Origin of the sequence: Streptomyces sp. NPDC047971, from assembly GCF_040653355.1 — a bacterium.
Taxonomy (GTDB): domain Bacteria; phylum Actinomycetota; class Actinomycetes; order Streptomycetales; family Streptomycetaceae; genus Streptomyces.
Window position 1 is genome coordinate 1 of sequence record NZ_JBEZNW010000052.1, and the last position, 41,070, is coordinate 41,070.

The window sequence follows — 41,070 nt, forward strand, 5'->3', positions numbered from 1 at the left end:
ACGAAGTTTTGTTTTTTTGTTTTTGTTGTTCAGTGGTGTTCTATTCCTAACAACCCGGCGACGCGGTTTTGTTGCCGTCCCTGCCCGCGGGAGCGCTGGCGTGACGCTGCGCGTCACGCTTCAACCCGACCGCTGCGCGGTCGGGTTGAAGCTCCGTTCGCTTCGCTTCCGGAGCTGCAGGCCCCTCGCTTCGCTCCGGGCCTGTTGGGTGGTGGGTTCGCTGCGCTCCCTCACCACGGGGACTTCCGGCTTCGCCTCCAGTCCTCTGGCCCGCTGGCGCGGGCCAGGCTGGCGAGGAGGGATGGTGACGGGGCATCACCCGGCACAGGGAGTCAACGGCGTCTCGAGACCCGGCCGGCCCCGATACCCGCCACATGCAACGCCAAGGCCATCAGGCCGAGCAGCATCACGTTGGTGGAGGAGAACACTTCGTTGGTGGCGATGTCCGCCGCGTTGATCAGAAAAGCAATGAAAAACAGCACCGCCGCCGCTATGCCAAGCATGAACAAGCTCCTCTCTAAGGGGTGCTGCCCGTATGCCCCCAGCTCGCCATCACAAGCCCGGCAAGGCGCTGCTAGTCCCGGCCTGATCGAACGGCCGGCGTCGAGGGTCGCGGGCCATGGGTGCCGTCATGTCGATGCCGAAAGCACGGGTCTCGGCCGGGCGCAGGGGTGACACGGGGATCCGTACGGTCACGGCCGGGAGTAGGGGGCGGGGGTGGAGGTTCCAGCGGCGCGTCCCTGGCTCGGTGCGCATCCCGACGACACGGGGCGTTGCCCGGGACGTGTCGTGGTGTCTGGGGGCTTCTGGCTTGAGGCTTGGCGCATATCTGGACGGTTTGCGCCTCGAGCGTCGACGCGGGGTGGTTGAGTTCAAGATGATGCAGCATGTAGAGATGGTGGAAAGGGGTGGCATGCGGAGGGGATCTGGAGCGGGTTTCGGAACCTCCCGCCGGTCCACCACGCCCGCCACAGCAGCCCTGCGGGTAAGAGCCGCCAAACGTCTGCAGCCTCATCCACCCCAGGGTCCGGCCAACCTTACGCATCGCCGAGCGAATCAGAGCAACCCCGCCCAGCTCCTCGGCCTCATCAACACCGAGCCGGAGCTCGTACACCCCTCCGAACCCGCCACCCCCCGGCGGACACGACCGACGCAACAACGGCACCAGGACAGCAACAAGACGCTCATGACGCGGATCACCCGCAAACGACGGCATCCACCGAGGCTAGCCAGACACGACACCGTCCCGCGCAGCGTTTCGTCATACCCCGCCTACAGGGGCGACATACAGCCCACCCGCCAAACGACACCAACCTTCACCAGCAAAACGACACACAGAAACCACGACAGCCCAGGCCAACACCAGTGAAAACCAATGACGCGTACCTATGAACAACACACGACGCCCATCAACCGGGAATGTGGGGTTCCCGGCCGGGGTCGGGCCCCACACTCTCCGAGTTGTGCATCTGAGGAGTCAGACGCTGCTCCGGCCAGGCAGCTGGGTTGGGTCCTGCCCTTCATCATCGTCTAGGGAGCTGATGCCCGGTGCCCGCACCTGCCGGGTCATGCGCGTTCTTGTGGCTCCTCCTGATGGGCCAGCCGGTGCTCTCGGTCATCGGACGATCGCGGTTCCGCCTGGCGGTCCTCCAGTTCCCGCTGCCTGGCCGCCAGGGCCCTTGCCAGCGTCTTTGCCCGGTAAGGGTTCGACGCGTCGAGGGCCTTCGCTACCTTCACGGCCTCGTCCAGCAGGGCCAATCGTCGCTCGGGCAACTCCCGCACCAGCGGCGACGTGCTCTCCTCCACCAGGACGTACGCCAGCTTCGACCCGTAGGCCTTCGGCTCGGCCTGTGCCAGAACGCGGTAGATCCACAGCCCCTCGGTACCGCGCACCACTCGCCGGTTGGCACTGAGCAGCTTGACCCTGGCGAGCACAATCATGTCCTGATCCATCGGTCCCCCTTCGTCCTCCACCCCCTGGCCGGTGCTCGTCCCACGGCGAGACGGCACAGCGAAACGCGCCGACAACCGAGAAGGGTTGCCGGCAGGTTGGCCGGAGGTGGATGACGATGAGTCTGGCTCGCGGTGCCCGCTGCCACAAGGTCGAACGGGCGTGCCGTAGGTCCTACCGAAACCTGCTCTGAACAGGCATGATGGACCTGACACTCACACGAAGCCCGTCTGCCGCATCCTGTGCAGAGTGCGGCGGCTCGGAGACGGGGTCGAGGTCGGTGCCCCGGCGGTCCTCTTGGCGGTCGCTGCTTCGCCTCCCAGGTTCTGTGTGGGTTACCGCGACGGCCGGCTGAAGAACGTGACCGGGCGCTCCCGTCGTATTCCGTCCACGACGACGTCGACGGACTCGTCGTAGAAGGCCACCCTGTCCTTGATGATCCCTACGGAGGGCAGGGGGTCGGGGTAGCTCCAGGCGATGTCGGGCCGTACGTCGGCGTCGCCGGCCCAGGACCAGTATTCGCTCGCCACGCCTTTGTAGGGGCAGCGGGTTCGGCCGTCGGTGCGGGTGAAGAGGTCCAGGCGGACGTCCTCTCGTGGGAGGTAGAAGCGCACTGGTAGACCTGTCTCGAACAGCAGAACCGGCGTATGTGTGTCCGCGACGATCGTGCCTTCGATCTCGATCTGGACATGCCGGCTGCTGGGCAGGGCGTCCACTCGCTTGTGCGGGTCGCGAGGGTGCACGAAGATCTCTTCGTCCTCCTCGTACCAGTGGTCGAGGACCTCGCGCCCGAACCATTCGAAGCTGATGTGGTCGGCGAGGTCCTCTCCGGGGTAGGTCCAGGCCGCTGCTCCGACGGTCCGGTCGGGGAGTACAAGGTCGTAGAAGACCGTCGCTCCTGCGTGGCGCCGCCGGCTGGCGGGCCGCTCCGTTCGCCGCAGCAGGTCTGTCCGGACGTCCTCGGTCGGGAAGGCGTAGAGGGGGACGGGGCGGCCGGGCTCCCACACGAGTACCGGCCTGCGGCTGTCCACGACCGTGATGTCCCCCGCCGTCGCACGCACCCGGCGTTCGCTCGGCTCCCAGAACACGGTGTCGGGCTCGGCCTGGCGGCGTACGACGGGTACGGCTTGCGGGCCGGATTCCGGTGCGGTCATCGCTCTCTCCTCCTCGCTCCGTCTCCGGCTGCCCGGACCGGGTGTCGTGGTACCGGCCACAGCCGTTTTCCACCCTGCTCCCGATCCCGGCCGGTGGCAAACGACCCGCCGTCGCCCCTGCCGTCCCGCCGTCGGCGCTGTCGGCGCTGGGCGGCCGGTCCCCGGGCTACCTGCGGCGACGTCCGGCGGGGGGCATACCAGGGCGGGGGTGCCCCGCACCCCGGTCGCCCGGGGTGCGGGGGCGGCTCAGACGAGGCTCGTCAGAAGCTCCGCGAAGGCTTTCGGCCGGCTGAAGTAGCCGACGTGCGAGGCTGCGAGGGTGTGCACGTCGAAGGGGTGGTGCGGGGTCAGCGTGTCCGCCCGGTGGATCATGTGGTCCTGGACCGCCAGGGGAAGGCTTCGGTCGGCGGTGAGGCGGACGTAGGTGTGTGGTACCCGTCCCCACGCGTCGGCCCGGACCACCGCACCCGGCTCCATGGCCGAGTAGGTCTCGTCCGGGTCGAGGGAGTCGAGCAGCATCCGGAACTGGTGGTCCGTCGAGTCGGCCATGACGGCGGCCTTCAGCGCGGCGAACACGTCCGGATCGGCGTGGGCGGCCCGCCAGTTCAGCCGGACCACGCCCGGATCGGGTACGCCCGGCACGGCGATCCGGGCGACTGCCGCTTCCAGCAGGTTGTCGTCGACCACCTCCCACGCCTCGGTGAGCATGGCCGGATCGCTGAGGCAGAGCGCGGAGAGGTAGACCACCCGGTGGAGCAGTTGCGGTGCGGCGTTGGCGACGGCGCTGATCGTCAGACCGCCGAGGCTGTTGCCGACCAGGACGATCGGGCCCGACGCGGTGAGCCGTCGCAGGGTGTCCAGCACGTGGCGCACGTTGTCGTTCAACGTGATGCCGCGGAGCGCGGAGGGTGCGGAGGCGAGTGCGGTGGCGTCTTGAGGTTGCCGGTAGTAGGCCGCTGGGGTGTCGGCGAGGTCGCCGTGACCGGGCAGGTCGACGGCGTGCGAACGGTGTCCGAGCAGGGTCAGTTCGTTCTGCAGGGGGCCCCAGGCCCGGGCGTTGCTGGAGCCGCCGTGAACGAGTACGAATGTGGGGCGCGAGTCTGCGCGCATGGTGAGGATCCTCGTCATCCTGAGGTGAGCGGTGGACGTGGGACCCGGTGTCGGCGACGGCCGGCACCGCGGTCAGTGCGTCGACCGGGTGCGCAGGGCCTGCCAGTTGTGGATGACGGAACACATGCGGACGACCGTAGCAGTCGTCTTCGTCCCCGCGCGCGGTCCTTTCGGCTCTCGTCGGCGCCTGGTTCTGTCGTTCTTCGGGAGGCCGAAGGGAGCGGGGGTCGCGCCGGGCGTGGGGTGGGGTGCCTGTGGTCATTCCACGGTCAGGAGGAAGATCACTGAGCCCAGGCCGAGGAGGACGCTGCCCGCGAGGGCCGTGAGGAAGAGGGTGAGGGCGATGCGGGTGCTCAGCACGCCCCAGAACTCCGCGCGCCGCCCGTCGGGGGTGTCGGTGCGCCAGTCCGACGGGATGTCGATGCTTCCTTCGGCGATGGCCGGCGCGGCCCTGCGTACGTCTTCGGGGTGGAAGTGGTGGGTCGTGGGATCCGCCCCCCATGTGCCTCGGCTTGCCCCGCCGAAGCTGCGGAGGCGGACGTCGGCACGACGGGCGACACTCGGCAGCCAGTGCTTGCGCACCGGCCACAGTTTCGCCACCTCGTCGCTGTTGAGCCAGCGCTCGTCGTCCTGCGCCGGCTGTGGTGTTTCCGGGTCCGGGGTGTGCGGCATGTCTCCCCCTCGCTGCAGCAGGTTTCCAGTACACCTCCGCTGCCCGCCTGCCGGTAGAGCGCCGCATGGAGGGTGGTGGCAGCGTCATCTTGTGTGCGCTTGCTGGGGTGGGGCTCGGCTCGTGCGGTCCAGCCTGGCTGTTTCGGTTGGCGGGGTCTTTCCGTGGTCGGCCGGTGTGCGTGGTCTCGTAGCGAGTACGGGGCGACATCCGTTGGTTCGATCGAGGAAGGGCCGATGTGTGTGGGCGGCTGTGCGGCGTTCGATGATTTCTTCCGTGCCGAGTACGTGCCTCTGGTGCGGTTGTTGATGCAGCTGGGGGCGCGCTGCAGCGAAGCGGAGGACGCGGCGGCGGAGGCCATGTCCGTGGTCTACGAGAAGTGGGAGACGATCACGGCGCACCGGGCGTACGCCCGTACCACCGCGATTCGTCTCGTCCGTCGCAGGCCTCGCGAACTGGCGGCGGCTGCTGGCCATGGCCGTGCACGGGATGGACGACCAGGACGGACAGCGCCATCCGGCTCCGTGGCGGTCTCGAATCAGATCATGGAGTTCTACTGGGCGCATCTCGCCCGGGGCGCCGACCCGGTCGGTGCGCTGCGCGCGGCACGCCTCCAGTGGCTCGACGGTGATCCGAACCGACGTTCGTCCCCGCGCCTGTGGGCCGGGCTGACGGCGTTGGGCGGCGCCCACTGCTGAGGCACGGCCGAGGGGTTGCGGACGTCGGGTGCGGGACTCGGGGGATGGACTTTCGGCCGTGAGATCTGTCGTGCGGGCGCGGTGGCTGACAACGCCTGTCAGCTGTGGGGTACGACGGCCACGGGGCAGGAGGCGTGGTGGATGAGGGCGTGGGTGACCGGGCCGATGTGGGAGCCCTTGGCCGCCCTGCGCCGGCCGACCACGGCGAGAGCCGCGTCGTGGGCGGCTTCGACGAGGTGCTCGGCGGGCCGGCCGGGAGTGGAGGTCTCGGTTACGTCCACCGTCGGGAACGTGTCGCGGAAGGGGCGTACCGCCTGTGAGAGCGCTGTTGCCATGTCGGCGTTCTTGGTGGCTTTGTGGCGTTGGGTGAAGGGGGCGTGCCAGGTGTGCACGATGTTCAGGGGGGCGTTTCGGCGTGCGGCGAAGTCGAAGGCGAATTGCAGGATGTCGTCGTTCGCTTCGGTCACGTCGAGGCCGAGGACGACTTTCCTGCGGTCGCTCGGGGTGGTTGGGGGTGCGTTCTCGCCTGTTCCGGGGCGTACGAGGACGACTGGGCGCTTGGCGTCGGCGACGACTTCCTGGCCCACGGAGCCCACGATGAATCCGCGCATGGTGCCGAGTCCGTGGGAGCCCACGACGAGGAGTTCCGCTTCTGCCGCGGCCCCGAGCAGTACGTTGCTGGGGGCGTCCTCGATCTCGTCGGCGGTCATCGCGAGGTCCGGGCGGCGGTCCCGGACGCGCTGCTCGGTCGCGGCGAGTACGCCCTCGGCCTCGCCGGCACGGTCCTCGTGGGACACCTTCATGGACGCCGGCTGGTGTTGTGCCCAGAGGGTGGCGTAGACGAGGCGCAGGTTCGTGCCGCGCAGCGCGGCCTCGTCGGCGGCCCAGTCCAGTGCGGCCAGGCTTCCCTCGGAGCCGTCCACTCCCACGGTGACAGGTCGTGACATGCCGCTCTCCTCGTCTCGGGGCTGTCGTCAACGTTCCATCCGGGCAGCCCCCGAGCACCCGTGCCCTGGACACCCGGCACGAAGCTACCGAGTGATCTGAAGGGTGTGACGCATCGTGTTCGGTGGCGTTGCCGAAGTGCCCCATCTGGCCGACGGCGCCGGGGCGGCGCGCTCGCATGCCGCGCGCCGTGGCCGGCTGGTGGGTGGGGGGTGGCTGGTGGGTGGGGGGTGGCGGGCTGCTTCGTCGATGTTCGTACGTGCCTGGCGGGGTGGTCATGTGGTGATGGGGATGATGCCGAGGGGTTCGGTGGTGGGCTGGGTGGAGCCGCCCGCGGGTTCGATGGTGATGCCGACGGCGACCGCGTTGCCCAGGGGGCCGTCGAGGACGCGGGTCGCCCGGTCGCCGGCGCTGTCCAGGAGGCCTGCCGGGCGCAGGTCGCCCGCTTCGGCGGCGTACCAGAGTTCGTACACCTTGTCGCTGGGCAGGGTTGTAAGGCCGCGGGCGGTGAAGGCGGCCTGTGCCTGGGTGCGGGAGACGACGATGGCGGCGTCGGCTCCGTCGGTCAGCTGTGCGGTGTGCACGGTGGCGTCGGGGGCGGTGAGGATGTCCGCGAAGGCGCTGTTCGCCGTGCGGGCCTGCTCCTGTGCCTGGGCTGCGCGGGCGCGGGCGTCCTCGGCTTCCGAGCGCTGCCACAGGGCGACTCCTGCGAGCGCGACCGCCAGGGCGACGCTCGCGGCGAGCGCGAGGCGGATCGTGCGGCGGGCGTGCGGTGCCGTGTTGCGGTGTCGGGAGTCCTGGCGGGTCTCCTGTCGGGTCTCCTGTCGGGTGGCGGAGATCTGTTCCATGACGCGTGCCCGGAGCTCCTGCGGTACCGGCGCGGTCTCGGCGGAGGCGAGGCGGGCGGCGGTCTTCTCGAAGTCGGCGACGTCCCGGCGGCAGGTCTCGCAGCCGGCGAGATGGTTCTCGAAGGCGGCTTCCTCCGCGGGCGGGAGAGCGTGCAGGACGTACGCCGCGGCGTCGAGATGCGGATCGTGCGGATCGTGTGGTTCCTCCGGTGAGGTCATGAGCCGGCCTCCAGGCAGGCGCGCAGCTGCTTGAGACCGTTGCGCATACGGGATTTGACCGTGCCTTCGGGGGTGGACAGGGAACGTGCCACTTCCAGGTAGGTCATGCCCTGGAAGTAGGCGAGTACCAGGGGTACCCGTTGAAGGCGTGCCAGGGTGTCCAGGCAGCGCTGGACGCGTCGCCGCTCGTCATGGATCTCGACGGTCTCGGCGACCTGGTCGTAGTCCCGGTCCGGCGACAGCATCCCGGCCCTTTTCTCCCGGTCGGTGCCGGCCTGGACGCTGCGTACCCGGTCCACGGCGCGCCGGTGGGCGAGGGTGAGCACCCATGCCTTGGCCGTTCCGCGGTCGGGGCGGAACCGCTCCGCTGTGCGCCACACCTCGATCATGACGTCCTGGGTCACTTCTTCGGCCTGTGCCGGGTCCCGCAGGATCCTGCAGGCCAGCCCCATCACCGGGGTGGCCAGCGCGTCGTACACGCCGGCGAACGCGTCACGGTCGCCGGCGGCCGCTTTGAGCAGGAGGGTGTCGACGTCGGTGTCCGGTCGGGATGCGTGCGGCAAGGGTGGCTCCCCGTCGTGCCTCGTGCGGTCGATCGCCCAGTCGCAGCGTCCGGGCCGCTCGGCCCGTGGCGGCCCACCGTGGTCGAGTCTGCCGCCGGTGGTGGCCTCGCGCCGTGTGGCGGCGTCGACCGGGTGAGTCCCGTGTGGTCCGGTGGGGGGTGTCACGGTGGTCCCCGTCGCTCGTGTTCCGGGGCGTGCGGGCGCAGGGCGGCGTGGACGGTCTTGCCGCCGAGGCGGGGAACGACCGTGATCGCGGCTCCCAGTCGGCGCACGATCTCCAGGCCGAGGCCGCCTTGCCGGGCGCCGCGCCCGCCGCCCGCGCCGGCGGCGACGCCGCCGGGGGTGCGGCGGAGGTCAGGGAGTGCGGAGAGGTCGGGGAGATCAGGGAGGTCGGGGAGGTCCTCGCTGTGGTCGGTGACGGCGATGTCCACGGTGCCGTGGTGCGCTGTCAGGGTCAGTTCGCAGGGGCCGTCGGTGTGGCGGACGGCGTTGGTGACGAGTTCGGACACGATCAGGACCGCGTCGGCCGTACGGGCGTAGTCGGCCGCCTCCAGCCATCGGGCGGTGACGCGGCGGGCGACAGCCGGGCTGTGCGGGCTGCAGGGCAGGGCCACGACCTGGCGGGGCACGGTGGGCGCTGGGGGTGGTGCGGTGGTGGTCATGACCGCTCCCTGGGACGAAGGATCCTGTGTGAGGGATTCGTAGTGGTGGGCCGTGCGGATGAGGCGGGTGAGGGGTCCGGTACAGGTCTGGGGGTGGGTGAGAGGTCTGGGGCGGATGCCGCGGGGCGGACTGCCTCGGGGGGTGGCTTGTCGCTTCCTGCCCGGGGGCGGTGAGGTGTGTGCTCGCCGGTGTTCCGTGGCTCGCTGTACGGCGTGGGGCGCGGCCCGCGGGGACGCCGCTCCGCTCCCCCGCGACCGCTCCGGGAGTTCTCCTGCCTGAGGGTTCATCCGGCGGCATCGCAGCTCCGAATCCCTGATGACCGCGCACGGCGAGCAGGCCGTGGCCCCCTCCAAGCCGACCGGCTTCCGGTCGTCCGGGCCTGCCTCACGACACCGCTCGACGTGTTCACCGATGTCGATCAATCGAGGGAGGTGCGTCCGATGACCGCGTCCATGCGCGCCCGTCGTCTGCTGGCAAGTACCGCGGCGGCGGGACTGCTGGCCGGCGGAGCCGCGTTCGGCATGTCCGGCACGGCCACCGCGGCACCCGCGCCCGCATCCGTCTCGACCGTCGTGGCGGGTGACCATCACGACCGTCACGACCGGTGCGAGTGGAAGAAGGGGCACTGGGAGAAGAAGTGGGTGAAGGGTCACTGGGAGAAGAAGGTGATCTACCACAAGACGTGGCACAAGGGCCATCACGACAAGCACGGTGACTGGCACAAGGGCTACTGGAGCCACGACCGGCACCACAAGTGGGTGTACGTCCCGGCCCACTGGGATCACTACTGGGTGAAGGGCCACTGGGACTGCCATCACCGGTGACCGGCTGACCCCCTGAACCCTCTTGCGGCCGAGGGCCGGGCCCCGGGGCCCGGTCCTCGGCTCCCGCCCGCGCGGACGCGGACCGGGGGTCCTGGTGTGTCCGTCAGGTGGGCAGGGTCATCAGGAGCAGGGGTGGTGTCGTGGGTTGGGGTGAGCCTGAGGAGGGTTCGAGGGTGAGACCGAGCGCGGTGGCGTCGGCGGTGTCGCCGTCGATGAGGACGGTGCCGTCCTGATGGATGAACCCGGCCGGGAGCATGGTGCCCTGATGCTCCAGCCACAGCTGGTAGGTCTTCCCGGCGGCCGGTGCGGGCAGTCCGGCGGCGGTGAAGACCGCCTTGTTCTGCCGGTCGGACGCCACGACGGTGGTGAGCGCGCCGTTGCCTGTCCGGCCGTGGACCGTGCGGGCGTCGGGCGCCGCGAGCACGCCGCTGACGTCGTCCAGGCGCTGCTCGGCCCGGCGGGCCCGCTCGTTCAGTTCCTCGCGCTCCTGGTGCCCCCACGCGGCCAGGCCGGCGAACACGGCGGCTGCCGCCAGGCAGGCGGCCAGCGCCAGCGGCATGGCCCTGCGGCGCGGCGCCGCCCCGGGGGCGGGGGCCGGGGCCGTCGCGGGGATCCGCGGGGGCAGCTGGCGTACGCCGTCGATCGCGGACAGAGTCCGCTGCCTCATCGCCGCCGGCGGCGCCTGGGCCGTCGCCGCCGCCAGCCGGGCGGCGGTGGCCGCGAACTCGGCCGTCTCCTGACGGCATCCCTCGCACCGCGGGAGGTGGGCGGCGAACATCGCTCCCTCTTCGGGGTCCAGAGCGCTCAGGGCGTAGGCGGCGGCGAGGCCGTGGACGTCTTCGCAGTGATGCTTCACGTGGTCACCCCCATGCAGTCGCGGAGCCGGATGAGCCCGTCGCGCATGCGTGTCTTGATCGTGGGAAGCGGTGTGCGCAGGGCCTCGGCGACCTCACGGTAGGTCAGGCCCCGGTAGTAGGCCAGGGTCACCGCCTGGCGCTGGAGTTCGGTGAGGCCGCGCATGCAGCGGCGGACCTGTTCGCTCTCCAGCCGGGTCTCGACCTGCTCGGCGACCTCGTCGAAAGCGGTGTGGTGCTCGCGGGCGACCTGGGCCTGTTCCCGGTCGGCGGCGGCCTGGGCGGAGCGGACCCGGTCGACGGCGCGCCGGTGGGCGATCGTCGCCACCCAGGTCGTAACGCTGCCGGCCTCGGGCCGGTAGCGGGCGGCCTGCCGCCACAGGTCGATCATCACTTCCTGGGCGACCTCCTCCGACTGGGCCCGGTCACGCACGACTTTGACCACGATCCCGAACACCGTGGAGGCGAGCGCGTCGTACAGGACGGAAAAGGCCTGTTTGTCGCCGTGGGCGACCTTCTGCATCACGTCGGCCAGGTCGCTGCCGCCGGCACTGCCGGTGCTGCCGGTGCCGCTGGTGGTTGTGAACGGAAGCGGTCGGTTCACCGGGCGGCCTCCGGTTGTGGAGACCGGGCGACGCGGCAGCCTGGGGAGGCCGAACGGGGGCGGGGTGTCCCTCGCATAGGGGTCCTTGTCCTCGGGCGGTGCGGACCGCCCGCCTCCCAGGCGGTCCGGTCACGGGGTCGTGGGGTGTGTCTGAAGGTTCTTCGTAGCGGATGCGTGTGCGGATGGGTGGACGTTCGTATCGATCACGACCCCGCCCCTCGCCCCAGCCGAACTGTCGAACTGTCGAACTGCTCGTCCTGTCGGTCTGCTCGCACCCCCGTCGCACCCGCCGCCGCCGGCGCTGCGCGGAAGGCGGTTGCCGGCGGCGGGAGTTGAGCCGGTCTCAGCGGGGTGTGTCACTCGTTCGGGTGTGGCACCCATCCGGACGGGGTCCGCCGCCGAATCAGGGGTGTGACTCGCTCCCGCAACAGCATCCTCAGGGCCGCACCAGGCGCGCTCGCCGGTCTCCTCGCCGCGTACGCGGCGCTGGCCGTGGCCGAGCTGGTCGCCGGTGCGGTGCGGCCGGCGGCCGGCCCGGTCACGGTCGTCGGCGGCGTGGTCATCGACCGGACCCCGGCCTCGGTGAAGGACTTCGCGATCCGTACGTTCGGGGAGAACGACAAGGCCGTCCTGCAGTTCGGCATCTACGTGCTCCTGGCGCTGTCCGCGGTGGCCCTGGGCGCCCTGGCCGTGAGCGGCCGCCGGCGTGCGGGGGCGGCAGGCGTGGTGTCGTTCGGCATCGTGGGCGCGGCCGCTGCCTTGAGCCGGCCCGATTCCACGGGCTGGGGCGACGCGCTGCCCTCGCTGGCGGGCGCGGTGGCCGGTGCCGGCGTGCTGTACGTCCTGGTGGGCCGTGTCATCGCCGCGGAGGCGCCGGCGGCCGGCTCGGCGGCCGTGGAGCCACCTGCGGCCGGCTCGGCGGCGGACTCGCCTGCGGCCGGCTCGGCGGCATCAGAGGTGTCAGTGGGGGCGGAGGGCTCCGGGGGCGGCTGGAACCGGCGAGGGTTCCTCGGGGTGGCCGCTGTGACCGCCGCTGCCGCCACCGGGGCGGGCACGCTGGGACGTTTCCTGGCCGGGCGGCGCGGCCGGTCGGCCGTGGCATCCCGTGACGCCCTCGCGCTGCCCGCCCCGGCATCGCCCGCTCCCGCGGTTCCGTCCGCAAGCCGGCTCCCGGTGGCGGGGATCAGCGCCTTCACCACGCCCAACCACGACTTCTACCGCGTCGACACCGCCCTCGTCGTGCCCCGGGTGGACGCCGCCGCCTGGGCGCTGCGCATCCACGGCAGGGGCGTTTCCCGCCCCCGTACGTACACCCTCGACCAGCTCCTCGCCCGCCCGCTCGTCGAACGCGACATCACCCTGGCCTGCGTCTCCAACGAGGTCGGCGGACCCTACGTCGGCAACGCCCGCTGGCTGGGGGTCCCGCTCGCCGGCCTGCTCGCCGAATGCGGTGTGCGGCCTCCCTCGCGGGGCGGTACGGCCGATCAGCTGGTGTCCCGTTCCGTCGACGGCATGACGCTCGGCACACCGGTCGAGGACGTGATGGACGGCCGCGACGCGATGCTCGCCGTCGGGATGAACGGCGAGCCGCTCCCCTTCGAGCACGGCTTCCCCGTCCGCATGCTGGTCCCCGGCCTCTACGGGTACGTCTCGGCCTGCAAGTGGATCGAGGACATCGAACTCACCACGTTCGACGCCTACGACCCCTACTGGGTCAAGCGCGACTGGGCGCGCCGGGCACCGGTCAAGACGCAGTCGCGGATCGACACTCCCCGGCCCTTCGCACGGCCGGCCGCCGGAACGGTCATGGTCGCCGGGGTCGCCTGGGCGCAGCACCGCGGCATAGAGCGGGTCGAGGTCCGCATCGACGACGGTCCCTGGCAGGCCGCCGACCTCGCCGCACAGAACACCGTCGACACCTGGCGCCAGTGGTCCTTCCCCTGGAGAGCCGCTCCCGGCGGACACACCGTCACCGTCCGCGCCACCGACGGCACAGGAGCCGTCCAGACCGAGCGGCGGACCCGGACCGCACCGGACGGGGCGAGCGGCCGGCACAGCGTCTTCGTCACCGTCCTCTAGACCCGCCCCTGCCTTTTTTGTGACCACCGCACCGCCCCTGAGAGGGGCACGGGTGCGGAGCAACTGCCCACCCACCACAACCTCTCGGACCCGACAGGCAACCCCGCCTTTTCTTCCAAGGAGAAACCCGATCATGAACACCCTGCGTATCCGCCGTACCGCCATCGCCCTGGCCGCGGCCGCGGTGCTGCCCTTCTCGCTCGCCGCCTGCTCCGGCTCGGGCAGCGACACCCCGGCCGCGGGCGAGGCCGCGGGCGGGGCGGGCAAGTCCAGTGCGACGCCGACCACGGACGCGACGGCGGACGGGCCTTTCGGTCCGGCGTGTGCCGGTGTCCCTCAGGAAGGCGCGGGCTCCTTCGACGGCATGGCCAAGGACCCCGTCGCCACGGCCGCGTCGAACAACCCGGCCCTGTCCACGCTGGTCTCCGCGGTCAAGCAGGCAGGCCTCGTCGACACCCTGAACAACGCCGAGAACATCACCGTGTTCGCCCCGACCAACGACGCCTTCGCGAAGATCCCGAAGGCCGATCTCGACAAGGTCCTCGCCGACAAGGCCATGCTCACCGACATCCTCACCTACCACGTCGTCGGCCAGAAGCTGGCACCCGGACAGCTTCACAAGGGGTCCTTCGAGACGCTGCAGAAGGGCATGGTCACGACCAGCGGCTCCGGTGAGTCCTACAAGGTCAACGACAGCGCGTCGGTCGTCTGCGGCAACGTCAGGACCGCGAACGCTACCGTGTACATCGTCGACACGGTCCTGATGCCGAAGTAGCGGGCGCGGCGGTCCCCCTCGCGGGGGGTCTGCGGTCCGGGCGGTCCCGCGCGAGGGGTCCGCCCGGGCCGCAGGCCGGGGTGCTGGGCGCGGCGGACCCGGTGTGGTCAGCCGACTCGGGCGGCGAGGGCCCGCAGCAGCCGGACGTAGGGGGACCAGGCGGCCCGCCGGGCGGGGCGTTCGGCGAGGTCCAGGCTGTCCTCCACCAGGGCGTCGTGCATCCAGCGGTAGGCCAGCGGCCAGGTCAGCCGGGCCGGGCCGCGGACCCGCATCGACAGGGTGTGGCGCAGTACGGTCCTTGCCTCGTCGACGGGCAGGACGGCGTACTCGTGGAAGCCGTGGAAGCCGCGCGGGCCGGTGAAGGTGAAGCGGATCCAGGTCCCCGGGACGTAGGCGGCGACGGTGTAGCGGACCGGTCCGTGGCCGCCCTTCGCGCCTGGCGACAGCGGGCGGTCGAAGGCCATGGGGGGCCAGGTGCCGTGTGGCCAGAGCCGGTCGGCCGTTGGGCTGGACAGGGAGTCGAGGAGGGCGCCGGCCTGTTCCGGTCCCATCGGCAGCAGGCGCTCGTGCACGTTGTGGACGGGCATGGAGACCCTCCTTCAATTGGAGATGAATCTCTAATTGATATGGAGAGTACTCTCTGATTCATGCCGAGACCACCCCGCTTCGACACCGGTGAACTCCTCGACGCCGCCGTCCTGCTCGCCGCCGGCGGCGGGCCGGCGGCCGTCACCATGTCCGCCGTCGCTCAGACGGTCGCAGCGCCCAGCGGATCGGTGTACCACCGCTTCACCGGACGCCCCGCGCTCCTCGCCGAGGTGTGGCTGCGCACCGTCGAGGGCTTCCAGGAGGGGTACCTCGCCGCCCTCGACTCCGACCCCGACCCGCGGCGCGCCGCCCGGGCCGGCGCCCGGCACGTCGTCGCCTGGAGCCGGGCCCACCCCCGGGAAGCGGCACTGCTGCTGTACGGCGCCGAGCAGTTCGGCCGTTCCGGCTGGTCCGAGGAGCACCGTGAGCGCGCGGACCGGGGCAACGGGCGGGTGTTCGCCCGCCTCGACGAGCTCGGCACCGCCCTCGGCGCGACCGGGCCCGAGGGCCGGGACCGGGTCGTCCTGGCCTTGATCGACCTGCCGCTCGCCGCGATCCGCCGCCCCCTGCGGGCGGGTCTCCCGCTGCCCGCGCATGCCGAGCACCTCGCCGAGACGTCGGCCGCCGCGCTGCTCGGGGAATCGACGGCCTGACGGCTGCGCACACGACGGGCCATGAGCCGCCGGATCCGGCAAGGACGGCCGCGGCCGTCCGGCGGCCGTCCGGGCGGCAGGCGGGCCCGGTGCCGAGCCTGCCGAGCCTGCCGAGCCTGCCGAGCCTGCCGAGCCTCTTCCAGGCTCACATCGCCGGCCCTCGCGTCACCGGCCGCAGGTGACGTTCCGTGGGGACTGCCGTTCCGTGGGGACCGACGTTCCGTGACTGCCGGGCGGCTGAGCGATCGGTGCGCGTCCGGTTCAGCGGACCCGGGCGGCCACCGCATGGCCGATCAGCACGTACACGAGGGCCGGAAGGCCGTAGTTGAGCAGGACACGCAGCCAGTCGGTGTCCATGGTGAACAGGTCACGCGACCATGTCGCGAGCCAGTTCGCCGCATCCTCGACGAAGCTCACCAGCTCGTTCGCCCGGTTCGCGTCGAGGAGGTACATCAGTATCCACAGCGCCAGGATGGCCGCACAGACATCCGCGGTGAGCTGGATGGCCGTCGCTGCGTGGTTGCCTCGGTAACGTCTGCTCATGGGCACCGGGTTTCCCGCAACGGCTGGCTGAAACCGTATCGGTGTGCGAGACCCGGCGTCCCGCACACCCACACCCCTCCCCCGGCCCCTCCCTCTCCCTCTCCCCCGGCCCCGGCCCCGGCTTCGGCTTCGGCTTCGGGCGTCCGGGGTGCCGGCCCGGTCCCCCGGGGGCCTCGTGCGCGCGGAAGTAGCCCCGGTGTGGTGTGAGCCGGTTCCGCTCCCGCGCGCGGCTACGCCCGGCAGCTTGCTCGGCGAGGGCGTCCCCGACGGCGAGCGCACAGACGGACCGGCGGCCTCCTACGCGCCCGCGCGCCGGGCTGTGACCAGGAGGTACTCCCAGTCCATGGCGCCGTCGGCGAGGTGCCGCGAGGCCAGTTCGGCGAGGGCCTCGTCAAGGGCGGCGACCCGGTCGGGATCCTCGGCGATGAAGCGGTACGTCGCGATGGTCGGCCCGTAGCACGCCTTGAAGAAGTCCCGGAACTCCTCCGGGCGCGTGAACCGGTCCACGCGCAGCGGCTGCCGGCGGATGTCGAGGTCCCTCACCCGGTCCCCGAGCAGGGCATGCACATGTTCCGGGTCGCCCCACAGCGGCGGCGGCTGGACACCGGGCGGCGGCGGAGGGGCGTACGGGCGCATCGTGGCGAACATCTGCCCGATGAAGCCTTCCGGGGTCCAGTTGATCAGGCCGATGGTGCCGCCCGGGCGGCAGACCCGGACCAGTTCGTCGGCGGTCTGCTGGTGGTGCGGGGCGAACATCACGCCGACGCAGGACATGACCGTGTCGAACTCGCCGTCCGTGAAGGGCAGGGCCTCGGCGTCGGCCTCACGCCACTCCAGCCGCGCACCGCGCTCCCGGGCCTGGGCCCGCCCGACGTCCAGGAGCTCCGGTGTGAGGTCGGAGGCGATGACGTCGGCGCCGAGGAGGGCGGCGGGAACGGCCGCGTTCCCGGAACCGGCGGCGACGTCGAGGACACGGTCGCCCTGCCGGACGGCGCACTGCCGCACCAGGACGTCCCCCAGCTCGGAAATGACCTGCGACGCCACGGCGGGGTAGTCGCCCAGGGCCCACATCGCCCGGTGCTTCGCCTTCAGGGACTGCGGGGCGGGATTCTCGTTGCTCATACCTCTCATCCCTCCCCCCGGCGAAGGCCGTGGGGACTGCGCCACGAGAGTGACGTGCCGCGGCCCGGCCGCCCGCGGCCGGGCGGGCCCCGGATGGCTCGCCGCCACCGGCTCGCCGTCACCGGCGCGGTGTCCGCAAGCCCCGGGGTGGCCGCGCTGCGGCTCACCCGGTCGCCACCCGCGGCCCCGGCGTCCGGGTCACCGCCGCAGCAGGGCGCAGACGAAGTCCTCCTGGATCGCGCGGACCTTGGCCAGCAGTTCGGGCTTGACGCTCTTGCTGGTCTGGGTGGTGATCGAGAACGTGAGGGAACGCCTGCCGTCCGCGGTGCCGGCCGCGAACTGGGTGTAGCCGGGGAAGTTGCCGGTGTGTCCGTAGACCGTGCCGCACCGCGTCTCGTAGCGGAAGATCGCCAGTCCGCCCGCGTTGACGCCGGGACCGGCGGGCTCGGAGGCGGCGCCGGGAATGAAGGTCCGCTGCGCGCGCCTGGTCCTGTCCGACAGGAACCCGGGGCCGCCGGCCCAGGCACGGATGAACGCGTTGAGGTCCTTCGGCGTCGAGACGATCCCGCCGGAGGCCCACACGCCCGAGGCGCTGAGGACCTCGCTGATGTCCTCCGGCGGTGCGGGCGGCGTCACGTCGTAGCCGTGCAGGTACGGGCGCGGCAGCCGGTAGCCCTGGGGCAGGCTGGTCTGCCGCAGACCGAGAGGCCGGTACACCAGCTGGTCCAGCAGCCGTTCGTACCGCTGTCCCGTGACCGCCTCCGCCATCAGCGCGACGGCGATGTTGTCGGAGTTCGAGTACTCGTACCGCGATCCCGCCGGGAACAGCAGGTCGTCCTCGGCGACGAAGTCGAGCAGTCGGCGGGAGTCGAAGTGGTGCCGGGGGTCTTCCTGGAGGATCTCCAGGAACGCCGGCGCCGTCGAGAAGTCCGGCAGACCACTGGTGTGGCTGAGGAGCTGGCGGAGCGTCACCTGGTGCCATGCCGCGGGCAGTGACGGCAGGATCTCGCCGATCGTGTCGTCGAGGCGCAGCTTGTGGCGGTCCACCAGGCGCAGGGCGACCGCTCCGCTGAAGGCCTTGGCGACGCTCGCGATCCGCATGTGGTCGGTCGCGCGGGGCGGGCGGCCGGTCGTCGTGTCGGCGACGCCCGCACGGTAGACCTTCGTCCGGTCGCCCTGCCGCATCAGCGCGATCACTCCGGGCGGTCCTCCGGCCGTGCGGACCAGGTCGTCGAGCTGCCGCTGCAGCGCGTTGTCCGGGGACGGCGGTGTGGCGGTGGCCTGTGCGGGCTGGACCAGGGAGGCGAGGAGGGCGGGCGCGGCCAGAGCGGCGGCGCACAGCCGCAGGCGTGCGCGAGGACGGGAGGGGACTGCTGAACGTGCCGGCACAGGGGGCTCCTTCGCGGTGGCGCCGGGCGGAGGACACCCGGTTCACAGGGTCCGCCCCAGCATCGGGCGCCCGCCCGGAACATGCCCGCCCTCTGCTCCATACGGACCAGTGACCACGTCCGGCGCGGCCGGTCCCGGCGCCCTGGGGGCCGGCCCCCGGGAGGCGGGGTGGCGGGGTGATCCATCCGTGTGGGGCGGGGTGGGGCGTGTACGTCCCGGGATGCGGCCGGGCCCGCCGCAACGTTGTGCGGCGGGCCCGGCTCCTTCGTGGCCGAGGCGGGATTCGAACCCGCGACCTCTGGGTTATGAGCCCAGCGAGCTACCGACCTGCTCCACCCGGCGGCTTTCACTGTAGGACGCGGGCCCGCCGGCGGGCGAGGGGATTTCACCGGCCCGCCGGCCGTTGGCTGTTGCCTGTGTGGTTACGGTGATCGCGCCGCGCGGGACGGCGGCGGGGCGGCGAGGCCGTCAGTCGAGCCCCAGGTCCGCTTTGGCGGCCGCATGGAGCCTGTCGAGCTTGCTCACCAGGCCGTTGCGTTCGTTCGTCGCCAGGAAGGCCGAGCGCCGTCCACGCTGTTCAGCGGTGAACCGGTCGATCTTCCGCATCGCGAGCCGGTGGATGTGCGCCAGGTCGGCCAGCGCGCTCGCCCGCGTGGTCGCGTCCAGCGGCCTGCCGCCGCCGTGCTGCTCCACGATGCTCCGGAACTGACTCTTGGCGTCTGCGAGGTTCATCGTGTCGGTGACTCCACGGCTGTCGAAAGGCATCACAGGGGGGTACGCCGGAGCGCGGCAGTGTAGTCGTGGCCCTCGGCCGGTACGAGGCCGCTGCCCCGAGGCCACCCGCCACCCCGACCCCGGGACCTGCGCCCACGTCATGGCCGGATCGCCCGCGGTACCGGCCGGCGGGGCGCCGCGGTACCGGCACCGGCGGGTCGGGTCCGTCATGACCGTGACGCCGACCACCGCCCTCTTTGCGGCGGGAGGTAGCGAGAAACCCCCGGTTGTCCGCCGGGCCGCGGCACACCGGCTCACCGGCATCGCCCCACGGTCAGGCCGGTGCCGGTGCCGGCCGTGTCCCGTCGGCGCCGGCGTCCCGGAGTACCGTCGGCATCCCGTCCACCAGCACCACCACCTCGGCCACCTCCCCGTCCGCGCAACGCCCCACCCACACCGGGTAGGTGCCGTCGCCGGTCGTCGCGAACGCGACCAGCTCCCCGCCGGATGCCTCGTCCCGAGTGCGCAGGAGGTACAGGGAGTCGGTGATGTCCTCCCCCGCGTCCGGTTCCCCCTGGACGAGGTGGCGTTCGAAGAGCCGGTGGAGTGACGGCCAGGCTCCGGCGTCGGCGAAGCAGCCGGTCGCGCTGTCGGTGGCGAAGCCGAAGAGCTCGTTCTCTCCCAGCAGCCGGGGGTCGTCGTCCGGTCCGAGGGCCATCTCCCACGACGCGGCGGGCCTCTCGCCGACGCGCAACCGCACCGCCGTGGTGTCCGTGCGGGTCACCCGGCCCCCGCTCCACTCGCAGTCGTACCCGACGCGGACCCGCGCTTGCTCCAGCACGTGCTCCCCCGGCGGAACGGGGATGGTGAGGGCGGGCCGTTCACCGACGAGGGCGTCCGGCCCGGAGACGGCCAGCAGGCCGCTCGGCACACGCAGGGTCCCGGTCCGGCTCGGCTGCAGGACGGTCATCTCGGCGTGGTACCCGTCGGACAGGTGTGTCCCGGGCCGAAACAGCGCGTCCAGTGGCCCGGGCCGAGCCGGGCGGGGCGGGCGCCAGCACGCCGCAGGCGCGTCGCACGCACCGCCCGCCGTCTCGGCCGCCTCGGCCGTCTCGGCCGTCTCGGCCGTCTCGGGCGCGCCCTCGTTCGGGGGGAGTTCGGCTGCCCGGAGCGCCACCGGTCCCGGCAGCCTCTCCCACAGGGCGGCCACCACCGGCCATGCGTCGAACCCCGGGCGGGCCTGCCAACGCTGTACGTCGGCGCCGGGAACCGTGACGAGCATGGTCCCGCGGGCACCTCTCGGCTCCTGCGTGACAGAGCCCCTGCCGTCGGGGAACAGTTCCCGCTCGAAGCGAGGGCACTCGTCGTCGAACTCCGCCGTCTGCGGCCCGGGGTAGCGCCACTGGCGGACACGCCGGTGGAGCAGCCGGCTCTCGTCGTCCAACAGCCGCAGGTCCAGCTCGTCGGTCCGGCGCCCCTGCGCGTCGTAGAGCCATATGCCCACGTAGTGGTCCCGCCAGGAGACCAGGCGGACCTCCAGCGGAGTGTCCCGGCCCGCGATCCGGTACACCACGACGTACGGCTCCCCCGCGGTGTCCCGCTGCCGGGCCGCCTCGGCGGTCAGCGGCCGCCACGGCATACGGGCCTGGAGATCCCACGCCCGCGCGTACGCCATCTCCACGACCGTGTCCGCTCTCTGGTCCCCGCCCGTGTCGCCCGTCCCCCGCCCGCTGCGCCCACCCATGGCTCGCACCCTAGAAGCCCGCACCGACAACAAGTCCGGCGCGCCCACCGGGGTCGTGGGGTGCTGTCCCGGCGACGGCGGGAGGGGCACCGTGGCGGGGGTGTGGTGCGCGTACACTCCGTCGACCGGGTCCGGCAGGCCGCCGGCCGGTCGTTCACCTCGTGTCGCCGGTGGTCCGCCGGGGGCGGCGTCCCCCGGCGCCGTGCGCTGTGCGCCGTGATCCGTAGTCGTGCCGTATCCAGGTCAGGAGCCCGCCCGTGCACCGTTTCGATACCGCGTCGCTGACGGCGGGCCGGTGGCGCAACGGCGGAGGCACGACCAGGGAGATCGTGTCGGGTCCGGCGGGCGCCGGGGAGTTCGGGTGGCGTGCCAGCGTCGCGGACATCGACCGGGACGGGCCGTTCTCGGCGTTCGCGGGTGTCGACCGGACGCTCACCTTGCTGGCCGGTGACGGCGTGCGGCTGGCCTGCCCCGGAGTGTTCGACCGGCTGCTGACGCGGGTGGGCGAGCCGTTCGCGTTCTCCGGCGACCACCAGGCGGCCGCGACGCTGCCGGGCGGTGCCTGCCGGGTGCTGAACATCATGGTGCGGCGCGGCCGCTGGACCGCCCGGGTCGAGCAGGTCACCGGACCGCTGGTGCCCTCCCCCGGACACGCCGGGGTGCTCTACGTGCTGCGCGGACAGTGGCACGCGGGCGAAGCCGGAGGCGGGGGCGGAGGCGGGGGTGTGATGACACACGGTCAGGGCGTGTGGTGGGCGCAGGACGACCACACGCCGGGCCAGGTGCCCGCACCGCTCTCCCCCGACGCCACCGCCCTGTGGGCGGACATCACCCCCACCCCGTGACCCGGGCCGGGCAGGGTGGCGGCCGACGGGGGCGCGTGGGCGGCCCGGCGACCCGGGCCGGGCGGGGCGGCGGCGTGGCCGCGGCGGTGCGCCGCGGCCCGGGGGCGGTTCAGAGGGGGAAGGAGCCGGTGCGGTCGGTGGCGGGGGGCGGCGGGACGGGGCGTCTCAGACCGGTCTTCTGGGCTGCGACCAACAGCAGGTAGTGCGGGTTGAGTTTCAGGTAGCGGCGCCACAGCCGGCGTGGTTCCGAGGCGAGCCGCCACAGCCACTCCAGCCCGTGGCGCCGCATCCACAGCGGTGGCCTGCGCAGGATCCCGGCGTGGAAGTCGAACGCGGCGCCGACGGCGAGCAGGGGCATCTGCAGCAGCGGGCGCATGGCGTGGACGAAGATCTCCTGGCGCGGGCAGCCGAGCCCGACCAGGACGATCCGGGCGCCGGAGGCGGTGATCCGGTCGGCGATCTCCCGGTCCTCGCCGGGGCGGGCGGTGCGGAACCCGGACGGCTCCCGGCCGGCGATCTTCAGCGCGGGCAGCGTGTTCTGCAGGTTCAGCGCCAGGCGGTCCAGTGTCTGTTCCGTGGAGCCGTACAGATACACCGGAAGGCCCTCGTCGGCTGCCGCCCGCAGCACGTGCCAGGTCAGGGTCGGGCCGGAGACCCGCTCGGTCAGGCCGGTGCGGTGCAGGGCGTTCAATGCCCAGCGCACGGGCTGGCCGTCGGGGGTGACCAGGTCGAAGGAGTTGAGCCGGGCGGCGTGTTCGCGGTCGAGTACGCCGGTCATCACGCCGTGCACGGCGAGCGCGGTCAGGGCGAAGGGGCGGCGCCGGCGGGCCGCGTCCAGGACGGTGGCCACGGCCTGGCCGTAGGTGGTGGCGTCGACGAGGACGCCGAGGATGTTCCGCTTCACCGGGCCGGTGTCCATCGGTCGGCGTTGGCGTCGTGGATCTCCTGCATGATCATGGGGACGTCGTGGGTGAGCTGCCAGGTCGGGTAGTGCTCCTGGAAACGCCGGTTGGAGCTGATCCACCAGATGTGGTCGCCGGTGCGGGGGGTGTCGAGCCGCTCGACGAGCATCTCGTTGCCCGAGATCTTCTCGGCCAGCGCGATCGCCTCGAGGTTGGAGGCGTGGGAGTGCCGGCCGCCGCCCAGGTTGTACACCTCGCCGCTGCGGGGGGCGCGGAAGAACGCCTCGAACGCGGCGACCACGTCGTGGCTGTGGATGGCGTCCCTGACTTGTTTGCCCTTGTAGCCGATGAGTGTGTAGGGGCGTCTTTCCATCGCGCAGCGCATCACGTAGGCGAGGAATCCGTGGAGTTCGGTGGCGCAGTGGCCGGGGCCGGTGAGGGTGCCTCCGCGGAAGCAGGCCGTGCGGAGTCCGAAGTAGCGGCCGTATTCCTGGACCAGGATGTCGGCGGCGGTCTTGGAGGCGCCGAAGACGGAGTGCAGGCAGGTGTCGATCGACATGGTCTCGTCGATGCCGGCCGCGTAGGGGTGGCCGGGGGCGATCTCCCAGCGGGTCTCGTGTTCCTCGAACGGCAGGGAGTTGGGGCGGTCGCCGTAGACCTTGTTGGTGGAGCAGTGGATGACGGGGGCGTCGGGGCAGTGTTCGCGGACGTTCTGCAGGACGTTGAGGGTGCCCGTGGCGTTGATGTCGAAGTCGAGGAACGGGTCGCGGGCGGCCCAGTCGTGGGAGGGCTGGGCGGCGGTGTGGATGACGACGGCGATGTCGGGGCCGTAGCGGCGGAAGAGTGCGGCCATCGCGTCCCGGTCGCGGATGTCGAGGGTGTGGTGGGTGTAGGCGGGGCCGAGGTCCGTGGACAGGCGGGTGGCGTTCCACGCGGTGGACGCCTCGGGGCCGAAGAACCGGGCCCGCATGTCGTTGTCGATGCCGACGACGTCAAGTCCCAGGCGGCTGAAGTGCCGTACCGCTTCTGATCCGATGAGACCGGCTGATCCGGTCACGACAGCGACGCTCATACCATCACTTTCCGAGAGGAGCTGACCGAGGTTTTCTGTTCCGGGGTGCGGCGGTGGGATCCGCGTCGCGACCGGTCCCCCGCGAGGAGGATTCCGGCCGCCCAGAAGAAGGGGGCGGCGCCGAAGGGCGACTCCAGGATCACGCCCAGCAGGGCGACGATGAGGAGGGAGACGACGAGCAGGACGCACAGCGCTGTCAGTTCGTCGGGCGGTCCTGTGCGGACGGTTCGGATGGTGATGGCCAGGAGCCCGGCGAGGATCGAGACGATGAGGACGAGTCCGACGACGCCGAGCCGGGCGAAGACGGTGATCAGGTAGTTGTGCGGGGAGCGCACGCCCATGCCGCGGCCGATGGGGAGGTCGCCGTCGGACTTCTGCAGGAAGTCCGGCCCGAAGCCCACACCGACGGCTGTGCGGGTGGGGTCGTCGAGGGTGTAGGTGACCACGCGCTCCCATGCGAACAGGCGGGCGCGTGTGGTGCCTTGGGCGTTCTGTACGACCTCGGGGGCGGCCGTGGTGTCGGTGCCCAGCGCGAGGAGGCGCTGGCCGGCCGGGGACATCGGCAGGGCCACGATCACGGTGAGCAGCGCGGTCACCGCGAGGAGCACCGCGCGGGGGGTGATACGGCCGTTGGTGCCCCTGGCGCGGAACAGGGTCGCCACCAGGACGCAGGCGCAGCAGGAGAACAGGCCCGCCCGGTTCACCTGGGCCAGGCCGGTCACGAGCGCGGCGGCGGCCAGTGAGGCGTGCAGCCAGACCCGGCCGCGTCTGATCTTCAGGATCGACAGGCCCGCGAGGATGCCGAGGACGGCCACGTCGAAGTCGGTCCTGATCTCGAAGACGCGGGTGCGGCCCACCTCGGGCAGGGTGGCGACGAAGGCCGGTGCGAGGGTCGCCACGGCCATCCATGCCAGGTGCAGGACCAGGGCGATGTGCAGGAGGCGGATGGTGCGCCGTCTGCCGTGCTCGCCCACCCGCTGGTAGCCGCCGGCGGCGAGGTAGGCGATCGCGGCGTAGACGAAGGGTGCCGCGTCGCGGGCGGCCGTGCGCAGGTCCGCGTCGACGGTGAGCAGGTGGGCCCCGGTCACCACCAGCAGCAGGGCGAGGGCGATTCCCGGCCTGTGGAGGGGCTGGTGCCGTTTCGCGGACAGGGTGGTCCACCACAGGGCGTGCAGGAAGGCCGCGGCGAGCAGGATGTCGCCGATGTAGAGCGGCCCGATCTGCATGTGGGAGAGCCACCGGCCGCCGGTGAGCATCACGGCGACGACGATGACGCCGGCGATCAGCTTGTCGTCACCGACCGGCTCACGGCCGACCGGTTCGCGGACGGCGGGTTCGCGGACGACCGCGCGGCTGGAGGGTTCGCGGACGACCGGCTCACGGCCGGCGGGTTCGCGGCTGACCGCGCGGCTGGAGGGTTCGCGGACGACCGGCTCGCGGCCGGCGGGTTCGCGGACGACCGGCTCACGGCCGGCGGGTTCGCGGACGGCGGTGTGCCGGGTGGGGCGGGCGGGGGTGGTGGGGTGGGGTTCGCGGACGGTGGCCGCGGGGCGGACGGCGCGGGCGGGGGTGTACGGGGTGGGGCGGGCGGGGCCGTCCGCCGGGGGTGCCGGGTGGGGGGTCACGTGGTGGTCAGGGCGCGGCCGCCCGCGATCCGCGCGGCCTCCTCGTACACGGTGGTGATGCGCGAGAGCCAGGCTCGTTCGGTGTAGTGGTCGGTGTAGACCTGCCGGCAGTGGGTGCGCAGGGTGGGGAAGAGGGCGGCGGCCCGGGCGAGGACGGGGGCGAGGGGTTCGTCCCACGTGGTGACCAGGCCGGTGCCGTGTGCGCGGACCGACTCGGCCACCGAGGAGCCCTCGAAGGCGAGGGTCGCCAGTCCTGCCGCCAGGGCCTCGATCTGGACGCAGGGCTGGACCTCGTACCAGCGGCTGGGGAAGACCAGGCCGCGCCAGGTCGCCATCCGCCGGCACAGTTCGGTGCGGTCGACATGGCCGAGGAAGCGCACCGAGGAGGGGGCCGCCGCCCGGCACTGGGCCAGGAGTTCGCCGTCGCCGACGATGTCGAGCGGCTCGTCGGCGGGCCACTGGCGCAGCAGTTCCAGGACGCCCTTCTCCGCGGACAGGCGCGCGGCGACCAGCCAGCGGCCGCTGTCCTCACCGGACACCACACCGGACGCCGCACTCGACGTCGCACCGGATGCCGCACCGGATGTCTCCGCGGGTGTGTCGCCGGGTGTCTGTGCGGGTGCTTCTGCGGGTGTTTCTGCGGTGGACGGGGTGTCGACGAAGTTGGGGACGAGGGTCAGGCGCTCCGCGGGGACACCGGCACGCAGGTAGGTCTGCCGGCTCAGGGGGGAGTTGACGACGATCCGGTCGGCGCGGGCGAGCAGCGGGTCGCGGGTCGGGCCGTGTCGCTGGGCCCAGGCCAGGGGGAGGGTGGCGGCCCGGGAGCCGCGGTAGCAGCCGAGTTTCAGGGCCGCCCAGGGCTCGCCGTCGGGGCAGCGGGTGCACACGGCGCCCGCGCGGTAGAGGGTCGCCGCGGCGCACATGGGCCGGTAGTTGTGCAGGGTGGCGACGAGCGGGCCGTCCCAGTGCCGTACCCAGGAGCGTCCGAAGTTGGGGAAGAGGTTGTGGACGTGGACCACGTCGGGGCCGTAGGCGCGCAGCTGGTCGAGCGGGTTGTTGCCGCGGCCGGTCGCGACGCGGGCGGCGGCCCGCAGGGGGTAGAGGGGGTCGCGTGCCAGTTCGTCGGTGTGCGCGGCGAACAGTTCCACCGTGTGGCCCGCCGTGCGCAGGGCGCGTACCTGGTCCCGTACGAGCTGGTTCTCTCCGCTGGGCTTCCCCGCGGTGTAGAAGCTGTGGACCACCGCGATCTTCATGACAGGCACCTCTGGTCGTCGGCGTGGGTGTGTCGTCTTCGGGAGCTGGGCGGGTGCCCGCTGCGGTGTGCTCGCCGGTGCGTGGGGGCGGGGAGCGGGCAGGACTGGGCAGGCCAACAGACAAATTCGCGCACGTGGGCGGTCGTCTTCGATGTTTCGGGCGATCGTCGCGGTGAGCCCACCCGCTTGGCCGAGTGCGGCCGGGCGGTGCGGTGGGGGCGGGGATCGGGGCGGGCGGGGGTTCCACGCTGCTTATCGGGTGATAGTTCCGTGCGGACGAGCGCCGTCGGCGGCGTCGGCGGGTGCCCGGCGGACACACTCGGTACCGTCCGCCGCTGCGCCGCGCCGCGCGGGACGCCCTGGACCGCACGGCTGTGGGTGCCGGATGTCCCGGGCGTGCGGGTGGTGCTCGAAGGGCGGCGATCTTCCGCTGGAACCGGTTAGAGAGGGACACCGTGACTGTTCGGGGAGAGGTACCTCATGTGCCGCTGTCGGGGCAGCCCCAGGAGCAGCCCGGCCCGGGGGGTGCGCATCGTGAGCGGCGGCGCCGCAAGCCGGCCTGGTACCGGCCGGCGGCGGTCGCCGCCGACGCGGTGGGGGCGCTGGTCGGGGTGTACGCGGCTCTGCGGCTGGCCGGTGAGGGATCCGCCCCGTGGTGTGCGGCGGCGGTGGGCGGGGTGTGGGTGGTGGTGCGGGGTTCGCGGATGCGTTACGCGTGGCGTGAGCTGGGTGAGCGGGGCGGTGCCGGGGTGCTGGGGCGGGACTGGGTGGTGCTGCTGGCCGTGCTCGTGGTGGTGCGGGCGGCGGCCGGTGTGGAGGTGCCGGTTCTTCCGGTGCTGGCGGGTGTGTCGGGGTGTCTCGTGGTCACCGCGGCCTGCCGGCATCTGACGCATCGCCATCTGGTGGCGCGGCGTCGTGCCGGGCGGTCCGTGCGCCGGGTGCTGGTGATCGGTGAGGCGCCGGCTCTGGGTGAGCTGTTGCGGCATCTGGCGCGCCGGACCGATCACGAGTTCGTCGTGGTCGGGATGTGTCCGATCGGGGACGACTCCCCCGATTCGGTGGCGCCGGTGCTGGCGCGGCTGGAGCGGGAGGCCCCGGCGCGGCTGTCCGGTGACGCGGTGCCGGTGCTGGCGGCGGCCCGTGCGCTCGACCCCGATCTGGTGTTCGTGATGTCGGGGCCGAGTATGGCCGGTGAGCGGCTGCGGAGGCTGTCCTGGGCGGTGCACGAGGACGGTCGGCCGCTCGTCGTGGTGCCGGGTCTGACGGAGGTGACCCAGCGCCGGGTCGGGGTCTCGTCCGTGGCCGGTCTGACGCTGCTGCACGTGGCTGCGCCCGTGCGCCGTGGCGGCTCGGTGCTGGTGAAGGGGGTGACGGATCTGGTGGGTGCCGCGCTGCTGTTGGTGCTGCTGGCTCCGGCGCTGGCGGTGGTGGCGCTCGCGGTGCGTCTGGACTCGCCGGGGACGGTTCTGCACCGTCAGACCCGGGTGGGGCTGGGCGGGCGGCAGTTTCGTCTGGTGAAGTTCCGCACCATGGTGACGGCCGCCGAGCAGATGCGGGAGGAGCTGGCCCGGACCAACGAGCACGACGGGCTGATGTTCAAGATCCGCCGTGATCCCCGGATCACCCGGGTGGGCCGGGTGCTGCGCCGCTTCTCGCTGGACGAGCTTCCGCAGCTCTACAACGTGCTGAGGGGGCACATGTCGCTGGTGGGTCCCCGGCCGCCGCTGCCGAGCGAGGTGGCGCAGTACACCGACGTGGAGCTGCGGCGGCTGAGCGTCAAGCCGGGGCTGACGGGGCTGTGGCAGGTCAGCGGGCGTTCGGATCTGTCCTGGGACGAGACGGTCGCCCTGGACCTGCGCTACGTCGACAACTGGTCGCCCGGCGTCGACTTCGGCATCCTGCGCCGCACGGTGCGTGCGGTCATCGAGGGCAACGGCGCCTACTGACCCTGCGCGGGCGCGGTGTCGGGTCGGGGGCGGCGGCCGGGGCGCGGTGCCGGGGGGGGCGTACGGGGACGGTGCCGGGAGCGTACGAGGGCGGTGCCGGGGGCAGCTCCCGTACGAGGGCGGCTCCGGGGCGGCTCCCGTACGGGGCGGCTACTGGGTGCGTGCGGGGTGGTGGCGGGGGCCGTACGGGGACGGTGCCGGGAGCGTACGAGGGCGGCTCCGGGGGCAGCTCCCGTACGAGGGCGGCTCCGGGGGCTACTGGGTGCGTGCGGGGTGGTGGCGGGTGAGCGCGGCGGGGAGCAGGCCGCGTTCCCGGGCGACGCGTACGCCTCGCAGGCTCCCGCCGTATCGTGCGCAGCACACCGCGAGGGCGCCCGCGGTGATCAGTTTGGCCGCGAGGAGCAGCGCCGTGGGGCATCGGCCGTCGAGGGTGTGCTGGAGGCACCACAGTACGGTCCAGGTCGCGGCGGCCAGCCCGGCCGCCTGTGCGTAGGCGGCCGCGACCGGTCGCCGGGTGGCGGGGAAGAGCCGGCTCAGCCATGCCTGGAGCAGGGCGAGTCGGATGGCCTGTCCGGTCAGCACGACCGCCATCAGTGCCTGGATGCCGCCGCCGGCGGCCAGGGCCAGGGCCGTGCCGGTGACGAGAACCGCCAGTTGCACGAGGTGGATGAGGACCTTGGGGCCTACCAGTCCCATGGCCTCGACCAGGGTGCCCAGGAACTGTGCGAGCAGGGCCAGGACGCTGACCAGGCCCAGCATGGGCACCAGTTCCGCGGCTCCGGTCCACTGCCCGCCGAGCAGCAGGGCCACCAGCTGGTCGCTGCTCGCGCCGATCACCGCCCACAGGGGAAGGAGGATCAGGGCGGTCAGGCAGACGCAGTCGGTGTACGAGGCGCCGAGCCGGCCGGTCTCGTGCCGGATGCGGCTGAACGCGGGCAGGAGGACCTTGCTCGCCGCCGTCTGGATCTGGTGCAGGGGCAGTGATGCCAGGAGCGCGGCGCGGTCGTAGAGTCCGGCGGCGGTGATTCCCACGTAGCGGCCGATGGCGAGTTTGCCGAAGTCCTCCGTCAGGTATTCGAGGAACCCGTTCACGGAGACCTTGCCGCCGAAGCCGAGGATGTCCCGCATGGCCGGCAGGTCGAACAGCGGGCGCAGTGAGTGCCTGACCAGCAGGCAGGGCAGCAGGGCCTGCAGGAAGTACCAGCAGAGCGTGCCGTACACGAGGCTCCATACGCCCGCGCCGGACAGGGCGGAGGTGAATCCGACGAGGCAGTAGCCGACGGCGAAGGAGAGGAAGTCGGTGAGGGCGACGGCGCGGTAGCGCATGGCGCGGGCCAGCAGTCCGGCGGCGGGGGCGCCCAGGGCCATGAACACCAGCATCAGGGCGGTCGCCCGGATGACGCGGGTCAGTTCGGCCGGGCCGCGGACCAGTTCGGTGGCGTACGGTGCCACGCACCACACGGCCGCGAAGGAGCAGGTGCCGACGAGGAGCGCCAGGGTGAAGGTGACGCGGATGTCGCGGTCGGTGAGGGTGGCGCGCTGGACCACCGCGGAGCGCAGGCCGCCCTGGGCGAAGTGGTGGGCGAAGCGCAGCACCAGGTGGGCCAGGGCCATCAGCCCGAAGTCCTCGGGGGTGAGCAGGCGGGCCATCACGGCCGCGTAGGGCAGCTGCAGGACGATCGCGGCGACGCCGGCGAGGTAGGTCCAGCGCATGCCCTTCACGGTGGCGGAGCCCAGCTGCGTCATCGGGTGGTCGCTCTCGCCTTCGGCACGGTGGATCTGCGTCAGGTGCGCACCCTCGCACGGGGGCGGGCCGTGCCCAGTCCGACGCGCGAGGTGTCGTTTCACACGTACGAGTGATCGGCGCCGGGGGCGGGGGGATTGTCCGTTCATCGTTCTGGGTTCGGGCTGTGCGCTCGCGGCCGGGAATTCCGCCGTCCGCTCTACCGGCCAAACGGTGCACAGCCGTGTTCCCGCGTGAATGGCGCGAGGGAATCGGATCATATCCTTCCGATGTTTCGGGAGATTTCTTCTCGTATTCCGGGCGGAAATCTTCCTCCCTCTTCTTTTCCTGCATTCATGGAGATGCATCATGCGCGTAGCGGTGACCGGTGGGTGCGGTTTTCTCGGTTCACATCTGTGCGAGGCGCTGCTGCGGCGCGGGGACGCGGTGGTGTGCCTGGACGACCTGAGTACGGGCCGGCCGGAGAACCTGGCGCACCTTCGGTCGTATCCCGGGTTCGAGTTCGTCCGGGCGGATGTGAGTGTGGCCGTGGAGGTGTCCGGTGCCGTCGACGCGGTCGCGCATCTCGCGAGTCCCGCGTCCCCGCCGGACTATCTGCGCCGTCCGCTGCAGACTCTGGCGGCGGGCAGCCGTGGCACCGAGAACGCGCTGGGTCTGGCCAGGCGCGACGGGGCGCGTTTCCTGCTCGCCTCGACCAGTGAGATCTACGGTGATCCGCAGGTCCATCCGCAGGACGAGGAGTACTGGGGGCACGTCAACCCGGTCGGGCCGCGCAGTGTCTACGACGAGGCGAAGCGGTACGCGGAGGCCGTCTCGCTCGCCCATCACCGCGCCCTGGGCACCGATGTGGGCATCGTCCGGATCTTCAACACCTACGGTCCGCGGATGCGTCCGCACGACGGGCGGGTGGTGTCCAGCTTCATCAGCCAGGCCCTGCGCGGTGAGGCGCTGACGGTCTACGGCGACGGGAAGCAGACCCGCAGTTTCTGCTATGTCAGTGATCTCGTGCGTGGTCTGGTGGCGATGCTGGACTCCTCGCAGACCGGGCCGGTCAACCTCGGCAATCCCGAGGAGTGGACGGTGCAGGAGCTCGCCGAGCTGGTCCTGGACATCACCGGTTCGCGTGCGCCGATCCGTTACGAGCCGCTGCCGGTGGACGACCCGGTCCGGCGCCGCCCGGTCATCACCCGTGCGATGGAACACCTCGGGTGGCGGCCGGAGGTGACGGTCGCGGACGGTGTGCGCCGGACCGTGGAATGGTTCAGCGCCACCTGACCGGCCCCCCGCCCGGTTGTTCTGTGTGCTCATGCTCCCTGACGGCATCACGAGAGGTGGCCCATGCCCGGTCGCACCACGGTGCTGGTGACCGGCGGTGCCGGTTTCATCGGCAGTCACACCTGCGTCGAACTCCTCGGCCACGGCCATGACGTGGTGGTCGTCGACGACTACTCCAACAGTTCGCCCGGTGCGCTGGAGCGGGTCGCGAAGATCGCCGGCCGGCCGCCGGCGGGCGTGTACGAGGTCTCTCTGCACGACCGGGACGGGCTCTCGCGTGTGTTCGAGGAGCATACGGTCGACGCCGTGGTCCACTTCGCCGCGAAGAAGGCCGTCGGGGAGTCGGTGGAGCTGCCCGTCGCGTACTACGACACCAACGTGGGCGGCACCGTGGCGCTGCTGCGTGTCATGCAGGAGCACGGGGTGGGCCGGCTGGTGTTCTCCTCGTCCTGCTCGATCTACGGAGACGCCGCCAAGGTGCCGCTGACGGAGGCGGACCCGGCCGATCCCACCAACCCGTACGCGACGTCGAAGTGGCTGTGCGAGCAGGTCCTGGCCGACACGTGCCGGTATCTGCCCGGTCTGTCGGTGCTGTCGCTGCGCTATTTCAATCCGGTCGGCGCGCATCCCAGCGGGCTGCTGGGCGAGGTGCCCCGGGGCACGCCGGGCAACGTGATGCCGTATCTGGCGCAGGTCGCCGCGGGCCGGCTGGAGCGGCTGCGGGTGTTCGGCGGCGACTATCCCACCGCGGACGGCACCGGTGTGCGTGACTACGTGCATGTGATGGACATCGCCGAGGGCCACCGGGTGGCGCTGGAGCACCTCGACGACGAGCCGGGCATGCGGGTGTTCAACCTCGGTACGGGGTCGGGTACGTCGGTGCTGGAGCTGGTCGCGGCGTTTCAGCGCGCGTGCGGGACGCCGATCCCGTACGAGATCACCGGCCGTCGTCCGGGCGATGTGCCGGCGCTGGTCGCCGACCCGGGGCGGGTGGCCCGGGCGTGGGGCTGGAGCGCGAGGAGGGACCTGGCCGCGATGTGTGAGGACGCGTGGCGGTTCCAGGAGCTCAATCCGTGCGGCTATCCGGACTGAAGCGTGGACCGGACCACATTCGAGGAGAGGCGAGTGACATGCGACTGACCGTCATCGGGACGGGATACCTGGGCGCGGTGCATGCCGCGTGCATGGCGGACATCGGGCACGAGGTCCTCGGTGTCGACATCGACGCCGGGAAGATCGCGGCCCTGGGCAGGGGCGTGGCGCCGTTCCACGAACCGGGTCTGCCCGAGGTGCTCGGCCGGGCCGTGGGCTCGGGCCGGCTGCGGTTCACCACGTCGCTCGCCGAGGCCGCCGAGTTCGGCGAGGTGCATTTCGTGTGTGTGCCCACCCCGCAGCACGCGGACGCGCCCTGCGCGGACCTGCGGGCGGTCGACGCCGTCGTCGACGGGCTGGCGCCCCTGCTGCGGCGGCGCTGTCTGATCGTGGGCAAGTCGACGGTTCCGGTGGGGACGACGGACCGGCTCACCGCGCGTGTGCGGGAGCTCGCCGGCCGGGGCGCGGATGTCGAGGTGGCGTGGAACCCGGAGTTCCTGCGGGAGGGCTTCGCGGTCAAGGACACGCTGTGCCCGGAGCGGATCGTGGCGGGGGTGCTGTCGCCGCGGGCCGATGAGGTCCTGCGCGAGGTGTACGCGCCGATGCTGGGCGCCGGTGTGCCCTACATCTGCACCGATCCGGCGACCGCGGAGCTGGTGAAGGCGGCGGCGAACGCGTTCCTGGCGACGAAGATCTCGTTCATCAACGCCATGGCCGAGGTGTGTGACGCGGCGGGCGCCGATGTGACCACCCTGGCCGACGCTCTGGGGCACGACAGCCGGATCGGGCGCCGGTTCCTGTCCGCCGGGCTGGGGTTCGGCGGCGGATGCCTGCCCAAGGACATCCGGGCGCTCGCGGCGCGGGCGCAGGAGCTCGGTGTCGGCGGGGCGGTGCGGTTCCTCCACGAGATCGACGAGGTCAACGCGCGGCAGCGGCGCCGTACCGTCGACATCGCCAGGGACATGGCGGGCGGTGGGTTCACCGGGCGTCGTATCGCCGTTCTGGGCGCGACGTTCAAGCCCGACAGCGACGACGTCCGTGACTCGCCCGCGCTGGCGGTCGCGGCGGCGATCCACCGCGAAGGCGCGCGGGTCGTGCTGCACGACCCGCAGGGCATGGACAACGCGCGGGCCGTCCTGCCGCTGCTCGACTACGTGCCGGACGCGGAACAGGCGTGTGCGGGGGCCGATCTGGTGCTGCATCTGACCGAGTGGTCCGACTACCGCCGTCTCGACCCGGCCGCGCTGGGGGCCGTGACCCCCGCGCGCAGGATCCTCGACGCGCGCAACGCCCTCGACGCGGCGCGGTGGCAGGCCGCCGGCTGGACCCTGCGGGCGCTGGGCCGGCCGGCGCCGCCCGCACTGCCGGCGCAGCAGGCGGCCGCCGGCCACCTGGCCCCGGTCCCCTCCGCGGGCCGCGGCTGAACCGGACACGGGGCACTGCCGCCGGGGCTGAACCGGTTGGGGCGCTGCCGCCGGGGCTGGACTGGACACGGGGCAGTGCCGCTGGGGCTGAACCGGACACGGGGCAGTGCCGCTGCGGCTGAAGCGGTCAGGGGCGCTGAGGGCGCGGCTGAACTGGACGCGGGCCGCTGCCGCCGGGGCTGGAGTGGACGCGGGCGCTGCCGACCGGCTGAAACGGACAGGGGCGCTGCCGTCCGGCTGAACCGGACGCGGGCGCTGCCCTCCGGCTGAAGCGGACGCGGGCGCTGCCGCCGGGACTTCGGACCGTCGGCAGTGCCCGGGGGGGGGTGGGGGTGGCGGGGTGATCGGGAGCAGGTGTTGGGGGTGTTGGGTCGTGGGTTTGGGGGTGTGGGGGCGTGTGCCGCCGCTACTGCGCGGGGCGGGGCGGGGCTGATACGACCGCTGCCGTCGGCACACCGGACGCACCCGGCACACCGGAGCCTTCGAGAGCGTCGGGGGTGTCAGAGGTGTGGGGGGTGTGGGGGTGGTCCGGTCGGGTTGGGGTCCGGGGCCGGGTGGCGGCCCGGGTGAGGGCGGTGCGGTAGAGCTGTTCGGCGATGTCCGCCTTCGCCGCGTAGGTGTGCTGGTGCGCCCACTCCACGGCGGCCCGTGCCATGCACTGGCGGGCCTGCCGGCCGCCGAGGACGCCGCCGAGTGCCCACGCGAGGCGTTGCGGGAGGTCGGATGGGTCGCCCAGGGGCACCGAGACCGCTCCGCCGGGCGCCGAGAAGTCGCTGATGCCGTGGTGGCCGAGGTGGACCACCGGCAGTCCCCTGGCCCACGCCTCCAGCGTCTGGGTGCTGGAGGAGTCCCGCAGACTGGTCATCAGGAACACGTCGGCGTCGTCGCAGGCCGCGAAGACCTCCTCCCGGGGCAGCCGGCCGCGGAAGTCGACGGCTTCGGCCACGCCCAGACGCGCCGCGAGCCGCTGCAGTTCGGGACGTGACGGGCCGTCGCCGATGACGACGAGACGGGCCCGAGGGATCCGCGACCGCAGGTGGGCCAGTGCCCGCAGCGCGAGATCGGGGGTCTTGCGCGGGTGCAGTCTGCCGACCCACAACACGGTGGGCGGCCGGCCGGGCCGCTCCGCCCGCTCCCCGGACGCATCCCCGGTCAGCGACGCATCCCCGGTCAGCGACTCGTCCCCACTCAGCGACGCATCCCCGGTCGGCGACTCGTCCCCGGTCAGCGGCTCGTCTCCGGTCAGCGGCTCGTCTCCGGTCAGCGGCTCGTCCCGGATCAGCGGCTCGTCCCGGATCAGCGACTCCTGAATGCCGTCGGCCAGCATCAGCCGGGCCTCGGGGGCGCGGCTGAGACGGCGGGCCAGCCGTAGCGTGTCGCGGTTGGTGGCCAGCACCACCGCCGCCTCGCTCACCGTCCGGCGGCATGCCGGACGGTGGCTCAGGAACCGCGCCCACACCAGGGTCCTCAGCGCCTCCTGCCAATAGGCCGCGCCGAGGTAGCGGCGGTGGCTGTGCGGGGCGATCTGCCCGCCGCCGACGGGCCCGAACACCAACGGCGGTCCCAGGCGGCGCAGCGCGGAGCCCCCTTGCAGGGAACCGTAGGACACGTGGTGCACCACGTCGGCCGTATCGAGCCCGTGGCTACGGGCATGGGCCAGTGCCCGGTGCTGCCAGGCGTCGTAGCGCCGGACCTCCGCGGCCATGTCCCTGAGCGGCGGCGGCAGTGCGCGGGTCCACGCGGGCGTCGGCGGCAGGGCGACGGTATGGATGCGGATGCGCTCGCCCACCGCCCCCAGTTCCGTGATCCGGTGCTCGATGGCCCGCAGGTTGCCGTCCACGGGGTGTGTGAGGACCTCGACGGTGTGGCCGCGGCCCGCCAGCGCTTCGGCCCAGCCCCACCCGATGGCGGGTTCACTGCCCCGGGTCGGGTCGCAGGCGAACGCGACCAGCACGATCCGAAGAGGGGCGGGATGCGAGGAGATCTGCCTGTCCATGGGGATCACCCTGCCGCCCGGGCGGGGCGCATCCGGCGCAACACGTCCGAACGATAGGCCGGTCGGGGTGCCCTTGCGGCCGTCGCTGCCGGGTCCACGGCACCCCTGCGTCTATGGTAAACGGGAAAATTGGCATGAAAATGGGTGAATTGGGCGCTGCTTGCCCTGTGAGGGGTGAACGTTGGATCTTCGTGGATACCTCAAGCTGCTGGCCAGACGCTGGCCGACCGTCCTGATCTGTCTGCTGCTCGGCATCGTCGCGGCAGAGGTCGTCACGATGGTGAGAACACCGGTCTACGAGGCCCGCACCCAGTTGTTCGTGGCCACCCGGACCGGTGCGGACACCTCGGAGCTGAACCAGGGTCAGAGCTTCTCGCAGGCCCGGGTGCAGTCGTACTCGGCGATCGTCGCCACGAGCCAGGTGACGCAGCCCGTCGTGCGCCAGCTGGGGCTGCCGTACTCGCCCTCGGAACTCGCCTCGCGCATCACCGCCGAGGCCCCGCTCAACACCGTCCTGATCAACATCAAGGTGCGCGACACCGACCGGGTACGGGCGGCGCGGATCGCCGACGCGGTCGCGGCCCGCTTCATCGGGCTCGTCGAACGGCTGGAGACGCCGAAGAAGGCCCAGCCGGCGCCGGGTCAGAAGGAGAACGCAGCCCCGCAGCCGACCGTCTCGCCGGTCTCGCTCGGGGTCACGGAGAAGGCGTCCGTCCCCAAGAAGCCGGTGTCACCCGACCGTCTGCTCGCTCTCGCGTTCGGCGTGCTGGGCGGGCTGCTGCTCGCCGCCGGAATCGTCGCGCTGCGCGAGGCACTCGACACCACCGTCAAGACCAGCGAGGCGCTGGGGGAACTCACCGCGCTGCCGGTACTCGCCGCCATCCCCTACGACAAGAGCGCCGGCCGCAAGAGAATCGCGCTCGAGGCCGCCAGCACCTCCCCGCGCGCCGAGGCGTTCCGCAAGCTGCGGGCCAACCTGCAGTTCGCCCAGGTCGACGACCCGCCGCGGGTGATCGTCGTCACCAGCGCCCTGCCCGGCGAGGGAAAGACCACCACCTCGGTCAACCTGGCACTGTCCCTGGCCGATGCGGGCCTGCGGACCTGCCTGGTCGACGCGGACCTGCGCCGCCCCTCCGTGGCCCCCACCTTCGGACTGGTCGAAGGCGCCGGACTGACCACCGTCCTCATCGGCCAGGCCGCCACCGAGGACGTGATGCAGCAAGCCGCGGGCCGCCTCGCCGTCCTCACCAGCGGCACCCTGCCGCCGAACCCGACCGAACTGCTCTCCTGCGGCCGGATGGCGGAAGTCCTGCGGGAACTCGCCGACACCTACGACATCGTCGTCGTCGACAGCGCCCCCCTGCTGCCGGTGGCCGACACCCTGGGCCTGTCCCCCCTCACCGACGGAGTCCTGCTCGTCGTCAGCGCCTCCAAGACCGGACGCGACCAGATCGTCGACGCGGCCGACTCCCTCCACCGCATCGGCGTCCCCGTCCTCGGCACAGCCCTCAACATGTCCTCCACCCACAAGGGCAAGGGATACGGCTACGGATACGGCTACGCCCCGACCGAACTGCCGACCCCCAGACCCGCGACCGACACCCAGGGACCCCACACCCCCACACACGAGACCGACCAGCCCGCCACCACCACTGCGGACGAAACCGAACAGCCCGCAACCACCACCATCACCATCGCGGGTGAGGTGAACGAGCCCGGCACACCAGCCGCCACGGCGGGTACGGCGGAGCAGCCGGCCACGGCCGCCACCGACACGGGCGCGGCGGAGCAGCCCGGCACGGCCACCACCGGCGCGGGCAGGGCGGAGCAGCCCGGCACGGCCACCACCGCCGGCGCGGGCGGGGCGCAGAAGTCCGGCGCTGCTCGCGCCTCGGGCGCGGGGAAGGCGGCTGTTCCGCCGGCCGGCACGGGGCAGGCGAAGGAGCCCGTCACGGCCGCCGCCGGCGGGACGGGCACACGCAAGCGGGCCGGCGCAGGGAAAACGAAGGAGGGCGTCACGGCCGCCGCCGGCGCGGGCAAGGCGAAAGAGCCCGCCGCGCCGACTGCCGCGGGGAAATCGTGAACGGCCGCGCGGCAACCGCAACCACAGGCACAGTGGCGGTCGACGGGTTCGAGGTGCTGTTCGTCTGCACCGGCAACATGCACCGCTCACCCGTCGCGGAACGGCTGCTGGCCGCAGCCCTGCCCCAGCAGGGCTTCCGGGTGCGCAGCGCGGGCACCGCCGCCCGGCCGGTACCGCTGGACCCGCTCACGCGGGAGATCCTCGGCGAACTCGGCGGCGACCCCCACGGCTTCACCGCGCTGCGGCTGGAAGCCGGCCAGGTCGAACGGGCCGATCTGGTCCTCGGGCTGGAATGCTGCCACCGCGAGGCCGCCGTACGGCTCCACCCGCTGGCACTACGGCGCTGCTTCACCCTGAGAGAGTTCGTCCGCCTCGCACAGGGCACCGCGGCCGGCACACCACGCGAGACGGTACGGCTGGCGGCCTCCCGCCGTGGCACGGTGATCCCCCCGACGGACGAGTCGGACGGCATCGACGACCCGGTCGGCGCTCCCCCGAAGGTGCACCGGGCACGGGCAAGGGAAGTCCACGACGCCGTCCGCGCACTGGCCGGCATCCTCGCCCCCTGAAACACCCCTACCGGGGGCGCACCACACGGGTTCGTGTGGCGCGCCCCCGGCCACGTTCCCCGGAAACGAATACTCCTGCGGGATCGTGCCGCGCGGGATACGCCGGAGGCCGGGAGGCCAGGAGGCCAGGAGGCCAGGAGGCCGGGGGCCCGGAGACCGGTGGGGCCGGAGACCGGGGGCCCGGAGACCGGGGGCCCGGAGACCGGTGGGGCCGGAGACCGGAGGCCCGGAGACCGGAGGCCCGGAGACCGGAGGCCGGGGCCAGGGGGCCGGAGCGTACGGGTGATGGGGTGGTGATGTGGTGTCAGGCGTGGCACGGCCGGGCGGGTGTGACCGTGGCCCGCAGCGGCGACACCAGAGCCTGCCGCAGCACCGTCGGGGCCCGGTCGGCATCGGGCTCGACCAGATGCAGCACCAGAGTGCGGCTGCTCTGCCGGGGAAGCTCCAGATCGAGCGTGTACGTCGGATGGCCCCGCTCGACACCGGGAATCAGCGCCACCGCACGGCCGTCCAGCGTGGCCCGCGTCAGCTTCGCCCCCGAACCGGCGTAGTACGACACCAGAAGCCGGTTGTCACCCGGCCGGGTGGGATACGGCGGGGCATCGGCCCGCATCGTGACGTACTCGGGAAGACCCGACACCGGCGCCCGGCTGGTCAGCGCCACCGTCGCGGTGACCTGCCGGCCCTCAGGCGTGCAGGCACCCGGCTCCCACACCAGACTCCGCTCCAGGTAGTAGTCCAGCTTGGAACCGGCGGCATTGTTCACCACCACACCCGCGAACGGGCCACCCTCCCGCGGCAGCACACCACCCAACGGCCGCCGCTCCACAAGCCGCTGCTCCCCCGGATGCGCACTCCACAGCTGCACCCGGCCCTCCTCCTGCACCTGACGCAACGCACCGAGCAGAGCGGGAAACACCCCCGGATCCTCGGCCGCGGCCATGAACCGGGTCGCCGCGGCACGGGCGGCATCGATGAAGAAAGCCTTGCGCCGCTCGAAATCCGCGTACTTCACATAACTCGTCCGCTGCGTGAGATCCACCGCGTTGTCTGCGGTGATGGCCGTACCGTCGGACATCGTCACCGGCCCCGTGGCCCGCAGCAGAAGACCCAGCGCGGCCGGATCCGTGCCGATCGCCCCATCCAGCCGCACCCCCGTCAACTTCTCCCCGTACGCCGTCCACAACCGCGCCGCATGAGGAAAATGCGGACTCAGGTTCGAATTCACAAACAGGGTCCCCGGCGCGTTCTCCCCATAACGCGCCGTGAACTCCGCCCCCAGATCGACATCCGCACGCACACCGTCCATGTCCGTGTCATTGCCGAAACGCTCGAAAGCCAGCCGCCCCCCATCCGCCCGCAACACCGCGAACGCCCCCGGCAGACCACCGGTCCCCCGCGCCTCCGCCGTGTTCTGGAACACCAGAATGTAACGCCGCGGCCCGTGCGCCCCCAGCAGCCCCGGCAGCGCACGCGCCGCGAAAGCCGCCTCCTCCGCCTGCCCCGCCAGCTTGTCGACCTGCCCCGCCAACTGCCCACGCGCCCGGTCCACCGCCGGCAGCCACGTCGACACCGGCAGCCGGCCGGTGTCCTCCCGCACCCGCACCGCGGCCTGACCCGCCCGCACGAACCCAGGCGCCCCACGCTCCAACTCCGCCATGACCCCCGACATCCCACCCGCCCGCGCATCCGCCTTCAGCCGCGGCACAGCCCGCACCAGCGGCGGCAGCACCTCACCCGCCACCACATCCGAAGCCCGCGCGATACCACGCACCGACTCCAACGGCTCACCCACCACCGGCAGCCACGCACCGACAAACCAGGCAGGCCCCGTCGTCAACCCATGCGCACGCTCCGCATGACCCGCCGCCGAACGCAACAACCCCTCCGCACGAGACTCCCCCACCGACCCCGCGGACAACACCACCCCACCCCCACCCCCACCCTCACCCTCGACCGCGCCCGCCAGCACTCCCCGCAGCCGCCCCAGATCCTCCTGCGCGGCCAGAAGCTCCCCACGAGCCAGCCAGCCCGTCACACCCACCCACCCGGCGGCCGCCACCGACACGGCAGCGACCGCCCACAGGACACTCCAACGCCAGGACCCCCACACGCCCCGCCGCTCCCGGCCGGCACCCCGAACACACCCGGGACCCCGCCCGACCGCCCTGCGCCACACACCCGTCATCACGAAGAACGACGACGACGGGCAGCCCACGCAGCACCCGCACCCGCAGCCACCAGAGCAGCCGCGACACCACCCAGCACCAGCTCCCCGGTGTTATCACCACCCGTGTCCGCCAGATGCGGCTTCCCCGGCTTATGCCCCTCATGATCCCCATGCCCCCACTCACCCTCATCCGGCTCATGAGGCTTCGGCGGCTTCGGCGGATACGGATGCCCCGACGAATGCGGCGGATACGGGTGATCCTCCGCAGCAGCCACCCCCACCAACGGCACGGCCAACACACCCACCGCGACCACCGGCACCACCACAGATCTCCAACTCCACGACACCTTCATGCCACTCCACT

37 protein-coding genes and 1 tRNA gene are annotated in these 41,070 nt (G+C 72.3%); 12 read left to right on the top strand and 26 right to left on the bottom strand.

Features of this window, described 5'->3' with window-relative positions; genetic code table 11:
* Positions 1–332: 332 nt before the first annotated feature.
* The 5 genes from AB0D99_RS32135 to AB0D99_RS32155 all read right to left on the bottom strand — a co-directional run bounded on the left by AB0D99_RS32135 (position 333) and on the right by AB0D99_RS32155 (position 4,887).
* The gene (locus AB0D99_RS32135) at positions 333–503 is read right to left on the bottom strand and encodes a hypothetical protein (protein WP_362370399.1); all 171 of its coding nucleotides are present in this window, start codon (positions 501–503) and stop codon (positions 333–335) included.
* A 1,063-nt stretch (positions 504–1,566) separates the two neighbouring features.
* Complete coding sequence (locus tag AB0D99_RS32140; protein ID WP_362370402.1) at positions 1,567–1,953, bottom strand: hypothetical protein; 387 nt, start codon at positions 1,951–1,953, stop codon at positions 1,567–1,569.
* A gap of 333 nt (positions 1,954–2,286) precedes the next feature.
* On the bottom strand, positions 2,287–3,105 hold the full coding sequence (locus tag AB0D99_RS32145) for a DUF427 domain-containing protein (protein WP_362370405.1): 819 nt from the start codon (positions 3,103–3,105) through the stop codon (positions 2,287–2,289).
* Positions 3,106–3,351: 246 nt separating this feature from the next.
* Positions 3,352–4,215 (bottom strand): alpha/beta hydrolase, encoded by an 864-nt coding sequence (locus AB0D99_RS32150; RefSeq protein WP_362370408.1) that lies wholly within the window; start codon positions 4,213–4,215, stop codon positions 3,352–3,354.
* Between the two features lie 258 nt (positions 4,216–4,473).
* The gene (locus AB0D99_RS32155) at positions 4,474–4,887 is read right to left on the bottom strand and encodes a hypothetical protein (protein WP_362370411.1); all 414 of its coding nucleotides are present in this window, start codon (positions 4,885–4,887) and stop codon (positions 4,474–4,476) included.
* 543 nt (positions 4,888–5,430) lie between these two features.
* Here AB0D99_RS32155 and AB0D99_RS32160 point away from each other — a divergent pair.
* Positions 5,431–5,583, top strand: coding sequence for a hypothetical protein (locus tag AB0D99_RS32160; protein WP_362370414.1), 153 nt, complete (start codon positions 5,431–5,433; stop codon positions 5,581–5,583).
* A gap of 98 nt (positions 5,584–5,681) precedes the next feature.
* Here AB0D99_RS32160 and AB0D99_RS32165 read toward each other — a convergent pair whose 3' ends face one another.
* The 4 genes from AB0D99_RS32165 to AB0D99_RS32180 all read right to left on the bottom strand — a co-directional run bounded on the left by AB0D99_RS32165 (position 5,682) and on the right by AB0D99_RS32180 (position 8,820).
* The gene (locus AB0D99_RS32165) at positions 5,682–6,530 is read right to left on the bottom strand and encodes a universal stress protein (RefSeq protein ID WP_362370417.1); all 849 of its coding nucleotides are present in this window, start codon (positions 6,528–6,530) and stop codon (positions 5,682–5,684) included.
* Positions 6,531–6,803: 273 nt separating this feature from the next.
* Positions 6,804–7,595 carry an anti-sigma factor gene (locus AB0D99_RS32170; RefSeq protein WP_362370420.1) on the bottom strand — a complete coding sequence of 264 codons (792 nt, stop codon included), beginning with the start codon at positions 7,593–7,595 and terminating at the stop codon, positions 6,804–6,806.
* Entirely contained in the window at positions 7,592–8,158 is a 567-nt protein-coding gene (gene sigK, locus AB0D99_RS32175) for an ECF RNA polymerase sigma factor SigK (protein WP_362370423.1), read from the bottom strand. The genes AB0D99_RS32170 and sigK (AB0D99_RS32175) overlap by 4 nt, the downstream gene beginning before the upstream one ends.
* Positions 8,159–8,319: 161 nt before the next feature.
* Positions 8,320–8,820, bottom strand: coding sequence for an ATP-binding protein (locus AB0D99_RS32180; RefSeq protein ID WP_362370426.1), 501 nt, complete (start codon positions 8,818–8,820; stop codon positions 8,320–8,322).
* Positions 8,821–9,261: 441 nt separating this feature from the next.
* Between AB0D99_RS32180 and AB0D99_RS32185 the strand changes: the two genes are divergently transcribed.
* A complete protein-coding gene (locus AB0D99_RS32185; protein WP_362370429.1) occupies positions 9,262–9,645 on the top strand; it encodes a hypothetical protein in 384 nt (127 codons plus the stop codon).
* A gap of 103 nt (positions 9,646–9,748) precedes the next feature.
* Here the strand turns inward: AB0D99_RS32185 and AB0D99_RS32190 are convergent, their stop codons facing one another.
* Both AB0D99_RS32190 and sigK (AB0D99_RS32195) read right to left on the bottom strand, forming a co-directional pair.
* Positions 9,749–10,501 carry an anti-sigma factor gene (locus tag AB0D99_RS32190; protein ID WP_362370432.1) on the bottom strand — a complete coding sequence of 251 codons (753 nt, stop codon included), beginning with the start codon at positions 10,499–10,501 and terminating at the stop codon, positions 9,749–9,751.
* Positions 10,498–11,103 (bottom strand): ECF RNA polymerase sigma factor SigK, encoded by a 606-nt coding sequence (gene sigK, locus AB0D99_RS32195; RefSeq protein ID WP_362370435.1) that lies wholly within the window; start codon positions 11,101–11,103, stop codon positions 10,498–10,500. The genes AB0D99_RS32190 and sigK (AB0D99_RS32195) overlap by 4 nt, the downstream gene beginning before the upstream one ends.
* A gap of 402 nt (positions 11,104–11,505) precedes the next feature.
* Between sigK (AB0D99_RS32195) and AB0D99_RS32200 the strand changes: the two genes are divergently transcribed.
* Both AB0D99_RS32200 and AB0D99_RS32205 read left to right on the top strand, forming a co-directional pair.
* Positions 11,506–13,182 (top strand): molybdopterin-dependent oxidoreductase, encoded by a 1,677-nt coding sequence (locus AB0D99_RS32200; protein ID WP_362370505.1) that lies wholly within the window; start codon positions 11,506–11,508, stop codon positions 13,180–13,182.
* A gap of 133 nt (positions 13,183–13,315) precedes the next feature.
* Positions 13,316–13,957: a fasciclin domain-containing protein gene (locus AB0D99_RS32205; RefSeq protein WP_362370438.1), complete on the top strand. Its 642-nt coding sequence runs from the start codon at positions 13,316–13,318 to the stop codon at positions 13,955–13,957.
* A gap of 107 nt (positions 13,958–14,064) precedes the next feature.
* On the opposite strand, the gene AB0D99_RS32210 is transcribed toward AB0D99_RS32205, so the two are convergent.
* On the bottom strand, positions 14,065–14,544 hold the full coding sequence (locus AB0D99_RS32210; RefSeq protein WP_362370441.1) for an SRPBCC family protein: 480 nt from the start codon (positions 14,542–14,544) through the stop codon (positions 14,065–14,067).
* Positions 14,545–14,604: 60 nt separating this feature from the next.
* Between AB0D99_RS32210 and AB0D99_RS32215 the strand changes: the two genes are divergently transcribed.
* Positions 14,605–15,198 (top strand): TetR/AcrR family transcriptional regulator, encoded by a 594-nt coding sequence (locus tag AB0D99_RS32215; RefSeq protein WP_362370444.1) that lies wholly within the window; start codon positions 14,605–14,607, stop codon positions 15,196–15,198.
* A 261-nt stretch (positions 15,199–15,459) separates the two neighbouring features.
* Here AB0D99_RS32215 and AB0D99_RS32220 read toward each other — a convergent pair whose 3' ends face one another.
* The 6 genes from AB0D99_RS32220 to AB0D99_RS32245 all read right to left on the bottom strand — a co-directional run bounded on the left by AB0D99_RS32220 (position 15,460) and on the right by AB0D99_RS32245 (position 20,710).
* A complete protein-coding gene (locus AB0D99_RS32220) occupies positions 15,460–15,741 on the bottom strand; it encodes a hypothetical protein (protein WP_362370447.1) in 282 nt (93 codons plus the stop codon).
* A 297-nt stretch (positions 15,742–16,038) separates the two neighbouring features.
* Positions 16,039–16,863 carry a class I SAM-dependent methyltransferase gene (locus tag AB0D99_RS32225; protein WP_362370450.1) on the bottom strand — a complete coding sequence of 275 codons (825 nt, stop codon included), beginning with the start codon at positions 16,861–16,863 and terminating at the stop codon, positions 16,039–16,041.
* A gap of 198 nt (positions 16,864–17,061) precedes the next feature.
* On the bottom strand, positions 17,062–18,252 hold the full coding sequence (locus AB0D99_RS32230) for a serine hydrolase domain-containing protein (protein WP_362370453.1): 1,191 nt from the start codon (positions 18,250–18,252) through the stop codon (positions 17,062–17,064).
* Positions 18,253–18,520: 268 nt separating this feature from the next.
* A tRNA-Met gene (locus AB0D99_RS32235) sits at positions 18,521–18,594 on the bottom strand.
* Positions 18,595–18,720: 126 nt separating this feature from the next.
* Entirely contained in the window at positions 18,721–18,984 is a 264-nt protein-coding gene (locus AB0D99_RS32240; protein WP_362370455.1) for a hypothetical protein, read from the bottom strand.
* A gap of 316 nt (positions 18,985–19,300) precedes the next feature.
* Positions 19,301–20,710, bottom strand: a complete 1,410-nt coding sequence (locus AB0D99_RS32245) for a DUF4241 domain-containing protein (protein ID WP_362370458.1) — start codon at positions 20,708–20,710, stop codon at positions 19,301–19,303.
* Between the two features lie 257 nt (positions 20,711–20,967).
* Between AB0D99_RS32245 and AB0D99_RS32250 the strand changes: the two genes are divergently transcribed.
* On the top strand, positions 20,968–21,555 hold the full coding sequence (locus AB0D99_RS32250; RefSeq protein ID WP_362370461.1) for a HutD family protein: 588 nt from the start codon (positions 20,968–20,970) through the stop codon (positions 21,553–21,555).
* Between the two features lie 109 nt (positions 21,556–21,664).
* Here the strand turns inward: AB0D99_RS32250 and AB0D99_RS32255 are convergent, their stop codons facing one another.
* The 4 genes from AB0D99_RS32255 to AB0D99_RS32270 are packed head-to-tail and all read right to left on the bottom strand — an operon-like array spanning position 21,665 to position 26,407.
* Positions 21,665–22,459: a WecB/TagA/CpsF family glycosyltransferase gene (locus AB0D99_RS32255; RefSeq protein ID WP_362370464.1), complete on the bottom strand. Its 795-nt coding sequence runs from the start codon at positions 22,457–22,459 to the stop codon at positions 21,665–21,667.
* Positions 22,456–23,529 (bottom strand): NAD-dependent epimerase/dehydratase family protein, encoded by a 1,074-nt coding sequence (locus tag AB0D99_RS32260; RefSeq protein ID WP_362370466.1) that lies wholly within the window; start codon positions 23,527–23,529, stop codon positions 22,456–22,458. Before AB0D99_RS32260 ends, AB0D99_RS32255 begins: the two co-directional genes overlap by 4 nt.
* Positions 23,526–25,154 (bottom strand): O-antigen ligase family protein, encoded by a 1,629-nt coding sequence (locus AB0D99_RS32265; protein ID WP_362370469.1) that lies wholly within the window; start codon positions 25,152–25,154, stop codon positions 23,526–23,528. The genes AB0D99_RS32260 and AB0D99_RS32265 overlap by 4 nt, the downstream gene beginning before the upstream one ends.
* Positions 25,151–26,407, bottom strand: a complete 1,257-nt coding sequence (locus AB0D99_RS32270; protein WP_362370472.1) for a glycosyltransferase — start codon at positions 26,405–26,407, stop codon at positions 25,151–25,153. The genes AB0D99_RS32265 and AB0D99_RS32270 overlap by 4 nt, the downstream gene beginning before the upstream one ends.
* A gap of 482 nt (positions 26,408–26,889) precedes the next feature.
* Here AB0D99_RS32270 and AB0D99_RS32275 point away from each other — a divergent pair, with 482 nt between their 5' ends.
* Complete coding sequence (locus AB0D99_RS32275; protein WP_362370474.1) at positions 26,890–28,353, top strand: exopolysaccharide biosynthesis polyprenyl glycosylphosphotransferase; 1,464 nt, start codon at positions 26,890–26,892, stop codon at positions 28,351–28,353.
* Between the two features lie 255 nt (positions 28,354–28,608).
* On the opposite strand, the gene AB0D99_RS32280 is transcribed toward AB0D99_RS32275, so the two are convergent.
* The gene (locus tag AB0D99_RS32280; protein WP_362370477.1) at positions 28,609–30,099 is read right to left on the bottom strand and encodes a lipopolysaccharide biosynthesis protein; all 1,491 of its coding nucleotides are present in this window, start codon (positions 30,097–30,099) and stop codon (positions 28,609–28,611) included.
* Between the two features lie 346 nt (positions 30,100–30,445).
* On the opposite strand from AB0D99_RS32280, the gene AB0D99_RS32285 reads away from it, so the two are divergent.
* The 3 genes from AB0D99_RS32285 (at position 30,446) to AB0D99_RS32295 (ending at position 33,888) form a co-directional block, all read left to right on the top strand.
* A complete protein-coding gene (locus AB0D99_RS32285) occupies positions 30,446–31,372 on the top strand; it encodes a UDP-glucuronic acid decarboxylase family protein (protein ID WP_362370480.1) in 927 nt (308 codons plus the stop codon).
* Positions 31,373–31,435: 63 nt separating this feature from the next.
* A complete protein-coding gene (gene galE, locus AB0D99_RS32290) occupies positions 31,436–32,464 on the top strand; it encodes a UDP-glucose 4-epimerase GalE (protein WP_362370483.1) in 1,029 nt (342 codons plus the stop codon).
* A gap of 38 nt (positions 32,465–32,502) precedes the next feature.
* The gene (locus AB0D99_RS32295) at positions 32,503–33,888 is read left to right on the top strand and encodes a UDP-glucose/GDP-mannose dehydrogenase family protein (protein WP_362370486.1); all 1,386 of its coding nucleotides are present in this window, start codon (positions 32,503–32,505) and stop codon (positions 33,886–33,888) included.
* Between the two features lie 406 nt (positions 33,889–34,294).
* Here AB0D99_RS32295 and AB0D99_RS32300 read toward each other — a convergent pair whose 3' ends face one another.
* Positions 34,295–35,884 carry a glycosyltransferase gene (locus AB0D99_RS32300; RefSeq protein ID WP_362370489.1) on the bottom strand — a complete coding sequence of 530 codons (1,590 nt, stop codon included), beginning with the start codon at positions 35,882–35,884 and terminating at the stop codon, positions 34,295–34,297.
* A 181-nt stretch (positions 35,885–36,065) separates the two neighbouring features.
* Between AB0D99_RS32300 and AB0D99_RS32305 the strand changes: the two genes are divergently transcribed.
* Positions 36,066–37,967 (top strand): polysaccharide biosynthesis tyrosine autokinase, encoded by a 1,902-nt coding sequence (locus AB0D99_RS32305; RefSeq protein ID WP_362370492.1) that lies wholly within the window; start codon positions 36,066–36,068, stop codon positions 37,965–37,967.
* 32 nt (positions 37,968–37,999) lie between these two features.
* Positions 38,000–38,536, top strand: coding sequence for a low molecular weight phosphatase family protein (locus AB0D99_RS32310; RefSeq protein ID WP_362370495.1), 537 nt, complete (start codon positions 38,000–38,002; stop codon positions 38,534–38,536).
* Positions 38,537–38,840: 304 nt separating this feature from the next.
* Here the strand turns inward: AB0D99_RS32310 and AB0D99_RS32315 are convergent, their stop codons facing one another.
* Both AB0D99_RS32315 and AB0D99_RS32320 read right to left on the bottom strand, forming a co-directional pair.
* Positions 38,841–40,574, bottom strand: coding sequence for a DUF4012 domain-containing protein (locus tag AB0D99_RS32315; RefSeq protein ID WP_362370499.1), 1,734 nt, complete (start codon positions 40,572–40,574; stop codon positions 38,841–38,843).
* 149 nt (positions 40,575–40,723) lie between these two features.
* On the bottom strand, positions 40,724–41,070 hold a 347-nt coding region (locus AB0D99_RS32320; protein WP_362370502.1), incomplete at its 5' end, for an LPXTG cell wall anchor domain-containing protein.

What these genes read in the sequence shown, in the direction of transcription:
- AB0D99_RS32135 (WP_362370399.1), bottom strand. Translation starts at nt 503, where the DNA reads ATGCTTGGCATAGCGGCGGCGGTGCTGTTTTTCATTGCTTTTCTGATC.
- AB0D99_RS32140 (WP_362370402.1), bottom strand. Translation starts at nt 1,953, where the DNA reads ATGGATCAGGACATGATTGTGCTCGCCAGGGTCAAGCTGCTCAGTGCC.
- AB0D99_RS32145 (WP_362370405.1), bottom strand. Translation starts at nt 3,105, where the DNA reads ATGACCGCACCGGAATCCGGCCCGCAAGCCGTACCCGTCGTACGCCGC.
- AB0D99_RS32150 (WP_362370408.1), bottom strand. Translation starts at nt 4,215, where the DNA reads ATGCGCGCAGACTCGCGCCCCACATTCGTACTCGTTCACGGCGGCTCC.
- AB0D99_RS32155 (WP_362370411.1), bottom strand. Translation starts at nt 4,887, where the DNA reads ATGCCGCACACCCCGGACCCGGAAACACCACAGCCGGCGCAGGACGAC.
- AB0D99_RS32160 (WP_362370414.1), top strand. Translation starts at nt 5,431, where the DNA reads ATGGAGTTCTACTGGGCGCATCTCGCCCGGGGCGCCGACCCGGTCGGT.
- AB0D99_RS32165 (WP_362370417.1), bottom strand. Translation starts at nt 6,530, where the DNA reads ATGTCACGACCTGTCACCGTGGGAGTGGACGGCTCCGAGGGAAGCCTG.
- AB0D99_RS32170 (WP_362370420.1), bottom strand. Translation starts at nt 7,595, where the DNA reads ATGACCTCACCGGAGGAACCACACGATCCGCACGATCCGCATCTCGAC.
- AB0D99_RS32180 (WP_362370426.1), bottom strand. Translation starts at nt 8,820, where the DNA reads ATGACCACCACCGCACCACCCCCAGCGCCCACCGTGCCCCGCCAGGTC.
- AB0D99_RS32185 (WP_362370429.1), top strand. Translation starts at nt 9,262, where the DNA reads ATGACCGCGTCCATGCGCGCCCGTCGTCTGCTGGCAAGTACCGCGGCG.
- AB0D99_RS32205 (WP_362370438.1), top strand. Translation starts at nt 13,316, where the DNA reads ATGAACACCCTGCGTATCCGCCGTACCGCCATCGCCCTGGCCGCGGCC.
- AB0D99_RS32210 (WP_362370441.1), bottom strand. Translation starts at nt 14,544, where the DNA reads ATGCCCGTCCACAACGTGCACGAGCGCCTGCTGCCGATGGGACCGGAA.
- AB0D99_RS32215 (WP_362370444.1), top strand. Translation starts at nt 14,605, where the DNA reads ATGCCGAGACCACCCCGCTTCGACACCGGTGAACTCCTCGACGCCGCC.
- AB0D99_RS32220 (WP_362370447.1), bottom strand. Translation starts at nt 15,741, where the DNA reads ATGAGCAGACGTTACCGAGGCAACCACGCAGCGACGGCCATCCAGCTC.
- AB0D99_RS32225 (WP_362370450.1), bottom strand. Translation starts at nt 16,863, where the DNA reads ATGAGCAACGAGAATCCCGCCCCGCAGTCCCTGAAGGCGAAGCACCGG.
- AB0D99_RS32240 (WP_362370455.1), bottom strand. Translation starts at nt 18,984, where the DNA reads ATGAACCTCGCAGACGCCAAGAGTCAGTTCCGGAGCATCGTGGAGCAG.
- AB0D99_RS32245 (WP_362370458.1), bottom strand. Translation starts at nt 20,710, where the DNA reads ATGGGTGGGCGCAGCGGGCGGGGGACGGGCGACACGGGCGGGGACCAG.
- AB0D99_RS32260 (WP_362370466.1), bottom strand. Translation starts at nt 23,529, where the DNA reads ATGAGCGTCGCTGTCGTGACCGGATCAGCCGGTCTCATCGGATCAGAA.
- AB0D99_RS32270 (WP_362370472.1), bottom strand. Translation starts at nt 26,407, where the DNA reads ATGAAGATCGCGGTGGTCCACAGCTTCTACACCGCGGGGAAGCCCAGC.
- AB0D99_RS32280 (WP_362370477.1), bottom strand. Translation starts at nt 30,099, where the DNA reads ATGACGCAGCTGGGCTCCGCCACCGTGAAGGGCATGCGCTGGACCTAC.
- AB0D99_RS32285 (WP_362370480.1), top strand. Translation starts at nt 30,446, where the DNA reads ATGCGCGTAGCGGTGACCGGTGGGTGCGGTTTTCTCGGTTCACATCTG.
- galE (WP_362370483.1), top strand. Translation starts at nt 31,436, where the DNA reads ATGCCCGGTCGCACCACGGTGCTGGTGACCGGCGGTGCCGGTTTCATC.
- AB0D99_RS32295 (WP_362370486.1), top strand. Translation starts at nt 32,503, where the DNA reads ATGCGACTGACCGTCATCGGGACGGGATACCTGGGCGCGGTGCATGCC.
- AB0D99_RS32300 (WP_362370489.1), bottom strand. Translation starts at nt 35,884, where the DNA reads ATGGACAGGCAGATCTCCTCGCATCCCGCCCCTCTTCGGATCGTGCTG.